The following is a 53,434-nucleotide window of genomic DNA, read 5'->3' on the forward strand; positions in this document are numbered from 1 at the left end:
CCCGGACTCGATGTCGTCGGGGCGCCTTTCGCGGTGCATCACGGCGACCGGACCGAACTGCAGCCCGACGTCCTGGTCGGGCGCACCGAGGACTTCACCGCGAAAGATCTCCCGGCGGCCCCGGTGCTGGCGGTCGAAGTGCTGTCGCCGAGCACAGCGATCCATGACCTCAACACGAAGAAGGCGGTCTACGAGCGGCTCGGGACGGGAAGCTACTGGGTGATCGACCCGGAGGAACCCGCGCTCACGGTGTTCGAGCTGGACGAAGAGGGCTGCTACCAGCAGGTGGCCAAAGCCGCGGATGACGAGGTCTGCGAGGTCGAGCGGCCGTTCCCGGTGCGGATCGTGCCGAAGGAACTGCTGGGCCGGCTCGGCTGAGGTCGGCCTGGTTCAGCCTCGCGTGACGGAGGCGAGTGGCCCGGCCGGCCTCGGCAGCGCTGTTCGGCGTGGGTCGCGGGATCGAGGTCCGGCTGCTCGGCTACCCCTCGGTCAGCGAATCCGAGGCGTCCCGCGGAGCTGGGCGTGCAGCTGCCGGTGCCGCAGTTCCTTCCGGAGCCGCTCGACGACCGCGTCGAACAGGGCCGGGTCCAGGACCGCTGTCTGCTCGAACTGCCGCCGCTGCGGCGGGGCCGGCTGCAGCTTGCCGCGCGGCGCGTAACGCTGGACCGAACTCTCGATGCCACCGCCGGTGACCAGGTCGAGCCAGAGCGCGTCACGCAGGTGGCCGTCGCCGAAGCGGGCCGAGCGGCGGACCGTCACGTCGGCGATCTGGGACCACGGCACCACCCGGGTGCTCAGCGTGCCCGCCGGCAGGCGGAGACCCTCGTCGCCGATGGTCAGGTCCTGGAGGCTCGCGAAGCCGCGCTTCAGCTCGCGGGCCCGGGAGACCCGGAACCCGACGATCGCGAGGACCACGGACGCGGCGTAAGCGCCGCCGATCAGCCACGGCGACAGCCCGCGCAGGACGCCGAAGGCGAGCGCCGCCCCGAAACCGGCGTCGGCGACGAGGAGCACACCGATCAGGATCTTGACCGGTGTGCTCACACGGGGCGGGGACTCGGGCAACGGGTCGACTCCTCGGGCCGGGTGGGTCAGGGATTGCCGATTATCCGGTCGGCCGTCACGAAGACCGCGACCCGCCGCTCCTCGGCCATCACGCGGTCGTACTCGTCCCAGTCGTCGTGCGTGCCGGTGGCGGCGGTGAAGACGTCGCGCAGGAGCTTCGGCAGGCCCGCCGGGTCGAAGGCGGGGTCGGGGTCGTCCGGCCCGATGAGGTGGGTGGCGCCGGTGACGGAGACCCAGTTCCACCCGCGCCGGAAGGTGACGGTGGCATGCCCGGCCCGCCGCAGCAGCGCGAGCTTGTGCGCCCGCCCAACGGCGACGTACGCGACGCCCGGAGCGCCGGTCACCGGGTCGTCGAGCACCCCGGCGTTGACCACCGAGGAGTGCACGGTGCCATCACCCCGCGTCGTGGCGACGGTGGCCAGGCCGTTCTCCCGCAGCGACAGCGCGCGCACCTGCTCCAGATCAACGCTCATGCCGCAATTTAACCCGCCGGACGAACCGGGTGTTCCGGATTCACCGCCCGAAACCCGCCGATCACCGTCCGTACGAGTGCTCGGCTCGATCTCGACGACGCCGGCCAGGTTCGCCCCACGCAGGTCGGCGTGACTCAGGTCGGCGTCGCGGAGGTTCGCGCACAGGACGGCCCGGGCGAGGTTCGCGTACCGGAATCGAGCACCGGCGAAGTGGGCCTTCCGGAGGGCGACGCTGCGCAGATCCACTCGTGACAAGTAGACGACCTGCCCGGGGACCGTCCACGCGCACGTCGCTGTGGTCGCTGCCGAGCTGGTCGACGGCCCGGGTGAAGCGTTCGGTGAGCTGACCGTCGCGGTTGGCCTGGAGCGGCGACGCCCGGGAAGCCGCCGTTGGAAGGCCGGGCCCGCGACCGCAGGCCCGGCCGTCACCTCAGCAGGCGCCGTTGTCGGTCCACACTCCCCACTGGCCCGTCGTTCCCGGTTCCTCGCCCTGCGTCCACCACTTCGCCGTCCACTTGTGGCCGTTGTGGGACACCACGTTGCCGCCCGTGTACACCTGCGAAGCACTCCAAGCCGGGTCCGCGCAGGTGCCCGGGTTCGTCGTCCCGCCCGTGTCCCACGCCACCTGCGAAGACCGGTAGAAGTTGATCCCCTGGGCCACCCACCGCGGGGCCTGCGCGCCCAGGCGGGTGCGGAATGCCGTCCAGTCGTGCGTCGACCACGGGGACCAGCCCAGCTCCGCGTGCGCTGCCAACCGCGGGAACGCCAGGTACTCGATGTCCGCCGGCGTGACCACCGTTTCCGTCCACAGCGGGGACTCCACCCCGCGGACCGCCGACTCGCCGACGCCCGACAAGTACGCTCCCGGGTTCCAGCCGTACGCGTCCTGGACCTCGATGTAGCCCGCCCACGACAGGCCGATCGGTGTCGAGCTGTTGTACTTCTGGTCCACGTACGCCTTGTTCGCCGGCGACAGGATCACCTTGCTGCCGCGGGAAACCGCGTTCGACACGCCCGCATCCGACGTCGTCGTCCCCCAGAACTGCGGGGTCGCCGAAGCCGGCAACGTCGCCTTCGCGATGTCGTGCCAGCCCACCACCGACTTGCCCGTCGCCGCCACCAGGGGCAGCACCTTGTTCACGAACGTCAGGTAGTCGGCCGCCGACGTGGACGATGCCTCGTCGCCGCCGATGTGCAGGTACGGGCCCGGGGTCAACGCCGCCAGCTCGCGCAGCACGTCCGCGATGAACGTGTACGTGATGTCCTTCGAGATGCACAGCGAGCTGTAGCCGACCGCGGTGTCGGTCCGCAGGGCAGGCGCTACGCCGTTGCAGTTCAGCTCCGCGTACGACGCCAGCGCCGCGTTCACGTGGCCCGGCATGTCGATCTCCGGGATCACCGTGATGTGCCGCGAAGCCGCGTAGGTCACGATGTCCGTGTACTGCGCCTTCGTGTAGTAGCCGCCCGCGCCGCCGCCGACCTGGGTGCTGCCGCCGTACGTCGTCAGGCGGGGCCAGCTGTCGATCTGGATGCGCCAGCCCTGGTCGTCGGCCAGGTGCAGGTGCAGGTTGTTGATCTTGTACTGGGCGAGCTCGTCGATGTACCGCTTCACCGTCGACACCGGGTGGAAGTGCCGGGCGACGTCGAGCATCGCGCCGCGGTAGCCGAAGCGCGGGTAGTCCACGATCGTCGCGCCGGGGACGCTCCACGGGCCGGGCTGGGCCGACGAGCTCTCCACGCGGCCCGGCAGCATCTGCCGCAGCGTCTGGACGCCGGCGAACAGCCCGTCGGCCGTCGTGGCCCGCACGGTCACCGAAGACGCCGTCGACACCAGCTGGTAGCCCTGCGCGCCGACGGACGCGGGCGCGCCGCTGAGCAGCAGCGCCACGCTGTCGGCCGGTACGGACGCCGGGGCGTCGGACACCGGCAGCGCGAAGCCGGTCGACGGCCGCAGCACGCCGGCGAGGTAGTCGCCGACCTGCCTGGCCGGCGCCGACCCGGCTTCGGTGACGATCTTCGTCGTCGAGACCAGCGGGAAGGCGACCCCGGCCGCCGGGGTCACCGAGACCGGGACCGGCACGATCGACTGCAGCGCCGGCGTGGCGGCCGCGGCCGGGGTGAGCTGGGCGGCGGTGGCACTGGCGCCGACCAGCGCCAGCACGGCGAGCGCGCGGCCGAGCCGGCGCGCCAAGGGTGTCTTCACCGGGGGACCTCCTGGCGGGAAGGGCGCGACATCGCCGTCGCGCCTGCCCGGATCGTCGCACCTCCAGCGCAGATGGTCTAGACCAAACTGGGTGGTTAAGCTCGCGCGATGCCGCAGGAGTTCGCACCGGGCTCGCCGTTCGCGCTGCTTTCGCCCGCCGAGACGGCCACCTGGTACGCCTACATGAAGGTGCACCTCCGCCTGGAGTACGAGCTGAACCGGCAGCTTCGGGCCGACAGTGGCCTTTCGCTCGCCGATTACCACGTGCTGGTCGCCCTGACGAGCGAGTCCGGCGGCCGGATGCGGGTCACGGATCTGGCGATCCGCATCGGCTGGGAGCGCAGCCGGCTTTCGCACCACCTCAAGCGGATGCGCGAACGCGGCCTGGTCGCGACCGGCGTGAGTCCCGAAGACCGGCGCGCCACGGACGTGGCGCTGTCCGGCGACGGCTGGGAGGCGTTGCGCCGGGCCGCACCGGACCACGTCGGCTTCGTGCGCGAGGCGTTCCTGGACGCGCTCGAACCCGGCGAAAAGGCCCAGCTGACGTCTCTGCTGGAGCGGGTCTACGACGCGCTCGTCGAGCGCGGCACCTTGCCGCGGCCGGACGACCACCCCTGACACTTACGTGACATGTCACGTAATATGGGCCGAAATCAAGGAGGGTGCGACATGGCGACGGTGGCCGAACTGATGCGGGCGAACCTGCTGGACGTCTTCAACGAGCGCGACGACGAGCGACGCGCGAAAGCGATCGCGGCGACCTACGCGGCCGACGTCGAGTTCGCCGATCCCGAGGGGGTCGCGACCGGGCACGACGAGCTGAACGCCAAGGCGAAGAGCCTGCTGGAGCAGTCCCCGGGGTTCGTGTTCGCGCCGGACGGCCCGGTCCTGGTCAACCACGACCTGGGTCACCTCGCCTGGGCGTTCGGCCCGGAAGGCGCGCCGCCGGTCGTCCGGGGGATCGATGTGGCGCTCGTCGAGGACGGCCGCATCGCGAAGCTCTACACGATGTTGCTGCCCGCCTGAGTACTACGCTCGGTGGCATGTTCGACGAGCTGACGTTCCCGGTCATCGCCGCGCCGATGGCGGGCGGTCCCACCACCCCGGAGCTGGTCGCCGCGGTGACCGAGGCCGGCGGCTTCGGCTTCCTCAGCGCCGGCATGCTCACGCCCGCGGCGCTCGCCACTCAGATCGACCGGACGCGCGAACTCAGCCAAGGTGACTTCGGTGTCAACCTGTTCGTCCCGCAACCGGACACCAGCGCCGACGTCTCCGCGCACCGCGAACGGCTCGAAGCCTTCGCCCGCGAGTACGACGTCGAGCTCGGCGAACCGAAGTGGGACGACGACAACTACCCCGCGAAGCTCGACGTCGTGCTCGAGAAGCGCGTCCCCGTGGTGTCGTTCACCTTCGGCCCGCCATCGCCGTCGGACGTGGTGCGCCTGAAGGAGGCCGGCAGCGCGGTCGTCGTCACCGTGACCACGCCGGAAGCCGCGCAGCGGGCCGCGGACCTCGGTGCCGATGCGCTCGTCCTGCAGGGCTTCGAAGCGGGCGGGCACCGGAGCCTGTTCACCGACGATCCCCGCCTGCCCGGCGGCGGCGCCGAATACGGCGTCCTCGCGCTGCTGCGCCTGGTCGCCGCCCGCGTCGACCTGCCGTTGATCGCCGCCGGTGGCCTGGTGCACGGCGCGGACGTCGCCGCCGTGCTCGCCGCCGGGGCCGTCGCGGCCCAGCTGGGCACCGTCTTTCTGCGCGCGGACGAAGCCGGGACCTCGGAGGCCCACCGCAAGGCGTTGGCCCTCGCCGAGCGCGAGACGGCGTTCACCCGCGCCTTCAGCGGACGCCCCGCGCGCGGGCTGGTCAACAAGTTCATGGACGCGCTGTCCGAGGGCGCGCCCGCGGCGTACCCGCAGCTCAACCACCTCGCGGGCCCGGTGCGCAAAGCATCCGCGAAGGCCGGTGACCCGGAAGCGATCTCGCTGTGGGCGGGCCAGACCTACCCGCTCGCCTACGACGCGTCGGCCGCCGTCATCCTCGAGCGGCTGAAGGTCGAGGCACGCGACGCCGCCGCGCGCCTCGACCGGATCCGCTAGCGGTTCAGGAGCGAGTGCCGCTTGCTGTAGAGGAAGTAGACGGCCAGGCCGATGACGAACCAGACGGCGAACCGCAGCCAGGTCGCCGGCTGCAGGAACGTGATCAGCCAGATCGAGAACACCACGCCGATCGCGGGCACCACCGGCATGCCCGGCGTCTTGAACGTCCGGTTCAGGTCCGGCTGCTTGTAGCGCAGCACGATCACCGCGACGCAGACGACGACGAACGCCAGCAGGATGCCTATGTTCGTCAGCTCGGCCGCCTCGCCGATCGGCAGCACGCCGGCGATGATCGCGGACGCGCCGCCGAGGATCCACGTCATCCGGCTGGGCACCTGGCGCTTCTCGTTCGTCTTGCCGAACCACGGCGGCAGCAGGCCGTCGCGGCTCATCGAGTAGCCGACGCGGGTGGCGCCCATCAGGAACGTGAACAGCACGGTGAGGATGCCGATGATCGCGCCGATCGCGATCACCGTGGCCAGCCCGGACAGGCCGACCGACTTGAACGCCGTCGAGAAGCCGCTCTTCGGGTCGATCTCGGTGTACTTCTGCATGCCGGTCAGCACCAGGCAGGCCAGCACGTACAGCACCATCGAAATGGCGAGCGAGTAGATGATCGCCTTCGGCATGTGCCGTTGCGCGTCCTTCGACTCCTCCGCGGCGGTGCTCATGGCGTCATAACCGAACACCGCGAAGAACACCGTGGCCGCGCCGGTCACCGCACCGCCGAAGCCGGCCGGGGCGAACGGCGTGTAGTTGCCGGTCTTGACGTAGAAGAACCCGACCAGGATGACCACCAGCACGATCAGGACCTTGATCCCGACCATCGCCGTCTCGAACCGGGCGGCGCTGCGGATGCCGCGGTTGAGCAGGTACGCGATCAGCAGGCACAGCAGCGCGGCGAACAAGTCGACCTTGTGGCCCGGCCCGGTGCCGGGCGCGCCGAGCATCCACGCGGGCAGGTCGAGGCCGAGCTGGCCGAGCAGGAAGCTGAAGTAGCCGGAGATGCCGATCGCCACCACCGACACGATCGCGGTGTACTCGAGCAGCAGGTCCCAGCCGATGAACCAGCCGACGATCTCGCCGAGCACCGCGTAGCCGTAGGTGTAGGCCGAACCGGCCTTCGGGATCAGGCCCGCGAACTCGGCGTAGGAGAACGCGGCCGCGGCGCTCGCGACGCCGGCGATGAGGAACGAGATCAGCACGGCGGGGCCGACGCCGGGGATGCCCGCCGAGTCGTCGCCGTGCGCGACGCTGCCGGCGAGGGCGAAGATCCCGGCGCCGATGATGCCGCCGATGCCGATGGCGGTCAGCTGCCACAAACCCAAAGTGCGGTTCAGGCCACCGCTTTCGCTGGTGTCCTGGATCTGGTCGATCGGCTTGCGCCGGAAGATGCCGGAGCTGGAGCCCAGGCTTGGAGAGGACATCTTCGTCTCCCGAACGTCGGTGGACGGCCCGGATCACGGACCCAACGCCGGAACCTACCGCCAACTCCGCGTGAAGACAGTGTGAGCCGCTCAGCCCGCCGCGGTGTCCTCGCTCACGGCCGCCGTCGCCGTCGCCGCGGCGCGCTTGGCCTGGGTGGTCCGGACCGCGCTCGCCGCGAAGTAGGTGAGCAGCTCGGCGATCTCGACCGGGTCGTCCAGCTGCGGGCAGTGTCCCCAGTCCTCGCGGACGAGCAGCCTGCTGTGCGGCACCAGCGTGTGCAGCTGCCGCCCGGACGCCGCGGTGACGAGCTTGTCCTTGCCGCACGCGACGACCAGCAGCGGCACCTTCACCGACTCGAGCCGGTAGGCGTCGGCGAGTTCCGCGACCAGCTGCCGGGCCTGCTCGAGACGGCTCTTGGTCGAGCGGTAGTCGGGGAACAGCGCGGTGAAGCGCTGCACCTGCACGGCGTCGGCGACGCTCGAGTCGGCGTACAGCAGCCGCGGGACGACCTGCTCGGCGACCTTGCGCACCAGGAAACCCGGGACCGGGACCGGCAATGCGGAGTACAGCCGCAGCGGCAGCGGGTAGCGCGCGACCGTCCGGATCAGCCACGAGTCGACGAACCCGGGCGCGGCGATCGAGACGACGCCCGAGATCGGCAGCCGGCTGTTCTGCGCCGCGCGCAGGCTCATCGTGCCGCCGAGGGAGTTCCCGGCCAGCACGACCGAGCCGAGCACGGCTTGTTCCCGCACGACGGCGGTGGTGAACGCGTCGAGCTGGGGCAGCATCGGGCCGGGCCGTAGCGGCTGCGCGTCACCGAACCCGGGCAGATCGACCGCGACCGCCGGGATCCCGGCGGCCGCGAGCTGCTCCAGGGCGGGGCGCCACGTGTCGGCGCTGTCGCAGTAGCCGTGCAGCAGCACCAACCGCGGTGCCGACGGCTTGACGTGCGGCGTCGCGGCTCGGCGACGCAGGGAACGACGGGGGAGTTCCGGGTCCGGAGCGGCTTCGCCGACTTCCAGGACGCGGGTGCGGACGCCGGCGTAGCGCCGGAAGGAGACCCGGATCGGGTCCGGGTCGCTGCTGGACCGGCCGCCCGGTCCAGCCGAGGCGGGCCGCTTCGTTGCGGTCATACCTCAAGATTACCTTGCGACCATTGGGTTTTGGTCGAATTCAGGTGCTAACGACCAGATCTCGAACTGAGTACGTCAAAGATTCACCAGATGCCGAGCTGGGCGGAACAAGCCGATCCGCCCAGCTCAGCGGGGGTCTAGCGGGTGAAGACGATCTTGCCGGCGGTGTCGCCGTCGAGCATGGCCCGGAACCCCTTAGGGGCCTCGGCGAAGGGCAGTTCGGCCCCGATCTGCGGCCGGACCCCCGTCAGGTCGAGGTAGGCGAGCAGGTCCGCGAGCTCGTCGCGGGTGCCCATCGTCGAGCCGGCGACGCGCAGCTGGAGGAAGAAGACGCGCTGCAGCTCCGCGCCCGCGTCCGGGCCGCTGGTCGAGCCGGAGACCACGATGATGCCGCCCGGCTTGAGGGATTTGACCGAATGCGACCAGGTTGCCTTGCCGACGGTCTCGAAGACGGCGTCGACGCGCTCGGGCAGCCGCGCGCCCGACTCGAACGTCTGGTGCGCGCCGAGGCTCGACGCGAGCGCGCGCTTCTCCTCGGTGCGGCCGGTCACCCAGACCCGGAACCCGGCCGCGCGGCCGAGCTGCACCAGCGCCGTCGAGACGCCGCCGGAGGCACCCTGCACGAGCATCGTCTGGCCGGGCCGCAACCCGGACTTCACGAAGAGCATCCGGTACGCGGTCAGCCAGGCCGTGCCCATGGTGGCGGCCTCGGCGAAGCTCAACGCGGCGGGCTTCGGGACGACGTTGCGGGCCGGGACGATCACCTGGTCGGCGAAGGTGCCCTGGTGCTTCTCGGTGAGCAGGGTCCGCTTCGGGTCGAGGGTGTCGTCGCCCTGCCAGCCCGGCGCGTTGATCACGGAGTGGATGACGACCTCGGAGCCGTCGTCGAGGGTCCCGGCGCCGTCGCAGCCGAGGATCATCGGGAACTGGTCGGGCTTGATGCCGACCCCCCGCAGCGTCCAGAGGTCGTGCATGTTGAGGCTGGCCGCCTTGACGTGCACGCGGACCCAGCCGTCCGGCACGTCGGGTTCGGGTCGCTCGCCGACGACGAGCGAGTCCAGGGGGCTTTCGGCGTTGGGTTCCTGCGCGTACACGGCGAACATGCTTCGCAACGTACCGCCCCGGAAGCGCGGTGGCAGTGGAGCGCGCGTAGGCTCACACCGTGTTCAACGGGCTTGCCGACTGGTGGGACGGGGTCGAGCTGTGGCTCGCCCAGGCCTGGTTCCCGGTCCAGTTCGTGCTGGTCATGGTGGTTGTCGTGCCGCTGTGCCTGGCCGCCGCGTGGGTGCTCGACAAGCTGGTCGGGCTCTTCGCCCGCCGGCTCGCTCCCGGGCGTGACGACGACCGCTCCGACACCCCGTCCTAGGCTGGCGCACCATGTTCAACCGAAGGCGGATCACCGCCGCGCTGATCGGGCTCCTCGTGCTGGTGCTGGGGGGCTGGCTGGTCAAGGACGTCGTCAGCGACGGCTCCCCGGCGTCCCCGAGCACCTCGCCGAGCCCGTCGGCGAGCACGCCGGCCAAGGGCGGCGCGGCCGTACCGGGCGCGGACTCCGGGCTGCCGGTCAAGGCGCTCTCGACCCTGCCGCCGCAGGCATCCGACACGTGGCGGCTGATCGAAAAGGGCGGGCCGTACCCGTACCCGCGCAACGACGACGTCGTCTTCGAAAACCGCGAGAAGCGGTTGCCCGGCAAGAAGTCCGGCTACTACCACGAGTACACCGTGAAGACGCCGGGCAGCGCCGACCGTGGCGCGCGGCGGCTGATCACCGGGCAGGCGCACGAGCTGTACTACACCGGCGACCACTACGCGTCGTTCGTCGTCGTGGACCCGGCCCGATGAGCGCCTCGGAGCAGGCGAAGGCCGCCGCGGAAGCAGCCTTCGCGAGGGGCGCGTACCCGCACCTGGTGAACTCGCAGCCGACCGTCGACAAGGCGAGCACGCTGACGGCGTTCGCCGAGGCACTGTCCTTTCCGGACTACTTCGGGCACAACCTCGACGCGCTGTACGACTGCCTGACCGACCTGTCCTGGCTGCCGCCGGGGGAGCACGTGCTGATCTGGCCGGGCTCGGAAGCGTTGCGCACGGCCGAACCCAAGACGTACCTGGCGATCCGCAGCGTGCTTTCGGACGCGCAGCGCGCGCTCGGGCCGAGCGGCCGCAGCGCCGGTTCGTGGCGGCTCACGGTCGTGCTGCCGGACGCCTGAGGCGCTTGACGGTCCGGATCACGGGTGCGCTTTCGAGCGTCTGCACCCCGCGGATCCCGGCGACGCGGTCGGTGAGGTAGCGGTAGAAGTCGCGGGCGTCGCGGCAGTTCACCATCGCCGTGAGGTTCGTGCTGCCGGTCGTCGCGACGGCGAACGACGTCTCCGGGTGACTCGCCAGCTCCGCACCCGCCTCGGCCAGGTGCGCGGGTGACACCGTCAGCCACAGCCGCGTCTCGGAGTGGAAGCCGAGCCCGGCCGGCGGGAGGTCGAGGTGGTAGGTCAGCGTGCCGTGCCGGCGCAGCACGTCCATCCGGCGTCGCACGGTGGAGTCGGACCACCCGGTCGCCCTCGCCAGCGCCGTGTAGCTCGCCCGGCCGTCGAGGGCGAGCGCGTCGAGGAGCGGCTGGTCGGCCGGTTCCGGCGGGAGGCCGGGGCCGTCGGGCTTCGGCGGCCGCAGCCGGTCGATCTGTTCGGGCGATAGGCAATGCAGCCCGCTCCACCCGTCCGGGAGCGCGAACGTGTGCAGCAGTTCGTGCGCCGAAACAGCGGTGACGCGGCTCGCGCGCGGCAGCTTGTGCAGCAGGAGGTCGTCCCGCCCGGCCGAGCCGGGTGCGTGCACGGTGCAGGAGATCTCGGTGCCGCCGGAGAGCAGGTGCACCCACGAGACGTCGGCGCGGTCGGCCAGCGCGTCCGCGACGGCGGCCCCCGCGTCCGGGGTCGTGCGCAGGCGCAGGGTCCAGCTCGTGTAACCGGCTTCGCCGCCGTTGACCGCGCCCGTGACGCGCAGGACGCCGGCGGTCCGCAGCCGCTGGTAGCGCCGGGCGACGGTGTTCTCCGAGACGCCGAGCACCTCGCCGAGGGTTCGCATCGGCGCCCGGCCGTCGAGCTGCAGGGCGTGGACCAGGCCCCGGTCGACGTCGTCGAGCGTGACGGTTTCCATGCCTTGACGGTAACTCATGACGGTTTCCAGCGGATTTGTCGACTTGTCTGGTGGTGATCGGCACCGCGACCGCACTCTTCGGGGCACACGAAGGGAGTTTCGATGCGCAAGTGGTGGCCGTTGGCCGCGGTCTGTGCGGGGTCGTTCCTGTTCCTGCTGGACACGACCGTCGTGACGGTGGCGCTGCCCCGGATCGGCGCCGACCTGTCGGCGTCGGTGGGGCAGCTGCAGTGGGTGCCGGACGTCTACACGCTCGTCCTGGCGGTGCTGATGCTCGCCGTGGGTTCACTCGCGGACCGCTGGGGGTTGCGGCGGGTGTTCCTCGCCGGCTTGGCGGTGTTCGGTCTGGCGTCCCTGGCCTGCGGGTTCGCCGGGGACATCGGGACGCTGATCGCGGCGCGCGGGGTGCAGGCGGTCGGCGGCGCGGCGTTGGCGGTGACGGGGTTCGCGTTGCTGGCTGCCTGTTACGAAGGACGTGCGCGGGGCACCGCGATCAGCGTGTTCTTCGCGGTGAACGGGCTCGGCGCGGCGGCGGGCCCGGTGGTGGGCGGCGTGCTGACCGAGTACTTCGGGTGGGCGGCGATCTTCTTCGTCAACGTGCCGTTGGCTTTGCTCACCGGGGTGTTCGCTGCTTTCGCGATCGGAAGTGACACCCCGGTTCGGCGAGGCCGGTTCGACGTCGTGGGGGCGGTGTGGTTCGCGGTGTTCGCCGCGAGCCTGGTGCACGGGCTGACCTTGGGCGGCTCAGTGCCGGTGCTGGTGGTTTCGGTGGTGGCCTTCGCCGCGTTCGTCGTGGTGGAACGGCGGCGGGCGGAACCGTTGCTGGAGCTGGGGTTGTTCCGCGACGGCGGGTTCACGGCGCTGGTCGCGTGCGCGGCGGCGTCGACGTTGACCTTCGCGGCGCTGGTGTACGTGTCGTTGTGGCTGGCTCTTTCGCAGTCGCCGGTCGCGGCCGGGCTCGCGATGGCGCCGCTGGCCGTGGCGTCGTTCCTGACTTCGACGGTGCTGGGGAAGGTGCTGCACCGGTTCCCGCCGCGGGTCCTGCTGGGAACCGGGGTGTTGCTGGGCGCGCTCGGCTGCGTGGTGCTGCTGGTCGCCGGGATTCCGATCGGCCTGGCGGTGACCGGCGTGGGCGTGGGGATCGCGGGCCCGTCGACGGGCGCGGCGATCGCGGCCGCGGCGCCGCCGGGACGGGCCGGGATGGCCGCGGGGATCCTCACGACGACCCGCCAGCTCGGGCAGACGCTGGGGGTCGCGGTGCTCGGAATCGCTTACCAGGCCGGGGGTTTGACGCCGGTGTACGTGATCGCCGCGGCGTCCGGCGGGGTGACGGGCCTGCTCGCGCTGGTTCCGCGCAAGCAGGCCGTCGCCACCGGTTAGTCCTGCGGGACCCAGTTCGGCTTGCGCTTCTGGGCGAAGGCCAGGATGCCCTCCTGGCCCTCCTCGCCGGCGAAGAACTTGGCCGACAGCCCCAACATCTCCTCGAAGCCGTCCGACGGGGTGGCCGGGCGGGGACGGCTCAGCAGCGCCTTCGTCTCGGCCAGCGCCTTCGGGCCGCCCGCCGCCAGCGCCTTCACGAACCGCGTGACTTCGGCGTCCAAATCGGACGTCGCCGAGTTCAGCAGGCCGATCTCGACCGCGCGGCGGGCGTCGAACGTGTCGCCGGTCAGGAACAGCTCGTGCGCCGCACGCGGGTTCAGGCGCGGCAGGACCGTCAAGGAAATCACCGCCGGGACGACACCGATGCGGACCTCGGAGAAGGCGAACGTCGCTTCCGGCACCGCCACCGCGATGTCGCACGCCGCCACCATGCCGATGCCGCCGGCCCGCGCGGGGCCGGCCAGGCGCGCGACGACCGGCTTCGGGCTCGTCCACAGCTGCTCGAGGATCTTCGGGAACTCGTTCACGCCCTGGTCGCCCGCGCCGGCGCCGCGGGCCTCCTTGAGGTCCATCCCCGCGCAGAACACCGGACCCGTGTGGGTGAGCACGATGACCCGCACGGCGTCGTCGGTGGCCGCGGTGGCCAGCGCTTCCGAGAGCTCGCGGCGAAGCTGGGCCGAGAGCGCGTTGCGGTTGTGCGGGGAGTCCAGGGTGATCGTGGCGGTGCCGCCCACCACGTCGTAGTGCACCAGTTCGTCAGCCATGCCGACACCCTTGCACATCCGTGGCGCGCGGCCGGTGTTACGCGGGCCACCCCGCGGGCTCGCACCTGCGGGGTGGCCCGGGCGGTCAGCCGATGGTCGTCGTGGTGAAGACCGGGCTGGGGTCGGGGAAGCAGGCCGTCGGCGCGGTGACGTCGCCGATGATCGTGCTCGCCACCGCCTTGAACGTCAGACCCGGGTCGCTGTAGCTCGTCCCGGACAGCTTCGTCTCGATCGTGCCCGACTGGCCCGCGGTCAGGTGCGCGGTGACGGTCGGCAGCTCGAAGGTGGCGCCGCCGGCGATCGGGCCGGGGAAGCTCAGGGTCGCGACGCCGTTCGCGACCGCGATGGTGGGAGCGGTGCTGCCGAGGCCGGAGCCGCCGGTCAGATCCGCGCCGACGTAGGTGGAGTTGGCCGGGATCGGGAACTTCAGCGCGAAGGTGTTGATGTTCTTGACCTTGTTCCCGCTGACTTCGCTCGGCACGGTGTTCGGCGCGGGATCGATGACGACGTCGAAAGCGCCACCGGGCGCGACCGTGGCGGGCGCCGTGACGTCGGTGTCCTGGTTCAGCGACACCTGCTGAGGGCCGACGATCGGGGCGTCGGCCTGACAGTCGAAGGTGACGGTGGTGGCCGCCTGCGCCGGAGCGGCGAGGGCGAGGGGAAGGGCGGCGGCCGCGGCCAGAACGCCCAGCTTGGAAAGGTGAAGAGCTTTCATCTGTATCCACCTACCTGCGGTTTCAAGAGGGGAGGGAGAAAGCTGCGCAGCGCTTAGATAGTTACCGGCAAGTTAACTAGCGCGTCAAGGATTTACCGTTCCCATGCGCGCAGGGTGATGCTAAATGTGAATAAGACTCGCCTTTTGGCGGTGGTGAGTGGCCCTGTGCTACCGACAGTGGGTCATCCGACGGGGAGCCGGCACCGGCTGCCCATGCCGAAGGTCAGCACGAACCGGTGGCCGCGCAGCAGCTCGGGCGCCGTGGTCGCGGCCGGCGGCCCGCTCGACCGACGACACGCTCAGGGAGCTCGGCCCGCCGCAGTCCGTGGTGCCGGACGCCGGCTCCGGAACGAGGTAGGTGACGGCGGGTACGGTCGCGGCGTCACCGCGGTGGGTCGTTTCGTAGTAGGCGAGGGCCGTCACCAGCCGTTGGTCACGGTCGGACCAGCCCAGCTTCCGCGTCGCGGCGTCGACAGCGCGCAGGACGTCCGGCAGCTCGCCGTCGAATCCGGCTTGCCGGCCGTAGTCCGTCACGCACGTGAGCGTGCCGGGGTCGCGCTCGCCGAAGTTGGTGGCGTAGTCGGCTTCGCACACCTCTCGCACGCGAGGTTCGGTCCACTGCGCCGCGGGGAGCTCCTGCCGCAGCTGTGCGAGCGGGGTCGTGGCCCAGCGGTCGTGGAGCGTGCGGTTCGTCCGCGCGGCTTCGGATCCGGCGGCGGCCCGCACCCATGATGAGCACTGCTCCACCGACGATCAGCCGCCCCCGTGCCATGCCGTCCAGCATGGCACGGACCGCGGGCTACGCGTACTGGCGCAGCAGTCCGCTCACCGCGGTGGCGTACCGGCTGATGACGACGTCGGCGACGCGCGGGTCGTCGGCGAGGGGCTCCGCGATGAACGCCCCCGGATCCGCCTCACGGGCGAGCCGCGCGATCCGGTCCGGCAGCAGCCCCGGCGCCAGGAACCACGACGCCACGACCAGGTGCCGCACCCCTCGGGCGCGTAGACGAGCCGCCGCGGAGGGGAGGTCCGGCTGGGTGGCCGACGCGAACGCCTCGCTCACCGGGACGCCCAGCCGCTCTTCCCAGCGCGCCGCCAGGGAAGCGACTACCTCGTTCGCCGACGCGTTGGACGAGCCGACCGCGCTCAGCAGCACGCCCATCCCACGTCGGCGCGGCGCGGCGGCCAGCCGCTCCAGAGCGACTTCCTCCAGTGCCGGGTCCGCGCCCAGCACGTCCGACACCTGGATCCGGAAACCGGGGCACGAAGAAACGACGTCGTCGACCAACGCCGGCAGGTCGACCCGCGCGTGGAACGCACTGCCCAGCAGCAACGGCACCACGACCGCCGTTCGGTGGCCGTCCGCGTACAGCTCCCGCAGCACGTCCGTGACGAGCGGTGCCGACAAGTCCAAAAAGGACTCGTGGACCGGCAAACCCGGGGCCTGCGCGCGAACGACGTCGACGAGGGCCCGCACGGTCGAAGCCGAGCGGGGATCGCGACTGCCGTGCGCGACGGCGACCAGGGGCGGCGTCACGAGAAGCGCTCACCCACCAGGCCCGCGGCCAGCGTGTCGCCGTCCTTCGGGTCGATCACCAGGAACGCGCCGGTGCGCGGGCTGACGCCGTAGTCGTCCACGCCCAGCTCTTCGGCCAGTCGCAGCGTCACGCGGCCGATGTCGTTGAGCTCCAGCGAAGCCGGGTCGTCCACACTGGACAGGGTCTGCTCGTCGAACCGCGCGTGCAACTCGCCGACCAGGGCCTGGACCGTCCGGGTGCCGTGCTTGACCAGCACGCGCGCCCCTTCCTTCAGCGGCTTCGACGACAGCCAGCACAGCGTGCCGGTGATCTCGTCGGTGACCCGCGGCGGTGCGTCCGCCGCGGCGATCAGGTCGCCGCGGGCGATGTCGATGTCGTCGGCCAGCAGCAGCGTCACCGACGTCCCGGCGCCGGCCTCGTCCAGGGGACCGTCGGCGGTGTCGATGCGCTCGACGCGGCTGCGGATCCCTTGCGGCAGCACGACGATCTCGTCGCCCGGCCGCACGGTGCCCGCGGCGATCTGGCCCGCGTAGCCGCGGTAGTCGGGGTACTCCGCCGTCCGCGGGCGGATGACGTACTGCACCGGGAACCGCAGCGCCGAGTCGTGCGGGTCGGGCGCGACCGGCACGTCCTCCAGGTGCTCCAGCAGGCTCGGGCCGGAGTACCACGGCGTCCGCTCCGAGCGCGTCGCGACGTTGTCGCCTTCCAACGCGGACACCGGGATCGCGAGCACCGAACCGCGCGCGTACCCCAGCGAGAGCGCGTGCGCGGCGAACTCCTCGGCGATCACGGTGAACGTCGCCTCGTCGTAGTCGACCAGGTCGATCTTGTTCACCGCCAGCACCAGCTGTGGCACGCCCAGCAGCGCCAGCACGGCCGCGTGCCGCCGGGTCTGCTCGATGACGCCCTTGCGCGCGTCGACCAGCAGCACGGCCAGCTGCGCGGTGGACGCGCCGGTCACCGTGTTGCGCGTGTACTGCACGTGGCCCGGGGTGTCGGCCAGCACGAACGACCGCTTCGGCGTGGCGAAGTACCGGTACGCGACGTCGATCGTGATGCCCTGCTCGCGTTCCGAGCGCAGGCCGTCCACGAGCAAGGAAAGATCCGGTGTGGACAGTCCCTTGTCGACGGACGCGCGCGTGACGGCGTCGAGCTGGTCGGCGAGCACCGACTTGGTGTCGTAGAGCAGCCGGCCGACCAAAGTGGACTTGCCGTCGTCGACGCTCCCGGCCGTGGCCAGGCGAAGCAGCGAGCTCATCAGAAGTACCCCTCACGCTTGCGGTCTTCCATGGCCGCTTCGGACATCCGGTCGTCGGCGCGGGTCGCGCCGCGCTCGGTCAGCCGTGACGCCGACACCTCGGCGATCACGTCCTCGACCGTGACGGCGGTGGATTCGATCGCGCCGGTGCAGGACCCGTCGCCGACCGTCCGGTAGCGGACCGTCAGCTCGCGGACCTCTTCGCCGGGTCGCGGGCCGCCCCACGGCCCTTCGGCCAGCAGCATCCCGTCGCGCAGGTAGACCTCGCGCCGGTGCGCGTAGTAGATCGACGGCAGCTCGACCTTCTCGCGGGCGATATAGTTCCAGACGTCGGCCTCGGTCCAGTTGGACAGCGGGAAGACGCGGACCTGCTCGCCCGGGCGGTGCCGTCCGTTGTAGAGGTTCCACAGCTCGGGCCGCTGCCGGCGCGGCTCCCACTGGCCGAAAGCGTTGCGGAGGCTGAAGATCCGCTCCTTGGCCCGGGCCCGCTCCTCGTCGCGGCGGCCGCCGCCGAACACGGCGTCGAACTTGTTCTCCGCGATCGTGTCGAGCAACGGCGTGGTCTGCAACGGGTTCCGCATCCCGTCGGCGCGCTCTTCCAGGCGCCCGTCGTCGATCCAGTCCTGGACCTTCGCGACGACCAGGCGCAGGCCGTGTCGCTCGACGACGCGGTCGCGGAACTCGATGACCTCGGCGAAGTTGTGCCCGGTGTCGACGTGCAGCAGCGGGAACGGCACCGGCGCCGGCCAGAACGCCTTGATCGCCAGGTGCAGCAGCAGCGTCGAGTCCTTGCCGCCGGAGAACAGGATCACCGGGCGGTCGAACTCGCCTGCCACCTCCCGGAAGATGTGGATGGCTTCGGACTCCAAAGCCGCGAGGTTGTCCTGTGCCGCGTCAGTTGCGGGCTCCAAGGTCGTCATGCGTCCCTTCCTCAGCCGTGCAGTCCGCACTCGGTCTTGCTCTGGCCCGCCCACCGGCCGCTGCGCGGGTCCTGACCCGGCTCGACGCGCGCCGTGCAGGGCGCGCAGCCGATCGACAGGTAGCCGATCGAAACCAGCGGGTTCTCGAGGATCCCGTGCTCGCGGATGTAGCCGTTGAACTCGTCGTCGGTCCACGCCGCGATCGGGTTGACCTTCACCAGGCCGTTGCGGTCGTCCCAGGTGACGATCGGGGTGTTCGCACGGGTCGGCGCGTCCACGCGGCGCACGCCGGTGATCCACGCCGAGTAGTTCGCCAGGGTCTTGCGCAGCGGTACGACCTTGCGCAGGTTGCAGCACAGCGTCGGGTCGCGGTCGTGCAGCTTCTCGCCGTATTCCGCGTCCTGCTCGGCGACGCTCTGCTCGGCCTGCGCGTTGACGATGCGAACGTCCGGGTAGACCGTCTGCACGGCGTCCCGCGTGCCGATCGTCTCCGGGAAGTGGTAGCCCGTCTCCAGGAAGAGGATGTCCACATCGGACTTCACCTTCGTGGCGAGGTCGATCAGGACGGCGTCCTGCATGTTGGACGCGACGATGAAGTCGTCGCCGAAAGTTTCGACGGTCCAGCGGATCGCCTCGTCGGCGGTCGCGTCGGCGAGTTCTTTCGACGCGCGCTCGGCGAGCGTCCTGTAGTCGGCAGTGGCGGTCATCGGGACACCTCCGGAAGGGAAAGTCCGAGGAACTTGACCGAGAAAACCCGGCGACAGCTGGAACACAGCCAGCCGCCGTTCTCTTCCGGTCGCAGGTCCTCGTCGCCGCAATAAGGGCAGTAGTACGGCACCGCGCGTTCGGTGGAGGTCACTGGAGGGCGCTTTCCTCGGCCCGCGCGGCCCACTGCGGGAACCGCTCGCCGGGTTCGCGCCCGGCGACGTAGTTGCGGACGACGCGCTCGACGTACCCGGTCAGCTCGCCCGAGGTCACCTTGTGGCCGCGCAGCTTCCGGCCGAACCCGGCGTCGAGGCCGAGCCCGCCGCCGAGGTGCACCTGGAAGCCCTCGACCTGGTTGCCGTCGGCGTCGGTGACGATCTGGCCCTTGAGGCCGATGTCGGCGGTCTGGATCCGCGCGCAGGAGTTGGGGCACCCGTTGAGGTGCACGCTGACCGGCGTGTCGAGACCGTCCTGGATGTCGGCGAGGGACTTCTCCAGGTCCGCGACGAGCTGCTGCGCGCGGGCCTTCGTCTCGACGATGGCGAGCTTGCAGAACTCCAGCCCGGTGCAGGCCATCACGCTGCGCCGCCACGGCGACGGCTTCGTGTCCAGGCCCAGCTCGGCGAGCTCCGCCTGGAGCGTCCCGACCTGCTGCTCCGGCACGTCGAGCACCACGAGCTTCTGCTGCGGGGTCAGCCGGACCCGCCCGGACCCGGCGCGCTCGGCGGCCTTCGCGACGGCGACCAGCGTGCCGCCGGAGACGCGGCCGGCGACCGGCGCCGCGCCGAGGTAGAACTTGCCGTCGACCTGCGGGTGCACCCCGACGTGGTCGATCGGGACGGCGGGCTGCTCCGGCGCCGGGCCGTCGATCAGCTCGCGCTTGAGGTACTCGTCCTGCAGCACCTGCCGGAACTTCTCCGCGCCCCAGTCCTTGACCAGGAACTTGATCCGGGCCCGCGACCGCAGCCGCCGGTAGCCGTAGTCGCGGAAGATCGAGATGACGCCTTCCCAGACGTCGGGCACCTCGTCGCGCGGCACCCAGGCCCCGAGGCGCTGGCCGAGCATCGGGTTGGTCGACAGGCCGCCGCCGACCCAGACGTCGAAGCCGGGCCCGTGTTCGGGGTGGTTCACGCCGACGAACGCGACGTCGTGGATCTCGTGGGCGACGTCCGGCTGGCCGGAGATGGCGGTCTTGAACTTGCGCGGCAGGTTGGCGAACTCCGGCTTGCCGATGTAGCGGCGCTTGACCTCGTCGATCGCCGGGGTCCCGTCGATGACCTCGTCCGCCGCGATGCCGGCGACCGGCGAGCCGAGGATCACGCGCGGGCTGTCGCCGCAGGCTTCCATCGTGGTCATGCCGGCGTTCTCGAGCTTCGCCCAGATCGTCGGGACGTCTTCGATCCGGATCCAGTGGTACTGGATGTTCTGCCGGTCGGTGATGTCGGCGGTGTCGCGCGCGTACGCCTGCGAGATCTCGCCGAGCACGGTGAGCTGCTCGGTGGTCAGCGCGCCGCCGTCGAGCCGAACCCGCAGCATGAAGTAGCGGTCGTCGAGCTCTTCGGGCTCCAGCGTCGCGGTGCGGCCGCCGTCGATGCCCGGCTTGCGCTGGGTGTAGAGACCGAACCAGCGGAACCGGCCGCGCAGGTCACCCGGGTCGATCGCGTCGAACCCGCGGTGGGCGTAGATGTTCTCGATCCGCGCCCGCACGTTGAGCGGGTGGTCGTCCTTCTTCGACCGCTCGTTCGGGTTCAGCGGCTCCCGGTAACCGAGCGCCCACTGCCCTTCGCCGCGCTTCTGCTTGACGCGCGCGGGGCGGGCGGGGGTCTGGGGCGTGGCCATGGCGGCGTCCTCCGAGAGGCTTTTCGTGGCGGCGGAGGACCACCGGCTCGCGGGTGTGTCCTCCGGCGCCGGCTGTCCAGATTTCGTGGCAGGTGGTGGCGATCGGGGAGTCAGCGAACGGGTGCGCAGAGGGCGCTGGCGACCCGCAGGAGGTCGACGTGGCGGCGCGCCACGAGGAGTACACCGGCATGAGTCACGGCGTCAGCGTGCCACGCGTCCACAATGTGGTCCAGGCCTGCCCGCATGGTGGGAGAAGGGTCACTCGCCTGGGAGAATGCGGTCGACCAGCAGGCGCACGACCTGCGCGTCCGAGTACCCGGAGAAGGCTTCGGGCAATGTCAACCGCTCGACGGTCAGGCCGGTCAGGGCCAAGTAGAGCAGCAGGACTTCGTCGCGTCCGCCCGGCAGCCCGGCGGCCTCGTGGAAGCCCAGGCTGATCTCGAAGCTTTCCCTCACCGTCGCGGTCAATGCCGCCGCCAGCTCCGGCCGCCGGTTCGCCTCCAGCCGCAGTTCGAGCAGGGCGAGGTAGGAGCTGCGGCGGGTGGTCAGCCGGGTCATCAGGTCGCCGAGCAGCGCGGCGACCCGGGTGGTCGACGGCGCTTCCGCCCGCGGGTCGGCCATGACCTCCTCCGGCGCCGACAGCCGGACGTGCACGCGGTCGCCGGCCTCGGCCAGCAGCTGGTCACGGCTGCGGAAGTAGTTCGACGTCGTCCCCGGCGGCACGCCCGCCTCGGTGTCCACCGCCCGGTAGGTGAGCCCCCGTGCGCCGTCGCGAGCCAGCACCTCGATCGCCGCGTCGGTCAGGGCCGTCCGCCGTTCGGTGTTCTGCCGCACCGGAGTTCTCCTTGCCCGATTCGAACCACTACGTTTAGAGTACTACAAACACAGTGGTTTGGAGAGAGGAACCGGGGATGCAGGTCAAGGGGTTCGGGGCGGGGTACCTGGTCGACGACGTCGCCGCGACCACCCGCTTCTACGCGGACGTGATCGGCCTGGCCGTGACCGTCGAGCTGGACTGGTTCGCCAGCGTGAACGCCGGCGCGCCCGGCTACGAGATCAGCTTCGTCCAGCGCGGCCACGAGTCGGTGCCGGTGGGCTACCGCGCCGCGGAGACGGCCGGGCTGATGTTCGGGCTCGTCGTCGAAGACGCCGCCGCGGAGGCGAAGCGGCTGGAAGAAGCGGGTGTGGAACTGGTCACGCCGGTCGTCGACGAGGTCTACGGGCAGCGGCACTTCTACGTCGCCGATCCGAACGGCGTGCTGCTGGACGTCATCGAGATGATCCCCGTCGACCCGGAGTGGGCGGCGGCGAACACCCCGGCTTCGTAGGGGACAATCGGGGTATGCCCGATTCCCCGACCGACCTCACGCTGCCCGAAAGCGCGCTGAAAGGCGTCGGCAGCCGGCCGTTCGGGGTCTACGTGCACGTCCCGTTCTGCGCGACGCGCTGCGGCTACTGCGACTTCAACACCTACACCGCGGGCGAGCTCGACTCCGGCTCGTCGCCGCAGTCCTGGCTCGACGGGCTGCGGCGCGAGCTGGAGCTGGCCGCGCGCGTGCTGGTCGTGCCACCCGCGGCCGACACCGTGTTCGTCGGCGGCGGCACCCCGTCGCTGCTCGGCGCCGACGGCCTCGCCTCGGTGCTCGACGCCGTCCGCGACGTCTTCGGGCTCGCCCCGGGCGCCGAGGTGACGACGGAGTCGAACCCGGAATCGACGTCGCCGGAGTTCTTCGCCGGCATCCGCGAAGCCGGCTACACGCGCGTCTCGCTCGGCATGCAGTCGGCGGCACCGCACGTGCTGAAGATCCTCGACCGCGTGCACACCCCGGGCCGGCCGGGCCAGGCCGCCGCCGAGGCCCGCGCGGCCGGGTTCGAGCACGTGAACCTCGACGTGATCTACGGCACGCCGGGCGAGCGCCCCGACGACCTGCTCGCGACGCTCGACGCCGTGCTGGCCGCCGGGGTCGACCACGTCTCGGCGTACGCGCTGATCGTCGAGGACGGCACCGCGCTGGCCCGCCGCGTCCGCCGCGGTGAGCTGCCCGCACCGGACGACGACGTGCTGGCCGCGGACTACGAGATGATCGACGCGACGCTCTCGGCAGCGGGGTTGCGCTGGTACGAGGTGTCGAACTGGGCGTCGTCCGACGCCGCCCGCTGCCGCCACAACCTCGGCTACTGGCGCGGCGACGACTGGTGGGGCGCCGGTCCGGGCGCGCACAGCCACGTCGGCGGGGTGCGCTGGTGGAACGTCAAGCACCCGTCCCGCTACGCGGCGCTGCTGGCCGCCGGCGACTCGCCCGCGGGCGGGCGCGAGGTGCTCACCGACGACGACCAGCACCTCGAGCGGATCATGCTCGAACTGCGTGTCGCGGAAGGGCTTCCGCTGGACGTGCTCGACGAGCCCGGGCTCGCCGAAGCCCGGGCGGCCGCCGCCGAGGGCCTGCTCGATCCGTCCGCTTTGGACTCCCGCGGCCGCGCGGTCCTGACCGACCGCGGCCGGCTGCTGGCCGACGGCGTCGTCCGGCGCCTCGCGGGCTAGCGGGAATTAAAACCGGCCGCCCGGTCGTTGCTTGTATCGAGCAACGACTTAGGAGGCCCCATGGCGCGCGCGATCAGGTTCGACGAGTACGGCGACGTGGAGGTCCTCCGGGTCGAGGACGTGCCGCGGCCGGCACCGGGACGGGGGCAGGTGCTCGTCGAGGTCCGCGCCGCCGGGATCAACCCGGGCGAGGCTTCGATCCGGCGGGGGCTCCTGCACGAGCGCTTCCCGGCGACGTTCCCGTCCGGTCAGGGCAGCGACTTCGCGGGCGTCGTCGCGGAACTCGGCGAGGGCGTGGAGGAGATCGCCGTCGGCGACGAGGTGATCGGCTTCGTGCACACGCGGTCGAGCCACGCGGACTACGTGGTGGCGGAGGCTTCGGATCTCACTCCGAAGCCGGACGACGTGCCGTGGGAAGTCGCGGGCGCGTTGTTCGTCGCGGGTACGACGGCCTACGCGGCGACGGCCGCGGTGTGCCCGCGCGAGGGCGACACGGTGGTCATCTCGGGCGCGGCCGGCGGCGTCGGATCGCTGGCGGCCCAGCTTGCGCTGCTCGCCGGCGCCACGGTGATCGGCCTGGCGGGTCCCGCGAACCACGCGTGGCTGCACGAGCTGGGTGTCATTCCGGTGGCCTACGGCGACGGTGTGCTGGAGCGGATCAGGGAAGCCGCGCCCGACGGTGTGCACGCGTTCGTCGACACGTTCGGCTCGGGGTATGTGGAATTGGCGCTGCACCTGGGGATCCACCCGGGGCGGATCGACACGATCATCGACTTCGAGGCGGCCGCGAAGTACAACGTGAAGACCGAGGGGAACATGGCCGGCGCGTCGTCCGAGGTGCTGCGCGAGTTGAGCTTGCTGGTGGGCAAGGGATTGCTGGAGGTCCCGATCGCGCGCGTCTATCCGTTGGACGAGGTTCGTGCGGCCTACCGCGAGCTGGAGCAGCGGCACACGCGCGGCAAGATCGTCCTGCGGCCCTAGTTCTTCGCCGCCACGACCTTCAAGCCGGCGAGGTAGACGTCGAGGGCGAACTCGAGGCGTTCGGTGGCCGTCTCGGCGGAGAAGAACTCGCCGATCCGCAGCATGTTCGGGAACGCGTCGGCGGGCAGTGAGCGCATGTACGCCACCATCTGCTCGCCGCGCTTCGCGGTCTCCGCTTCGTCGATGTCGCCCCACGTCCAGCCACTCGCTTCGTACGCGTACGCCTTGGCGTAGAGCGACAGGGCGTCACCCGCGAAGGTCGCCTGCTTGAGCGTCAAGCCGCCCGCGCGAAGCAGAGCGAGCATCGCCTCGCCCTGCCGCAGGGAACTCGGCGTGACCGGCACGGCGATGTCCCACGCCACCCGGGCGATCCCGGGGTGCGCGACCATCACCCGGATCTGGCCGCGGACGAGGTCCTTGACCTGGTCGTCCCAGCGCGCCGGGTCCGGGGCGGGGATCGGCGCCTCGGCGAGCACGGCGTCGAGCATCAGCTCCGCCAGCTCGTCCTTGTTGGCGACGTGCGCGTAGAGCGACGCCGGTCCCGTCTCCAGCTCCTGGGCGACCCGCCGCATGGTGACCGCGTCGAGGCCCTCCTTCGCCAGGATTTCCAGCGCCGTCTTCACGACGAGCTCCTGGGAGAGCGCGGGTTTCGCGGCGCGCCGGCGCGGGGCGCTGCGCCACGGGGGCGGGGGAACGGTCACGCGAACACTGTACTTGACGCGAACAGCGTTCGTATGTAGAACGGTGTTCGTAGAACGAACAGCGTTCGTAAAGGGGATCTCATGACCACTGCGGAAACCGAAGTCCGGGCCGTGCTCGGGCAGCTCACCGAAGCCTGGAACGCCGGCGACGCGACCGCGTACGGCCGGCTCTTCACCGAAGACGCCGACTACGTGACGTTCTTCGGCCTCAACTTCCCCGGCCGCGAGGCGATCGAAAGCTCGCACCGCGCCCTCTTCGAGGGGCCGCTGAAGGGCTCCAAGCTGACGGGGCAGCTCGGCGCCACCGCGAAGGTGCGGTTCGTCCGGCCCGACGTCGCCGTGGCCGTCGTCGGCGGTGGCTCGTCGCTGACCGGCGCGGACACCACCGACGAGGGGCGCGAGTCGACCGTGAGCTTCGTGCTCGTCGAGGAGGACGGCGAGTGGCTGATCACGGCGTTCCAGAACACGCGCGTCTCGGATCCGCGCGGGTGAAAACGCTTGCGGAGGCGTCGGGGGTCGTCGCGCGGCCGCCGGACGAGGTGTTCGAGGACGTGCTGCGCCGCGTGACCGGGGGCGGCTACCCGATGCGGACGGAGGTCGACCGCGAGCGGGGGTTCCTCGCGGTCCAGGGCGGCTGGTGGTACCGCGGCGAATACCGCGTCACGCCGGATCCGGGCGGTGCGCGCGTCGAGCACCGGGTGGTCAACGCGGCCACCTGGGGACGCTGGGGTGTCCCGCTGGCGAACCGGTTCTTCGTCGGGTTCCGGGCGAAGACGGCCGCCGGTTTTGCCCGGATGCTCGAAGAACTCGCGCGGCCCGATGGCCACGGGCCGGATTCGGCGCGTACGGTTGCTTAGGTAAGCCTTAGTAGCTGAGCGAGGAGATGGCCGATGGCCGAAGCACCCCGGCGGTCCGGACGGCCCGCGGTGAAACTGCGCGTGCTGCGCACCGAGCGGCTGACCCCGCACATGATCCGGATCGTCGCGGGCGGCGAAGGAATCGCCGATTTCCAGCCCAACGCGTTCACCGACGCCTACGTCAAGGTGCTGTTCAAGGTGCCCGGCGTCGAGTACCCCGAGCCGTTCGACGTCCAGGAGTGCCGGGCGACGCTGCCGCGGGAGCACTGGCCGCGGATGCGGTCCTACACGGTCCGGGCGTTCGACCCGCAGGCCGGCGAGCTGACCTTCGACTTCGTCCACCACGGCGACGAGGGCATCGCCGGCCCGTGGGCGGCGGCCGCCCGGGTGGGCGACGAACTACTGCTGTCCGGCCCTGGCGGGGCGTACGCGCCGGGCGACGAGGCCGACTGGCACCTGCTGGTCGGCGACGAAAGCGCGTTGCCGGCCATCGCGGCGTCCCTGGAGGCGCTCCCGGCGGGCGTCCCGGCGCAGGCCGTGATCCTGGTCGAGAACGCCGACGAGGAGCAGTCGCTGGTCACGAAGGCCGACGCGCAGATCACGTGGCTGCACCGGTCGGCCGGCGGCGACGTCGCCGCGGCGGTGCGCGCGCTGCCGTGGCGCGACGGCGTCGTCCAGGCGTTCGTGCACGGCGAGGCGGGATTCGTCCGCGAACTGCGGAAGTACCTGCTCGACGAGCGCGGCGTGCGGCGTGAGCTGCTCTCCATCTCCGGGTACTGGCGCCTCGGCAAGAACGACGAAGCCTGGCGCGAGGAGAAGGCGGCCGAACGGGCCCGCGAGAAGTAATCTCGCCGCATGGCGAACCTCAAGGTGGACGTCGACCCGGCCGAAGCCGGGTTCGACGCGGACCGGCTGTCCCGGATCGACGCGCACTTCGACCGGTACGTCGAGAACGGACGGTTGCCGGGCTGGCTCGCGGTGGTGAGCAGGCACGGCCGGATCGTGCACCTCGGCAGCGGCGGGTACAGCGACGTCGAAGCCGGCACCCCGGTGGAGACCGACACGCTGTGGCGGATCTTCTCGATGACGAAGCCGATCACGTCGGTCGCGGCGATGATGCTCGCCGAAGAGGGCCTGCTGGAGCTGGACGACCCGATCTCGCGCTGGCTGCCGGAGTTCGCGTCGCCGCGGGTGTACGTCAAGGGGTCGGCGCTGTCGCCCCTGACCGAGCCGGCGACCGAGCCGATCCGCGTGTGGCACCTGCTGACGCACACGGCGGGCCTGACGTACGGCTTCCACCACGGCCACCCGGTGGACGCGATCTACCGTTCGGCGGGGTTCGAGTGGGGGACGCCGCCGGGTCTGGACCTGGCGGCGTGTTCCGAGCGGTGGGCCTCGTTGCCGCTGGTGTTCCAGCCGGGAGCGGAGTGGAACTACTCGGTGGCGACGGACGTCCTCGGTCGGCTGGTCGAGGTCGTTTCGGGGCTGCCGTTGGACGAGTTCTTCGCGTCGCGGATCTTCACACCGCTGGGGATGACGGACACGGGGTTCGTGGCTTCTTCGCCGGCTCGGTTGGCTGCGCTTTACGTGCCGTCGGCGGACGGGCTGGTCCGGAACGACGCGTTCGGCCGGCTGGGGACGTCCCGTCCGGACTGCCTGTCCGGCGGTGGCGGGTTGGTGTCGTCGGCCGCGGACTACTGGCGTTTCACGGAGATGCTGCTGCGGGGCGGAGCGTTGGACGACGTCCGCTTGCTGTCCCCGCGAACGGTGTCGCTGATGGCTTCGAATCACCTGCCGGGGCACGTGGACTTGGAGGAGTTCGGGCGGCCGTTGTTCGCGGAGATGCCGTTCGACGGGCACGGGTTCGGGCTGGGATTCTCGGTGCTGGAGGACCCGGTGAAGGCGCGAACGTTGTCGTCGGCGGGCGAGTTCGCTTGGGGCGGGGCGGCTTCCACGGCTTTTTGGGTGGATCCGGATGAGGATTTGACCGTGGGGTTCTACACGCAGCTGTTGCCGTCGAGTACCTATCGGTTGCGTTCTCAGCTGAGGCAGTTGGTCTATCAGGCGCTGGTGGACTGAGCGCGCCTCACTGGCTCGGCTTGAAGAACGAGAATCGCCGCTCCGGTCCCGCTACCGGGATCGGAGCGGTCACCGGCGGAGCCTCCGGATGGTCCCGAAGCTGGACCTCCGCCTCGGCCACCCCCTCAGCGATCACTCGCCGCCCCCGTGCGTAGTCCAAAAGCTCCGCCACCGGACGGTTGTCCGCCGAATACACGGCCGTGAACCTCTCGAAGCCGCGCTCCAGCGCCGCCAGCCCCAGCATGTGGAGCAACGCCGATGCCAACCCCACCCGGCGCCACGCCGGGGCCACCGCGATCGCCACCTCCGCCATCCGCCGGCCCGTTGCCTCGTAGCGGGCGACCGCCACCCCCGGACCCTCCAGCGAACGGGCCACCAGGGCGAACCGGCGCTCGTAGTCCAGCACCGTCAGCCGCTCCAACAGGCGGGGCGTTACGCGCGGGGCCGAACCGCAAAACCGGCGGCGGAGCGTCTCCGGGTCCGCGTTCCGGATCGCTTCGCCCAGCTCTGGGGCGTCCTGCGGGGTCAGCGGGCGGACGCGCACCCGGCGGCCGTCGCGGAGGAGGAGCGTGCGGTCGAATCCCTTCGGCGGTTCCGTCACCGGCCCACCCTAGCGGCCGCCCGATCGGGCAGGGCCGGTTCGCGGAAATCGAGTACGTTGGCAGCAAAGGGTTTCCGAGGGGGCGGCCATGCGGCGGATCGGGATCGTCGGAGCGGGGCAGGCGGGGCTCGTCCTCGGCATCGGCCTGCGGCAACGCGGCTACGACGTCACGGTGTTCGCCGAGCGCACCGCCGCCGACGTGCGCGAAGGGCGGCTCGTCTCCAACCAGTGCCTGTTCGACCCCGCTCTCCAGCGAGAACGCGCGCTCGGCATCGACTTCTGGGAAGCGCCGCCCATCCGCGAAGTCGCCTTCGCCGCCGCCGGCGAGGGCACCGAACCCGCCATTTCCTGGCGCGTCGGGCTCGACCGGCCGGCCCAGTCGGTCGATCAGCGCGTCAAGGTCGCCGACTGGATGACCGAGTTCGAGCGCCTCGGCGGCGAGCTGCGCATCCGCCGCGTGACCCCGGCCGACCTCGACGAATGCGCCCGCGAGTTCGAGTTGCTCGTCGTCGCCGCCGGGCGCGGGCCGCAGTTCGACGCGCTTTTCCCGCGTGACGACGACCGCTCGCCCTACCGCGAACCGCAGCGGGCGATCGGCATCCTCTACGTCGCCGGCGCGCTCGACGCCGTGCCCGGCCTCACCTTCGGCATGGCCCCGGTCGGCGAGTTCTTCCTGCTCCCGGTGCTTTCGGTGCACGGCCCGGTGCACGGCATCGGCTTCTTCGGCCTGCCCGGCGGCCCGATGGACGTTTGGGACGACATCGCCGACGTCGACCAGCACTACGAAACCGCCCGGAAGCTGCTGCGCACGCAGTACCCCTGGCAGGCGACGCTGCTCGACAACGCGCGTCCGGTGGCGCCCACCGAGATGCTGCACGGCCGGATCACGCCGATCGTGCGGCACCCGGTGGGCACGCTGCCGTCCGGGGCGAAGGTCCTCGCGATGGGCGACACCGCGGTGACCAACGACCCGGTCGGCGGCCAGGGCGCGAACATGGCCGCCCGCGCGGCGCGGGCGTACCAGGAGGCCATCGTCGACCGCGGCGACCGGCCGTTCGACGAGGAGTTCATGCACGACGCCTTCGCCCGCTACTGGCACCACGCCCGGCACGCGACGCGCTTCAACAACGACCTCCTGGCCCCGCCGCCGGACCACGTCCTCGCGACGTTGGCCGCCGCCCAGCGCGTGCCCGAGGTGGCGCACCGGTTCGCGCACCTCTTCGAGAACCCGGCCGACTACGAAGGCTGGCTGGGCGATCCCGAAGCGGCGATGGCCTACCTGCGCGAGACGGCTCCGGGCAGACTCGGGGAGCAGCCCCATCCGGAGGAGGAACGAACATGACGGCCGACAACCCGACGACGCAGCGGGCCGAACGGTTCCGCGGCCAGGCCCTGGTCGCGCGGGTCAAGGAACTCATCCACCAAGGCAACGTGCGGCGGATCCGCGTCAAGAACGACGAGGGCCACACGGTGCTGGAGATCCCGGTCACGGCCGGTGTCGTGGCCGTGATCGCCGCCCCGGTCGTCACCGCGGTCGGGGCGATCGCCGCGCTGGCCAAGGAATGGACCATCGAAGTCGACCACCTGCCGGCCCCCGAGAAGCCCGGAGAGGGCACGGGCGACTGACCGGACGGTGGCCGGGTCGTCCCGGCCACCGCGGTCCGCGGTCAGCCGAAGGGGCCGGCGTCCGGAGCGCAGGTCGCGCCGCGGGCGGGTACCGAGCCGGTGACGTAGTAGCGGTCGAGCCACGCGTCCACGCACGCGCTCTTGCCGCGTGAACCGTGGCCGTACGTGTCGAGGCTCAGCAGGTGCGCGTTGGCCAGCAGCTTCTCGGTCCGCTGGGCTCCGGCGTACGGCGTTTCCAGGTCGCCCTGGCGGTTGGCGAGCAGCAGGACCGGTGCTGTCGGGCGGTTCCACGGCCCCGCGTACCGGCCGGTGTCGGAGACGTCCCACGTGGCGCAGGGGAGCGTCTTGTAGACGTCGTAGGGGCCGAAGCCGCGCCCGACCTGGTCGGCGCGCCGCGCGTAGTCCCACCAGACCGCCGGGTCGCGCGGGTTGGCCGCGTCGGAGCACAGGGTCGCGCCGCCGCCCAGCAGGGAATCGACGTCCGGCGGACCGCCCGCCGGCGCCGGTGCGCGGAACGCCGGGTCCGCCAGTGCCTGCAGGAACGCCGCCAGCTGCGGCGCGGCCTGCGCGTCGGTCAGGTAGTTGTGGATTTGGGCGATCGCGTTCTGGTAGGTCACTGCGATCTGCCTGCCCGCAGTGCCCGTCACCGTGATCGGGCCGGCTTCGAGCCGGTCCAGGATCGCGTCGTAGTCGAAGGTGCAGCGCGACGCGCAGGCGTCCAAAAAGGACTGGAGCGCGCGCGGCCCGTCTTCGTAACCGCGCAGGCGGTAGCTCATCGGACCGGAGCCGGTCGACCAGCGCACCGGGTCGTCGACGGCGTCGAGCGCCAGCGAACCCACCCGGCCGGGGAACAGGTTGGCGTACGTCTCGCCGAGGTAGCTGCCGTACGACTTCCCGTAGTAGCGCAGTTTCGGCTCGCCGAACGCCGCGCGCAGCCGGTCGAGGTCACGCGCGATCGTCCCGGTCGAGAGGTGGTTCGCCAGCGGGCCGGCGTTCTGTTCGCAGAGGTCGGTGACGGTCTTGGTGTCCGCGATCTGCCGCTGTTCGGCCTCGCGCGTCAGCAGGAACGTGCCGAGCGCGCGTTGCAGCACCTCGAGCTGCGAAGGATCGGTGAAGCAGTGGATCTTCGAGCTGGCGCCGACGCCGCGCGGGTCGAACCCGACGATGTCGAACCGCTCGTGCAGGAACGGCGTCAACGCGGGCGCGTACCGCCCGGACGAGCCGGGGCCGCCGGGGTTGTAGAAGATGGTGCCCAGCTTGTGGGCCTGGTCGGTGGCGGGCAACCGGCTGACGGCGATCGACACGCTGCCCGTCGAAGGGGCCTGATAGGACAGTGGAACGTCGAGCCGGCCGCACTGGTACCCGGCGGCGCAGGAGTCTTCCCAGACGATTCCGGCGGGGCTCGCCGCGGCCGCGGGCGCACTCAAGGCGACCACGCTCGCGGCGGCCCCCAAAGCCAGCGCAGCACGGAGTTTCCGAGGATTCATGCGCCGATCGTCCCGCCGCCGGGACCGGGAATGCGCTGGTGCGCGCCCCCGGAACCGGGGTGGGGCAGGCCCTACGCGGGTCACGCCGGCTTGCGGACGAGCCCCGTGTAGGCCGCGACGGCCAAGGTGGCCAAAGCCCAGAGCAAGGCTTGCAGTACCCAGATCGCGTAGGTGAACGCCTGTCCCCATCGCGTGCCGGTGTCGAGGTCGCAGCGTGAGCGCAGGCCGGTCGCGCCGATCGGGAGACCGCGGTCGATCCCGAGTCCGATGAGTTCGGCGGTCGAGCACGCCGTGCCGGGAGCGTCAACCGGTGCCGTAGCCGGAAGAACGCGCTCAGCGGCGTGGTGGGTGGGGCGGGTGGTCACCTGGCCGGCGAAATAGCCGAGGGCGCCGGCGAGAACGAGGGCTAGGAGCAACGTCGCGACGAGCCGGTGGGCGCGGTAGCCGAACCGGCCGAGCCAGCCCCAGATCCGGTGCCGCCACAGCGCGGCCAGGCCACCGAGGGCTTCGGGAGCGCGCCGGCGAAGGTCCTCCTGCTGGACGATCAGCACCGTACGGGCGTTGTTGTCGTGACCAGCGGCTCGCTCGGTCGCGGCGAGCTGCTGGTAGGGCTGGGGGAAGTACTTGTTCGTGTGGTGGACGAGCAGGTGGAGCCACTGGCGCCAGGTGATGTTTTCGAGATCGGTGAACAGGAATCCGCGGACCGAGACCTTCCGGTCGCTGCTCGCGCACCGGCGCTTTCCGGTATTGGTCTCGGCCTGACGGCAGATCAGCGAAGATGGCATGGTCAGGGGCTGTTTGAACGTGGCGTTCTCGAGGACGAGGAGGTGCCGCGCCTTTCCGGTCAGTTGTACCTTCGTCAGAACGACCCGTGCGCCACCCTCCATGGTGGCGCCCGCCAAGTGAAGGACTCCTCCTGCTTTCAGGTGGTCCGCGTGCAGGGCTGCGCCGCTGCTATTGCGAACCGTTGCTTGCTCGACGTTGAGCTGGCCGACGACGGTCGCGGAACTCAGGCGCACCGCGCCGTCGGCTGATCCGCGCCGGATGTAACAGCCGCGCTCGTGAGTGGTGATTCGGGTTCTGACCCGAATCACCACTCACGACGGGCTAAGCGGTGAGCTTCGGGATGATCTGCGAACCGTAGGACGCGAGCGTCGCGTCGCGGTCGTCGTGCATCAGGTACAGCGAGAACTGGTCCACGCCCAGCTCTGCCAGCTCCTGTAACCGCTCCACGTGCGCGGATGCCGGGCCGAGCAGGCAGAAGCGGTCGACGATCTCGTCCGGGACGAACTCCGTCGACGGGTTGCCCGCCTTGCCGTGGTGGCTGTAGTCGTACCCCTCCCGTTCGCGGATGTAGTCGGTCAGCTCGCGCGGCACCGCGCCCGACGAGCCGTACCGCGCGACCAGGTCGGCGACGTGGTTGCCGACCATCCCGCCGAACCAGCGCAGCTGTTCGCGCTGGTGCGGCAGGTCTTCGCCGACGTACGCCGGCGCCGCGACGCAGATCGTGATGCCGCCCGGGTCGCGGCCGGCCGCTCGCGCCGCGTCGCGGACCGCGCCGATCGTCCAGCGCGCGATCGCCGGGTCGGCGCACTGGAGGATGAAGCCGTCGGCGTGCTCGCCGACCGTCTGCAGCGCCTTCGGCCCGTACCCGGCCATCCACATCTCGAGCCGCCCGTTGCGGATCCACGGGATCTGCACGGTCTTCTCGTTCATCTCCACCGCGCGGCCTTCGGCGAGGTCCTTGACCACGCGCATGCAGTCACGGACCGTGGCCAAAGTGGACGGTGGCTTGCCGACCACCCGGTGCGCGGAGTCGCCGCGGCCGATGCCGCAGACGGTCCGGTTGCCGTACATGTCGTTGAGCGTGGCGAAAGTCGACGCCATCACCGACCAGTCGCGCGTCCCGGGGCTGGTCACCATCGGCCCGACGACCAGCGACGACGTCGCCGCCAGGATCGCCGAGTAGATGACGAACGGTTCCTGCCACAGCACACAGGAGTCGAACGTCCAGCCGTAGCGGAACCCGGCGTCTTCGGCGTCCTTCATCAGCCGTACGACGTCCCGCGCGGGCGGGTCCGTCTGCAGCACGATCCCGAAGTCCATGGCCACCTCAATTCAGGTACTGGTTGAGGGAGCGGGACAGGAACTTGCCGTGCGACGTCGACCCGGTGAACCCGTCCGGCGACACGACAACACGCCCACGCGACAGCACCGTGTGCACCCGGCCGGTCAGCTCGAACCCCTCGTACGCCGAGTAGTCCACGTTCATGTGGTGCGTCGAGGCCGACAGCGTCTGCGTCGCCGAGGGGTCGTAGATCACGATGTCCGCGTCCGATCCCGCCGCGATGACTCCCTTCTTCGGGTACAGCCCGAACATCCGCGCCGGCGTCGCCGAGCACGTCTCGACCCAGCGGCCGAGCGTCAGCTCGCCGGCGACGACGCCCTGGTGCAGCAGGTCCATCCGGTGCTCGACGCCCGGCATCCCGTTCGGGATGGCCCGGAAGTCGCCGCGCCCCAGCTCCTTCTGGTCCTTGAAGCAGAACGGGCAGTGGTCGGTGGACACCACGGACAGGTCGTTCGTCCGCAGCCCGCGCCACAGGTCGGCCTGGTGCGACTTCTCCCGCAGCGGCGGTGAAGCGACGTACTTCGCGCCTTCGAAGTCCGGCTTCGCCAAGTCCTCAATGGACAGGTAGAGGTACTGCGGACAGGTCTCGGCGAACACGTTCTGGCCGTCGTTGCGTGCCTCCGCCACCGCCGCAAGCGCTTGCGACGCCGACAGGTGCACGATGTACAACGGTGCTCCCGTCACCTTCGCGAGCTGGATCGCCCGCGACGTCGCTTCTCCTTCCAGTTCCGGTGGCCGCGTCAGCCCGTGCTGCACCGGGTCGGTGTTCCCGGCCGCCACGGCCTGTGCCGCCAGCTGGTCGATCGCGATGCCGTTCTCCGCATGCATCATGATCGTAGCGCCGATCTCGCGCGCTTTCTGCATCGCGAGCAGGATTTCCCCGTCCGTGGAGTAGAACACCCCCGGGTACGCCATGAACATCTTGAAGCTGCCGACGCCGCCGTCGACGCAGGCTTCCATCTCCTTCAACGACTGGTCGTTGACGTCGGAGACGATCATGTGGAAGCCGTAGTCGATCGCGCAGTTGCCATCGGCCTTGGCGTGCCACTTGTCCAAAGTGGACAGGAGTGACGTGCCCTTGGCCTGTACGGCGAAGTCGATGATTGTGGTCGTGCCGCCCCACGCCGCCGCCGTGGTCCCGGTCGAGAACGTGTCGACCGAGTGGGTGCCGCCGAACGGCATCTCCATGTGCGTGTGGGCGTCGATGCCGCCGGGCAGCACGTATTTCCCGGTGGCGTCGATCGTCTCGTCGCCGGTCAGCGTCCCCGGCGCCCCGACGGCGGCGATGGTTTCGCCGTCTACGAGGACGTCCGCGAGCAGCGCGCCCGCCGGCGAAACGACCTGGCCGCCCTGGATCAGCGTGCTCATCAGGCCTCCGCGAGCGGGCCGTAGGTGTCCGGGCGACGGTCGCGGTAGAACGCCCACGTGTTCCGGACCTCCTCGAGCAGCGAGAGGTCGAGGTCGCGCACCACGACCTCGTCGTCGGTGTCGGACGCGGCGTCGCCGACGAGCTGCCCGCGCGGGTCGACGAAGTACGTCTGGCCGTAGAAGTCGTTGTCGCCCAGCGGTTCCACGCCCACCCGGTTGATCGCGCCGACGAAGTACTCGTTCGCCACCGCGGCCGCCGGCTGCTCCAGCTTCCACAGGTACTGCGACAGGCTGCGGCTGGTCGCCGACGGGTTGAACACGATCTTCGCCCCGGCCAGGCCGAGCGCGCGCCATCCCTCGGGGAAGTGCCGCTCGTAGCAGATGTAGACGCCGATGCGGCCCACGGCCGTGTCGAACACCGGGTAGCCGAGGTTGCCGGGGCGGAAGTAGAACTTCTCCCAGAACCCCTGGACCTGCGGGATGTGGTTCTTGCGGTACTTGCCGAGGTAGGTGCCGTCGGCGTCGATCACCGCGGCGGTGTTGTAGTAGACGCCGGGCTGCTCGACCTCGTACATCGGCACGATCAGCACGACGCCGTGGCGCTGGGCCACCTCCTGCATGAGCCGGGTCGTCGGACCGTCGGGGATGGCCTCGGTGTAGGAGTAGTAGTCGGCGTCCTGGACCTGGCAGAAGTACGGCCCGTAGAACAGCTCCTGCAGGCAGACGACCTGGGCCCCCTGTGACGCGGCGGTGGCGATGTGGTCGACCGCCGCCTTGATCATGGACTCCTTGTCACCCGTCCACCGCTGCTGGATCAGGCCGGCTCGAACCACGCTCACTGATTTCCTCCTTCGTTGCGGACATGGACAGGACGACGAAGACGACGAACGCGCCGACCAGGCCGACCACCCAGTTGTAGTCGTAAAGCGGCTTCAGGAACGGGATCAGGCCGTCCGCGGGGAACGGCCCGCCGTACGCGCCGCCGACCGCGAGCAGGGCTCCCACCAGCGTCGCGACCAATGCGCGCCAGTTCCAGCCACCGCTGAACCAATACACCCCATCGGGTGTGTAGAGGTCCTTCAGCCGCAGCTTCGTGCGGTTGATGACCCAGTAGCCGGCGACGAGCACCCCGGCGACCGCGCCGAGCAGGCCGCCGTAGAAGCCGAGCCAGGCGAAGATGTAGATGTTCGGGTCGGAGTACAGCCGCCACGGCTGGATCAGGATGCCGATGACGCCGGTGATCCCGCCGCCGACCGCGAACGTGATCCGCTTCGGGAACGCGTTCGAGAAGTCGTAGGACGGGCTGACGACGTTGGCCGCCAGGTTCGCCGAGATCGTCGCCAGCACCAGCGCGACCAGCGCGACGACGACCACGACCGGGCTGGTGAACTTGTCGGCCAGCTGCGCCGGGTCCCAGATGTCCTCGCCGTAGAGGACGTGCCCGCCCGACGTCGTCAGGATGGCCACGATCGCGATGAACGTCATGGTCGTCGGCAGGCCGAGGATCTGGCCGCGGACCTGCTTGCGCTGGCTGCCGCCGAAGCGCGTGAAGTCCGGCATGTTCAGCGACAGCGTCGACCAGAACGCGATCATCGCCATCAGGGCCGGCGCGAACACCTTCCAGAAGTCCGGGCCCCAGCCGAGCTTGCCGCCGTCGGACAGGATCGGGCCGAGCCCGCCCGCCTTGACCAGCACGTACCCGAGCATGATCAGGAAGCCGACGGACACCAGCGGCGCCGTCCAGTTCTCGAACCGGCGGACCGCTTCCATGCCGCGCCAGATGATGAGCATCTGGCCGATCCAGAAGACCACGAAGGACAGCCAGAGCGTCCAGTGCTGGCCCGCGACGACGGTGGAATCGCGCCACCACGAGCCGAGCAGGCGCCCGAGGATGACGTAGATGGCCTCGCCGCCGACCCAGGTCTGGATGCCGAACCAGCCGCACGCGATGAACGCGCGCAGCAGCGCGGCCAGGTTGGCGCCGCGCAGGCCGTAGAACGCGCGGGCGAACACCGGGAACGGGATGCCGTACTTGGTGCCGGCGTGGCTGTTGAGCAGCATCGGCGCCAGCACGATCAGGTTGCCGATGGTGATGGTGAGCAGCGCCTGCACCCAGTTCATGCCGAGCGCGATCAGCGACGCGGCCAGGGCGTAGCTGGGGATGTTGTGCGCCATCCCCATCCAGAGCGCGAAGTAGTTGTAGGTGGTCCAGGTCCGTTTTTCGACCGGGACGGGGGCCAGTTCCTCGTTGAAGAACCGGCTGCCTTCGAGAGACGGGACGTCGGCGGGGTCGAGCTCGACCCGGCCGTCGTCGTGCACGCGCTGGTCTGCGGGTGTCGGCGCCATTGCGGCATCCTGCGCGCCTGGTCAGCGCCGGGGCAACGGCAGTCTGTTCACTCTTCGCTGATCAGGAGTGCAGTCTGTCGATTGCGCGAACGGGCGTCGGAGTGCATGACCTGCGTCACACATCTGGGCGCAACGAACCGGCAAAGCGGGTGAAACGTCTCCACAGGATCTACACAGTTCACGCGAACCGTCTCCACCGGGGGTGCTTAAGGTCGTGGCCATGGAACCGGGAGTGCGGCGGGTGCTGGTCGTCGAGGACGACGTCACGATCGCCGCGTCGATCGCGGCCCGGCTGCGGGCCGAGGGCTTCACCGTCGACGTCGCCCACGACGGGCCGGCGGCGGTCGAGGCGGACGCGGCTTCCGAGCCGGACCTGGTGGTGCTCGACGTGATGCTGCCGGGGTTCGACGGCCTGGAGGTCTGCCGCCGGATCCAGGGCCGCCGCCCGGTGCCGGTCCTCATGCTGACCGCGCGGGCCGACGAGACGGACATGCTGGTCGGGCTCGGGGTCGGCGCGGACGACTACCTCACCAAGCCGTTCTCGATGCGGGTGCTGACCGCGCGGGTGCACGCGCTGCTGCGGCGGGTCGAGCGGTCGTCGTCGGTGGTGGGCACGCGGATCGTGCTGGGCGACCTCGAGATCGACGTCGACCAGCGGCGGGTCGCGCGAGCGGGCGTCGCGGCGCAGCTGACGCCGATCGAGTTCGACCTGCTGGTGCACTTCGCGCGGCGGCCGCGGGTGGTGCAACCACGGGAACGGCTGCTGTCGGAGGTGTGGGACTGGGACGTCCACGGCACGTCCGCCGGCACGCGGGCGGTGGACAGCCACATCAAGGCGCTGCGGCGGAAGCTCGGCGCGGACCTCATCCGGACGGTGCACGGCGTCGGGTACGCGCTGGAGGCGGGATCGTGAACTTCGTTCCGCGGCCGCTCGACCGGATCCGGTCGATCAAGCTGAAGCTGGCGATCCTGATGGTGGCGTCCGGCGGCGTCGCGTTCGCGTTCTTCAACTGGCAGATCGGCTGGCTGCCGCCGAAGACGACGATCACGGCGATGGTCCTGGCGCTGGTGTTGTCCCAGGTGCTGGCCCACGGGATGACGCGGCCCCTGCGCGAGATGACGGCGGCGGCGCGCGCGATGGCGAAGGGCGACTACACGCGCCGGATCCGCGCGACCACGCGGGACGAGGTGGGGTCGCTGGCGTCCGCGTTCAACCAGATGGCGGGCGACCTCGGGGACGCGGACCGGCAGCGGCGCGAGCTGATCGCGAACGTGTCCCACGAGCTGCGGACGCCGATCACGGCGTTGAGCGGAGTGCTGGAGAACCTGGTCGACGGGGTCGAAGATCCCGACCCCGCCACGTTGAAGACGGCGCTGCAGCAGACCGAGCGCCTGGCGACGTTGGTGGACGAGCTGCTCGACCTGTCGCGGCTCGACGCGGGGGCGATCCCGCTGCACAAGACGTCGTTCCCGCTGTCGTCGTTGCTTTCCTCGGCGGTCTCCGAGGCGGCTTTGGTGCGCGGGGTGACTTTCTCGGTGTCGGTTTCGCCGCCGGACGCCGTGGTGGTGGCGGACCGCGGGCGGCTGTTCCAGGTGGTGGCGAACCTGCTGGAGAACGCGGCCCGGCACGGTCCGGCGGGTGGGTCGGTCGAGGTGCTCGCCGAGGTCCGGCCGGGCGAGGTGCGCATCGACGTGTGCGACGAGGGGCCGGGTATTGCGCCGGCCGACCGGGTGCGGGTGTTCGAGCGGTTCACGCGGGGCGAGCGGTCGACCGGCGGGGGGACCGGGCTGGGGTTGGCGATCGCCCGGTGGGCGGTCGAGCTGCACGGGGGGACGATCGAGGCCGTGGGGGCCGGGAGCCGGATCCGGGTGACGTTGCCGACGGGGTAGCTCGGGTGCCGGGGGTGTCTTGAATGAGTCATTCAGGACCTCCGGTGACTTGAATGAGTCATTCAAGACGTTCGGACGCGGGGGTTTCGCCGGCTGGTGTTGCCGCGAATGAGTCATCCGCGGCTTCGAATGCGCCATTCAGGACCTCCCGGAGCCGGATATTTGCGAATGCCAACGAGAGTTGAGGACGATGCCGAAGAGCAAGATCGGTGAGCCGGGCGGGGAGAAGCGCGTGCCGCGGGGCAAGCGGCCGACGGGGGACGAGCGAGGGGCCGGCGGGGCTGTGGGGGCCGCGGCCGGGCGGGAGTCGTGGGGTAGCAGGACTTTGGCGTCGGAGCGGGGCGCCGGAGGAGCTGGGCAGGCAGCGGCGGGCGGGGTGCCCTGGGCGGGTGGCGGCGATGGCTCGCCGGCGGGGAGGGGTGCGGGAAACGCGGCGCGATCTGGGCAGGCGGCGGCCGGGGTGCCTTGGGCGGGTGGCGGCGATGGCTCGCCGGCGGGGAGGGATGCGGGAAACGCGGCGCGATCTGGGCAGGCGGCGGTCGGGGCGCCGTCGGCGGGTGGCGGCGATGGCTCGCCGGCGGGTTCAGGCGTGGCAGCCGGCGAGGCTCGCGCCGGCGGGGTTGCCGTGGCTGCTCCGCCCGTCCTCCTGCGGCAGCTGCCGCCGCCGAAATCCGCCGTTGTCCCACTGCCGCCCGCCGTTCTTCCGGCTGCCGGGCTCGCCGGGATCGGGGCTGCTCTCGTCCTGCCCGTCGATCGGCCCGGGGTCGGCTGGCTGCTCGCCGGGGTGGCCGTGACCGCCGCCGTCTTCGTTGCCGATCGGCGGTCGCGGGGTGGGCCAGGCTCCTTCACCTGGGGCAGCGCCGGGTGGGCCTTCCTCGCCCTCGCGCTGCTCGGGATGGGGGCCGTGCGGGCGGCCGGGTGGCTGTTCGTCCTCTGCGTGCTCGGCGCCGCCGTTGCCGGGTCGCTGGCCGTCGTGGGGAAGCGGACCGTCAACTCCGTCTTCTACGACATGCTCGCCGTCCCGCTCGAAGCCCTGAAAGCCGTTCCGTGGGCCGGGCGCGGGGTGGGACGCTTCGCCGCCCGACGTGACGGCGTCGCCCGGCGGATCGCCCTCGCCGTGCTCGCCGCGGCCGCGCTCGTCGCCGTCTTCGTTCCGCTGCTCGCCAGTGCCGATGCCGCCTTCGCCGCCGTGGTCAGCGCCGTCGTTCCGGATCTCAGCGTCGACGTGCTCGTGCGGTGGTGTTGCGTCTTCGCCGTCGTTGCGTTGCTCGTCGCCGGGGCTTGCTACTTCCTGGCTGCTCCACCGCATCGCGCGACCGAGGAGCGTCCACAACGGACTAGATACGGTCTGGAGTGGACAGTCCCGCTCGTCGTTCTCGTGGTCTTGTTCAGCGTTTTCGTCGGCGTCCGGCTGGTCGTGCTGTTCGGGGGAACCGAGTACGTCCTGCGGACGAGCAACCTGACGTCCGCCGAGTACGCGCGCGGCGGCTTCTGGCAGCTGTGCACCGTCACCGTGCTGACACTGGCGATCGTCGCGACGGCGCTGCGGTGGGCGCCGAACGTCACCAAGGCCGACCGGCTCCGGCAGCGTGTCCTGCTCGGGGCGCTGAGCGCGCTCAGCCTGGTGCTCGTCGGGTCGGCGTTGAGTCGCATGTGGACGTACCAGGAGGCGTACGGCTTCACGGTCCTGCGGCTGCTCGTCGAGGTCTGCGAACTGTGGTTCGGCGCGGTGTTCGTGCTGGTGTGCGCGTCGCTGGTCAAGCTGCGCTCGGCGTGGCTGCCCCGCGCGGCGATCGGTACCGCGGCCGCCGCGCTGCTGGTGCTCGCTGTTCTGAACCCCGAACGGCTGATCGCCGACGCCAACCTCGACCGCGCCGCCGCCGGCAAACCCCTGGACCACCGGTACCTGGCGGGGTTCTCGACCGACGTGGTCCCGGTGGTGTCGGCCCGGCTGCCGGAGCCGCTGCGGACGTGCGTGCTGCGCGAGGTCCTGGCCGGCGATGCCCCGGACGGCTGGCCGGCGTGGAACCTCAGCCGCGCGAGCGCCCGCGAGGTGACGCTCGGCACCTGCTGAACCACCGGCGCGCGCGGTGCGTAGTTAAAAGCAATGCGCGGAAGCCACCGGGCCGTCGTGGGGGCGACCCGGCGGCTTCCGCGCGCCAAGCCGGGTCACGAAGGCATCCCACGATCGGGTGGTGACGGAGAGTGTGCCGCCGGCCGGGTCCTTGCTGTCGCGGATCTGCGACAGGCCGGCGAGCCGCACCTCGACGCAAGCCGTTTCCTCGCCACTGTAGGACGATTTCCGCCAGGTCACGTCAGGCCTCCGTTTCGGCGAGCACCCCCTGGATTAACCGCGCCGAGTCGGCTTCGCCGAGCGCCAGGGCGAGCAGGCTCTCCGTGGCCGCGCGGTAATCGGCCACATGCTGGTCATCGTAGAGGTAGCCGCTGCCCCGGTAGTGCTCCAGATGCACGATGGGCGGAAGGTCGTGGAAGCCGAAGATGACAAAGGGCCCGTAGAGCCCGGGGTGGTACCCGCCGCCGCTCGGGAGTACTCGCAGTGACACGTTGCGAGCCTGGGTCATCACGATCAGGTGGCGGAGCTGACCGGCCATCACCGCACGATCGCCGATTCCTTGGCGCAGCGCGGCTTCGCCGAGCAGCGCCTGGTATCGCAGCGGGTTCTGCGCAGTCAGCACCTCGCGGCGGGAGAGCCGGACCATGATCCGGTTCTCGATGTCGGGCTTGCGTCGGGAGGTGCCGGCGAAGAGCGCGCGAATGTAGGCCGGGGTCTGCAGCAGGCCTGGCACCAGAGCCGGGACCCACTCGAACATGGTCTCGGCGGTCTGCTCGTACTCCACGAAGGTCGCCAGCTTCGGCGGCGCGTACTGCTCGAGCCAGTTGGGTTCGTTGGCGGTGCGGGCCAGATCCACCAGCCGCGCGCGCTCGTCGGGCTCCACGCGGAGCGCGCCGAGGATCGTCGCGACCTCCTCGACCCTCGGCACGCGTTTGCCGCGCTCCCAGTTCGAGATTTCCTGTGGTGAGAGGTGGGTGAGCCGGGCGAGTTCGCGGACCCCGAGGTCCCGGCTCTTCCGAGCCTTCTTCATGCCGAAGCCCAGGGCCCGGGCCCGGGGCGTGGCGAATGGTGGTGACATGGGCACAGCCTGCCCACGGACAGGCCGTGCCCAGTCGGGCGACCAACCGTTTCCTGTAGCGGACGCGCGTCAGAACGCGAAGACGTCGTCCGAATCTCGGTCCGCCTCGCACCGGTTCGCGTACGTCGTCCGGAACGACACCGGCTTGCCGTGCCACGTGCCGACCGCCGTGACGTCCACCGGGGCGTAGATCAGCGTGCACATCTGGTGGCGCGACTGGATCCGGGAAAAGTCGCCGCCGGCGCTCTGCAGCACCGCGCAGGCCTTGTCGTGCTTGGGGTGCGTGCCGCCCGCCGGCTCGCACGTCAGGACCACCGAGCCGATCCGGTCGGCCGTGTCGTGGGTGGTGAGCTGCAGCGTCGACGCCGGCGGCTGCGCGGGCGCGAGGCAGCTCAAGCTCATCAAGCAGGCTGCGAAGGGGAGTAGGGCCATATCGGTTCCATCGGCAGGCCGGGGTCGATCACTGTGCTCCACGTCCGGGTGAGTCTTCTTCGCTCGACCGGGTGAGGTCCCCCGCCAACAGCGCGACGTACAGCGAGAGCATCGACTCCGGATCCTCCAGCCGGACGCCGAGGACCTGCTCGATCCGGGCCAGCTGCTGGTAGTACGCCGTCCGGGAGGTGTGCGCCGCCGCGGCCGCCGCCGACTTGTTGCCGCCTTGCTCGCAGTAGTGCCGCAACGCCTGGACCAGCCGGCTGCCGGTCGCCGCGTCGCGCTGCAGCAGCGGGCCCAGCTCCCGGTGGGCGAACGCCGTCACGCGCTCGTCGCCCGCCAGCAGGTGCAGCAAGCCGCGCAACCGCACGTCGGACAGCCGGTGCAGCACCCGGTCCGTCCCGGCGCCCAACGCGGCCGCCGCGACCTGACCGGCTTCCCGCAACGTCCGGCCCGCCTCGGCCGGCGAATGCACCGTCGTGCCGACCGCGAGCACCCCGGGCGCGCTGCCGCGGGCCTCGTGGACGTCGGTCGCGAGCCGGTGCAGCACGGTGTCCGCGTTGGCTTCCGGCGACAACGCGATCAACGCCCGTACGCCCAGCTCGTCGGTCGCCACCAGCGCCGACACCTTCGCGCGGCGCGCCGCCAGCACCGTCGCTTCGGCCAGTTCGCGCAGCACCGGCGGCGTCGACAACGCGGGCCGGTTGCCGGCCAGCCGGGGCCGGACCGCCAGCCCGACCAGCTGCCGCCCGGCCAGGGGCACGGCCAGCGCGGACGCCCGGGCCAGCAGCTCCGCCGACGGCGCCGGCGACGCGAGCAGCTCGTTGAGCACCGCGCGGTGGGCCTGGCGCTCCAGGCCGTCGGAGTCCTTGGCGACGAGCCGGTGCACGGCCAGCGCGGACGCGGCCCGCTCGGCGACCACCCGGTGGCGGTGCGGCGGCTGGTCGGCGCAGACGACGACGAGCCGTCCCCAGTCGTGCCCGCGCGCGCCCACGACGGTCACCAGCCAGCCCGAACCCGCGTGGTAACCGGTCCGCTCGCCGAGCTGCACCACCCGCGACCGCGACGGCCAGCTGGTGAGCAGCTCGGCCGGGTCGGTGCCCGCCGCGTCGTAGGCGAGGACCTCGTGCGACAGCGTCTCCAGCACCACCGGCTGCTCGGTCAGCCGCGCGACCTCGCCCAGGACGACGCCGGGTTCGGCGCCCGCGACCGTCAGCGCGGTGAACGTCTCGTGCACGCGCTCGGCGGCGCGCAGCTCGGCGACCTGGGCGTCGACGATCTGGCCGTTCACCGCCTCGGTGACGCTCACGTACCGCGTCTCACGCGAGAGCGTCACCAGCGGCAGGCCGTGCTTCTCGGCCGCGTCGACCAATGCGGCGGGCAGCTTGTCGTTCCAGTGCCGGACCAGCTCGATCACCAGGCCGGCGGCGCCGACCCCGGCCAGGTCGGCGACGTAGCGGGCGAGGGCCGGGCCGTCGTCGGGCAGCGCGACGCCGGTCGTCAGGACCAGCTCGCCGCCGCGCAGCAGGTGCGCGATGTCGGCGACCTCGGCGACGTGCGCCCAGCGGACCGGGGCGTCGAGCCCGGCCGTGCCGGCGACGACGTGCGGACGGCCCTGGCGCAGCACCGGCAGCGCGAGCACCTCGGCGACGGTCGGGTACATGGCTCCTCGCGGTCTCATCGGCAGGGACAGACTGTACGGCCGGGACGGTGACTCCGTACACGTTGTCGATGGCGTTGGCGTGGCGCCCGCCCGGAGACTCGCAGGAGACGTCCCCGAGCGAAGGAGCGCGCGCCGTGACCGACCGCATCAGCCACTGGATCGACGGCAAGCCGTTCACCGGGACCGCCGAGCGCTCGGGCGAGGTGTTCGACCCCGCGACCGGGCAGGTCCGGGCGCACGTCGACTTCGCGGGCGACGCCGAGGTCGAAGCCGCCGTCGCCGCGGCCAAGGCGGCGCTGCCGGGCTGGCGCGGGACGTCGCTGGCCGGCCGGACGCGGGTGCTGTTCGCCTTCCGCGAGCTGCTGTCGGCGCGCAAGCACGAGCTGGCGAAGATCGTCACGAGCGAGCACGGCAAGGTCGAGTCCGACGCCGCGGGCGAGGTCGCGCGGGCGATCGAGAACGTCGAGTACGCGTGCGGCGCGGCCCAGCTGCTCAAGGGCGGGTTCAGCGAGAACGCGTCCACCGGCGTCGACGTCTACTCGATCGCGCAGCCGCTCGGCGTGGTCGGCGTGATCTCGCCGTTCAACTTCCCGGCCATGGTGCCACTGTGGTTCGTCCCGAACGCGCTGGCCTGCGGGAACACGGTCGTGCTCAAGCCGAGCGAGAAGGACCCGTCGGCGGCGGTGTTCATCGCCGAGCTGTTCGCCGAGGCCGGGCTGCCCGCGGGCGCGCTCAACGTGCTGCACGGCGACAAGGTGGCGGTCGACGGGCTGCTGTCGCACTCCGACGTCAAGGCGATCTCGTTCGTCGGGTCGACGCCGATCGCGCGCTACGTCTACGAAACCGGGACCCGGCACGGCAAGCGCGTCCAGGCGCTCGGCGGCGCGAAGAACCACATGGTCGTCCTGCCGGACGCGGACCTCGACCTGGCCGCAGACGCCGCGGTGTCGGCCGGGTTCGGCTCGGCGGGGGAGCGCTGCATGGCGGTTTCGGTGGTCGTCGCGGTCGACCCGATCGGCGACGAACTGGTGCGCAAGATCACCGAGCGGATGTCCGTGCTGCGCGTCGGCGACGGCCGCGATCCTTCGTCGGAGATGGGGCCGCTGGTCACGAAGGCACACCACGCGCGGGTGGCGTCCTATGTGGACGCCGGAGTTTCGGAGGGCGCCTCTCTGGTGGTGGACGGGCGAGGCATCGAGGTCGCCGGTTCCTCGGACGGCTTCTGGCTCGGCCCGACGCTGTTCGACCACGTCCGCACGGACATGTCGATCTACACCGACGAGATCTTCGGCCCGGTGCTGTCGGTCGCGCGGACGGCGTCGTACGACGACGCGCTGGAGCTGATCAACGCGAACCCGTACGGCAACGGGGTGGCGATCTTCACCGGCGACGGGTCTTCGGCGCGGCGGTTCCAGAACGAGGTCGAGGTCGGGATGGTCGGGGTGAACGTGCCGATCCCGGTGCCGGTGGGGTACTACTCGTTCGGGGGCTGGAAGGACTCGCTGTTCGGGGACAGCCACGCTTATGGGCCGGAGGGGTTCCACTTCTTCACGCGGACGAAGGTCGTGACGTCGCGGTGGCCGGACCGGTCGCACGCCGGCGTGAACCTGGGCTTCCCACGCAACTCCTGAGGTTCGCGATCCGGCTGAGGGCGTCCGGCGGTCTCCCTCGGCCGGCGAAGAGGCGGCCCGGGAACACGGGAGCGTGCCGCCGTTTGCGGCGATGCCTCACCCCGGCACCTCGTGCCTGTCCACAGGGGACGGGGGATGTGGACAGCTCGGCCCGATCCGGTCTGCCGGCCCGGGATTGTCGGTGGCCGCCGATAGACTGGACCAGGGACGCCCCCCGGAGAGGGTGGGGGCCTGGCCGGACGGCGGCGGCCCCGCCGAACAGGCACTTGGCAGTCACTTCGGCGGCCGCGTATCGCGACCAAGGCCGGCTTTACCCGGCAGGGGCCGAACGAGTGGATCCCGGTCGGCCGGCCCGAGTACCTGCGCCAGCAGGTCGAGCTGAGCCTGCGCCACCTCGGCGTCGACCGGATCGATCTGCTGCAGCTGCACCGCATCGACCCGAAGGTGCCCGTCGCCGAGCAGGTCGGCGAGCTGAAGAAGCTGCAGGACGAAGGCAAGATCCGGCACATCGGCCTGTCCGAGGCCAGCGTCGGCGAGCTGCGGGAAGCGCAGGAGACCGCCGAGATCGTGTCCGTGCAGAACCTGTTCAACCTGGCCAAGCGCGACGCCGAACCGCTGCTGGAGCACGCGACCGAGCACGGCATCGCGTTCATCCCGTGGTTCCCGCTGGCGACCGGGGCCCTCGCCGGCCCGGACAGCCCGCTGACCGCGCTCGCCAAGGAGCACGACGCCTCGCCGTCGCAGCTCGCCCTGGCGTGGCTACTCAAGCGGTCGCCGGTCGTCCTGCCGATCCCGGGGACGTCGTCGGTCGCGCACCTCGAAGACAACGTCGCCGCCGCGGACATCGAGCTGACCGACGCCGAGTTCGACGCACTGAGCGAGGCGGTCTAAGCGGGCAGGACGTTGATCAGCAGCTTCGACCGCGGCGCGATCAGCACCGTGTTGACCCGGTCCGGCCGGATCCGCTCGCGGAGCTTCCGCTCCAGCGGGTAGGTCCGGCCGCCGGCGCGGAGGCTGAACGACTCGAGGCTCTTGAACCCTTCCGGGCTGCGGTGCAGGCCGATCGGATATTCGTCGGTGAGGCGAGCGCTGTCGAAGTCGTGCGTCCAGCCCGTGACCGCGGCGAGCTGCCCGCCGAACGCGTCGGCGAGCCGGCGCCAGCAGACAAACGCGAACCAGCCGGTGATCGCCAGGAGCGGGACGACCGTGCCCAGCACTTCGCCGGCGGTCTCCGCTACCAGAGCGATGCCCACGGTGGCCACGAGCGCGGCGAGGCCGGCCACCGCGGCGAACCAGAAGGTGAGGTCAAGCAGCTTGCCGCGCTGTGACGGGTGGAGCCGGCCGGTGCGGTTCGCCAGCTCCACCTCGGGCCGGTCGCTCACTCGCCCTCGCCTTCGGGGTGTTCCTTCTCGTAGGCCTCCGTCTGCTCGTGGTATCTGTCGTACTGCTCGTTCTCCTGGCGGCGGCCCTCGGTCGCCACGCCGATGGTGTCGGCGGTGTTCCAGCGCACCTTCTCGTTCGGGTCGAGGACCTTGTGCTGGTTGAGGACGCTGCGGCCCTCCTCGGAGTACTTGCCCGGCCCTTCCAGCTTCTCGCGGCCGGGTACGTGCTCCTTGGCGGCGTCGCTCCAGCCCTTCGCCGTCTCCTCCGCCGACTTCGCCTCCCGGCCCGCCTGCTTCAGCTCGTTGGCCTTCCGCTCGATGCCCGCGGCCGTGTCGACGCTCTTGTCCACGATCTTGTCGACGCCCTTGCCCACCTTCTTCAGCGCGTTCGCCGCACTTTCCAGCGCCGCCTTCGACTTGCCCGCGCCCTTCGCCAGGCTCTCCAGCTTCTCGACCACCTTCGCGATGCGCGTGCTGATCTTCTCCGCGAGCACCCCGCCCTCGATGACCGTGTCCGCGATGAACGCCGCCACCGTGCCGCCGAACGTGCACCAGGACGCCGCCAGCGCGGCCACGGCCTTGACGATCAGCTCGCCCACGAACGACGAGATCATGTCGCGGATCAGCCCGCGCTCGGTGCCGACCAGCGCCGCGCCCACGTTCATCGCGGTCGACGCGTCCCCGGCGTGTGACGCCGCGCCGCGCAGGACGCTCACGTAGCTCTCCGCCGTCCGCTGGTACGCCTCGGCCGAGCCGCAGTCGCTGAACGACTGCTGGACCTTCTTCGCCTGCTGTTCGTAGCTCTCGGCCGTCTCGGTGAGCTGCTTCGCGATGTTCGTCCAGGTCACGGCCTTCGCGGTGACCGCCTCGGGCTTGCCGGCGAGCTTGTCGAGGCCGTCCTTGAGGAAGCTGATGTGCTCGATCAGCCAGCCGACCCCGGCACTGGCGAGGGTGCCGAGCGGGTCCATCGCCGCGCCGAGCAGGTCGAGGGCGTCCGTGCCGACGTCCATGGCGAGGTTGCCCCAGTCGCCGTTGCGAGCGTCGGTGAGCGTCGACGCGGCGTCGCTGAAGATGCCCGCGCCGCCCGTCTGGGCGTTGACGTTGTCCAGTTCGCCCTTCGAGCCGTCGCCCATGCCGCTCCAGAAGCCGCCCGGTGACTCGGCCGTCGCGACCAGGGAGTTCTCGGTCATGCGGGGAGCTCCTTGCCGATGCCTTCGATCAGGCACTTCGTCGTCTGTTCGTGCTCTCGGAACGCCGTGTGCGCGGTCTTGACGCGGTCCGCGACGTCGTGACCGGCCTCGACGGCCGCGCTCAGGAAGCTGTCGGCGGTGTCCACCCAGGTCTGGATCGGCACCGCGAACACCTGCCCGACCAGCCCGAAGGCGTCGAAGTCGAGCGCGCCGGCGGTGCCCGCGGCGTCGACGGCCTGCTGCACCTTGCCGGCGATCTCCCGGATCTCGTCCTCGTGGCCGCCGAGGACGTCGAAGTCGACCTTCATCGCCATCACCGCTCCCGGCGCAGGATCGGGCCGCCGAAGTCGTCGTCGGCGGGCGGATTCCGGCGGGGTTCCCGGTGGTGTTCTTCGGCCGGGAGTTCGGGTTCCGGAATCTGTTCCCGGAGGAATTCCATCGCGTCGCTGTCGGCGCCGATGACCGGTGCCATGACGGCGGTCAGCTGCCGGGCGGCGTCGAGCTGGGCGCGTTTGGCGGTCGCCAGGACGGCCTGGGCGAGCCGGGCGCGCGGCAGTTCGTCCGCGCGCGGGCCGAAGGTGAGTTCCTGCAGCGCACCGCTGGTGTTGACGGTGACCGTGACGGCTCCGTCGGCACTCGTGGCGGACGCCGAGACGCGCTCGAGCCGCGCTTTGGCCTCGGCCGCGCGGCGGACGATTTCGGGCATTCCGGCCGAAGCGGGTTCAATTCGGTTCACGGCGACCTCGGAAGTCGGGGAAGGGCATGCGGATCAGAGGCAGCAAACCGCTTTTCGGTTCCCGGCTCAAGCGGGGAATTCATTTCGAGAACAGGGCATGGGAATTCGTTTGTCCGCCCTTTACCCGGCGTGGACGGCCCCGGGTTGAGCACGACCGGCTCAGGCTTCCGTAAACTCGGGGTGAGCAGCGAGCGAGGTAGGTGAGGAACCGGTGGCCAACGCGGATGAGCGCCGCTTCGAAGTGCTGCGCGCCATCGTCGCCGACTACGTGTCCAACCAGGAGCCCGTCGGGTCCAAGGCGATCGTCGAACGGCACAACCTCGGCGTGTCCAGCGCCACCGTGCGCAACGACATGGCCACCCTCGAGGAAGAGGGCTACATCACCCAGCCGCACACCAGCGCCGGCCGCGTGCCGACCGACAAGGGCTACCGCCTGTTCGTCGACCGGCTCTCGGAGATCAAGCCCTTGAGCACCGCCGAACGCAAGGCGATCACCACCTTCCTCGACAGCGGCACCGACCTCGACGACGTCCTCAAGCGCTCGGTCCGGCTGCTCGCGCAGCTGACCCGGCAGGTCGCCGTCGTCCAGTACCCGATGCTGACCAACGCCAAGGTGCGCCACCTCGAAGTGGTGCCGCTCACCCCGGCGCGGCTGATGCTGGTGCTGATCACCGACAACGGCCGCGTCGACCAGCGGACGGTCGACCTCGGCGACGTCGTGACCGAAGAGGACGTCGCCCGGCTGCGGACCGTGCTCAACACGGCCATGTCGGGACGGCGGCTCAACGACGCTGCCGCGCGCGTCGCCGAGCTGCCCGACCAGGCGCCGGGCGAGCTGCGGGACGCGCTCATCCGCGTCACGACCGTGCTGGTCGAGTCGCTGGCCGAGCACCCGGAAGAACGCCTGGTCCTCGGCGGGACCGCGAACCTCACGCGCAACGTCGCCGACTTCCCGGGCTCGCTGCGCCAGGTCCTCGAAGCCCTCGAGGAGCAGGTGGTCGTGCTCAAGCTGCTGGCCGCCGCGCGCAACCCCGGTGCGATCACGGTGCGCATCGGTGAGGAAAATGAAGACGAGCAGATGCGCAGCACCTCCGTCGTCTCGATCGGCTACGGCCGCGACGACGTGGTGCTCGGCGGCATGGGGGTGGTCGGCCCGACCCGGATGGACTACCCCGGCACGATCGCCGCGGTGCGCGCGGTCGCCAACTACGTGGGGCAGATCCTGCACGGCCGCTGAGCCGGGCAGAGCAGAAGGAGAAGCGAAGACGGTGGCGAGGGACTACTACGGCATCCTCGGGGTGGCGAAGAACGCGAGCGATCAGGAGATCAAGCGCGCGTACCGGAAGCTGGCCAGGGAGCTGCACCCCGACGTCAACCCGTCGGAAGACGCCCAGCACAAGTTCGGCGAGGTCACGACGGCCTACGAAGTGCTGTCGGACCCGCAGAAGCGCAAGATCGTCGACCTCGGCGGCGACCCGATGGACAACGGCGCGCGCGGCGGGGGCGGCGACCCGTTCGCCGGCTTCGGCGGCCTCGGCGACATCATGGACGCCTTCTTCGGCGCGGCCGGCGGGGGCGGCGGGCGCGGGCGCGGACCCCGCAGCCGCGTCCAGCCCGGCTCCGACGCGCTGATCCGGCTCGGCCTGTCCCTCGAGGAGTGCGCCACCGGCGTCGACAAGGAGATCGCCGTGGACACGGCGATCGTCTGCGACCTCTGCCGCGGCGCCGGCACCAGCGAGGGCACTTCGGTCAAGACGTGTGACACGTGCGGCGGCGCCGGCGAGGTCCAGTCCGTCCAGCGGTCGTTCCTCGGCCAGGTCGTCACCGCCCGCCCGTGCCCGGTCTGCCGCGGCTTCGGCGAGGTCATCCCCGACCCCTGCCGCCAGTGCGGCGGCGACGGCCGCATCCGCGCCCGCCGCAACGTCACCGCGAAGATCCCGCCGGGCGTCGGCGACGGCATGCGCATCCGGCTTTCGGGCCAGGGCGAGGTCGGCCCCGGCGGCGGCCCGGCCGGCGACCTCTACGTCGAGATCGACGAGACGCCGCACGAGGTCTTCGTCCGGCAGGGCCACGACCTGCACTGCAACTTCCGCATCCCGATGACCACCGCCGCCCTCGGCGCCACGGTGCCCATCGCGACGCTGGTCGACGGCGACTACGAGCTCGACATCGAACCCGGCACCCAGCCCAACGCCGAGCTCGTCCTCACCGGCAAGGGCATGCCGCGGCTGCGGTCCTCCGGGCGCGTCGACGGCCGCGGCGACCTGCACGTCCACATCGACGTCCAGGTGCCGACCAAGCTCGACGACGCCCAGCGCGAGCTGCTCGTCGAGCTGGCCCAGCAGCGCGGCGAGGAAGCCCCGACGCTGTCGTCGAACGGCAAGCACGGCGGCCTCTTCTCCAAGCTGCGCGCCAAGAACCACCGCTGACCGTGCCCGACACCACCCTGCCGGTCTTCCTCGCGGCCTCCGTGCCCGCCTCCGGGCGCACGGTGCTCGACGGCGAGGAAGCCCGGCACGCGGCCACCGTCCGCCGGCTTCGCGCGGGGGAGCGGCTGGTGCTGTCCGACGGCGCGGGCGCGATGGCCCGCTGCGTCGTCGAAGCCGTCCAGCCCGGCCGGGACGCCGCGCTCACGCTGTCGGTCGAGGAAAGCTGGACCGAGGACCCGCCCGCCCTGCGCGTCGTCGGCGCCCAGGCCCTCGCGAAGGGCGACCGCGGCGAGCTGGCGGTCGAGCTGGCCACCGAGGCCGGCGTCGACGCGATCGTCCCCTGGCGCGCGGCCCGCAGCGTCGCCAAGTGGGAGGACGGCGGCCGCGGTGAGAAAGCTCTCGCCCGCTGGCGCGCCACGGCCCGGTCCGCGGCCAAGCAGGCCCGCCGCGCCCACGTCCCCGACGTCACCGAGGCCGTCAGCACCCGTGAGCTCGCCGGGCTCGTGGCCACGATGTCCCTGGCGATCGTGCTCGAATCCGACGTCCCCGACCGCCTGACCGACCTCGACCTCCCCGACACCGGCGACGTCCTCCTCGTCGTCGGCCCCGAAGGCGGCATCACCGATGACGAGCTCCACACCCTGCGCGAAGCCGGCGCCCGGCCGGTCCGGCTGGGCACGACGGTCCTGCGCACGTCCACCGCGGCCGCCGTCGCCCTCGGCGCGCTGGGCGCCCTGACCACCCGGTGGCGGTGAAAAGATCACCGGAAAAAAGAAGCCCGATTTTGCGCCCAGTTATGGCGCGATCACACTCCGACCCGTTACTCTCGTTTACTAACACGCCTCGGACCGTTACGGACCGGCGTGCCACTGGGAACGCACAGACTCCGCCGGGCACCTCCCCCCTCGGTCCGGCGGCCGCCGCGGATGCGGTAGATCGACCCCCAGGGTCTACCGCTCCGCGGCCCCCTTCCTCACTCCCGCTCGGTGCCTGTCCGCGTCGCGGCTTGCGTTCGTCGATAGGGTCCTCCCCATGAGTGAGGACGAGACTCTCTTCGAGCGGATCATTGCCGGTGAGATCCCTGCTGATGTCGTCCACCAGGACGACTCCACCTTTGCCTTCCGGGATATCCGGCCTCAGGCGAAGGTGCACGTCCTCGTCGTGCCCAGGACCCGGTACCGGAACCTCGCCGAGCTTGCTGCCGCCGATCCTCAGCTGCTGAGCCAGGTCGTGGCCACCTGCCGGAAGGTCGCCGAGCTCGAGGGGATCGTCGAGAGCGGGTACCGGGTCGTCTTCAACACCGACTCCGATGCCGGGCAGACCGTCTTCCACGTCCACGCCCACGTTCTCGGCGGTGAGCCCCTCGGCCTCTTCGGGGCTCCTCAGGAGGACTAGGGAAACCGGCCTGCGTCTTGTCGGTGGGTGCCAGTAGCATCGGTGGGGTCCGTTCTCCCTCACCGAGAAAGCAGGCCTGAGGCCACGTGGCCGGAACCGTACCGGGTGGTGCCGCCCGACCCGATGTCCCCGGGGACGTCGCCAAGACCGAGGATGC

61 protein-coding genes and 1 pseudogene (2 of these 62 running past the window's edge) are annotated in these 53,434 nt (G+C 71.1%); 27 read left to right on the forward strand and 35 right to left on the reverse strand.

What is annotated here, in order from left to right; genetic code table 11:
* Window positions 1–378: the 3' portion of a Uma2 family endonuclease gene (locus ACERZO_RS22310; RefSeq protein ID WP_372666661.1), read on the forward strand. 192 nt of this gene lie to the left of the window's left edge; 378 of the gene's 570 nt are visible here — the last part of the coding sequence; its start codon lies off the left edge, out of view; its stop codon occupies window positions 376–378.
* 111 nt (window positions 379–489) lie between these two features.
* Here the strand turns inward: ACERZO_RS22310 and ACERZO_RS22315 are convergent, their stop codons facing one another.
* From ACERZO_RS22315 to ACERZO_RS22330, 4 genes and pseudogenes are all read right to left on the reverse strand, one after another.
* Window positions 490–1,044 (reverse strand): PH domain-containing protein, encoded by a 555-nt coding sequence (locus ACERZO_RS22315; protein ID WP_372666662.1) that lies wholly within the window; start codon window positions 1,042–1,044, stop codon window positions 490–492.
* A gap of 47 nt (window positions 1,045–1,091) precedes the next feature.
* The gene (locus ACERZO_RS22320; RefSeq protein WP_372667209.1) at window positions 1,092–1,538 is read right to left on the reverse strand and encodes a pyridoxamine 5'-phosphate oxidase family protein; all 447 of its coding nucleotides are present in this window, start codon (window positions 1,536–1,538) and stop codon (window positions 1,092–1,094) included.
* A 102-nt stretch (window positions 1,539–1,640) separates the two neighbouring features.
* Window positions 1,641–1,967: pseudogene (locus ACERZO_RS22325) on the reverse strand (pentapeptide repeat-containing protein); the annotation flags it as partial.
* A gap of 1 nt (window position 1,968) precedes the next feature.
* Complete coding sequence (locus ACERZO_RS22330) at window positions 1,969–3,741, reverse strand: family 20 glycosylhydrolase (RefSeq protein ID WP_372666663.1); 1,773 nt, start codon at window positions 3,739–3,741, stop codon at window positions 1,969–1,971.
* A gap of 108 nt (window positions 3,742–3,849) precedes the next feature.
* Here ACERZO_RS22330 and ACERZO_RS22335 point away from each other — a divergent pair, with 108 nt between their 5' ends.
* From ACERZO_RS22335 to ACERZO_RS22345, 3 genes are read left to right on the forward strand one after another with little or no spacing between them, the layout of a single operon-like run.
* Window positions 3,850–4,359: a MarR family winged helix-turn-helix transcriptional regulator gene (locus tag ACERZO_RS22335; protein ID WP_372666664.1), complete on the forward strand. Its 510-nt coding sequence runs from the start codon at window positions 3,850–3,852 to the stop codon at window positions 4,357–4,359.
* Between the two features lie 51 nt (window positions 4,360–4,410).
* Window positions 4,411–4,767 carry a nuclear transport factor 2 family protein gene (locus tag ACERZO_RS22340; RefSeq protein ID WP_372666665.1) on the forward strand — a complete coding sequence of 119 codons (357 nt, stop codon included), beginning with the start codon at window positions 4,411–4,413 and terminating at the stop codon, window positions 4,765–4,767.
* 17 nt (window positions 4,768–4,784) lie between these two features.
* The gene (locus ACERZO_RS22345; protein ID WP_372666666.1) at window positions 4,785–5,834 is read left to right on the forward strand and encodes an NAD(P)H-dependent flavin oxidoreductase; all 1,050 of its coding nucleotides are present in this window, start codon (window positions 4,785–4,787) and stop codon (window positions 5,832–5,834) included.
* Here ACERZO_RS22345 and ACERZO_RS22350 read toward each other — a convergent pair.
* From ACERZO_RS22350 to ACERZO_RS22360, 3 genes are all read right to left on the reverse strand, one after another.
* Window positions 5,831–7,261 (reverse strand): amino acid permease, encoded by a 1,431-nt coding sequence (locus tag ACERZO_RS22350; RefSeq protein ID WP_372666667.1) that lies wholly within the window; start codon window positions 7,259–7,261, stop codon window positions 5,831–5,833. The genes ACERZO_RS22345 and ACERZO_RS22350 overlap by 4 nt on opposite strands.
* A 90-nt stretch (window positions 7,262–7,351) precedes the next feature.
* Complete coding sequence (locus ACERZO_RS22355) at window positions 7,352–8,395, reverse strand: alpha/beta fold hydrolase (RefSeq protein ID WP_372666668.1); 1,044 nt, start codon at window positions 8,393–8,395, stop codon at window positions 7,352–7,354.
* Between the two features lie 137 nt (window positions 8,396–8,532).
* Window positions 8,533–9,498: a quinone oxidoreductase family protein gene (locus ACERZO_RS22360; RefSeq protein WP_372666669.1), complete on the reverse strand. Its 966-nt coding sequence runs from the start codon at window positions 9,496–9,498 to the stop codon at window positions 8,533–8,535.
* A 59-nt stretch (window positions 9,499–9,557) separates the two neighbouring features.
* On the opposite strand from ACERZO_RS22360, the gene ACERZO_RS22365 reads away from it, so the two are divergent.
* From ACERZO_RS22365 to ACERZO_RS22375, 3 genes are read left to right on the forward strand one after another with little or no spacing between them, the layout of a single operon-like run.
* Window positions 9,558–9,761 (forward strand): hypothetical protein, encoded by a 204-nt coding sequence (locus ACERZO_RS22365; protein WP_086676857.1) that lies wholly within the window; start codon window positions 9,558–9,560, stop codon window positions 9,759–9,761.
* 11 nt (window positions 9,762–9,772) lie between these two features.
* A complete protein-coding gene (locus ACERZO_RS22370) occupies window positions 9,773–10,237 on the forward strand; it encodes a ribonuclease domain-containing protein (RefSeq protein ID WP_372666670.1) in 465 nt (154 codons plus the stop codon).
* Window positions 10,234–10,602 (forward strand): barstar family protein, encoded by a 369-nt coding sequence (locus ACERZO_RS22375; RefSeq protein ID WP_372666671.1) that lies wholly within the window; start codon window positions 10,234–10,236, stop codon window positions 10,600–10,602. Before ACERZO_RS22370 ends, ACERZO_RS22375 begins: the two co-directional genes overlap by 4 nt.
* On the opposite strand, the gene ACERZO_RS22380 is transcribed toward ACERZO_RS22375, so the two are convergent.
* The gene (locus ACERZO_RS22380; protein WP_372666672.1) at window positions 10,577–11,542 is read right to left on the reverse strand and encodes an Lrp/AsnC family transcriptional regulator; all 966 of its coding nucleotides are present in this window, start codon (window positions 11,540–11,542) and stop codon (window positions 10,577–10,579) included. The two genes, ACERZO_RS22375 and ACERZO_RS22380, sit on opposite strands and share 26 nt — an antisense overlap.
* Before the next feature lie 102 nt (window positions 11,543–11,644).
* Between ACERZO_RS22380 and ACERZO_RS22385 the strand changes: the two genes are divergently transcribed.
* Entirely contained in the window at window positions 11,645–12,922 is a 1,278-nt protein-coding gene (locus ACERZO_RS22385; protein WP_372666673.1) for an MFS transporter, read from the forward strand.
* On the opposite strand, the gene ACERZO_RS22390 is transcribed toward ACERZO_RS22385, so the two are convergent.
* From ACERZO_RS22390 to ACERZO_RS22440, 11 genes are all read right to left on the reverse strand, one after another.
* Complete coding sequence (locus ACERZO_RS22390) at window positions 12,919–13,686, reverse strand: enoyl-CoA hydratase family protein (protein ID WP_372666674.1); 768 nt, start codon at window positions 13,684–13,686, stop codon at window positions 12,919–12,921. The two genes, ACERZO_RS22385 and ACERZO_RS22390, sit on opposite strands and share 4 nt — an antisense overlap.
* Window positions 13,687–13,771: 85 nt before the next feature.
* The gene (locus ACERZO_RS22395) at window positions 13,772–14,401 is read right to left on the reverse strand and encodes a cyclase (protein ID WP_372666675.1); all 630 of its coding nucleotides are present in this window, start codon (window positions 14,399–14,401) and stop codon (window positions 13,772–13,774) included.
* A 168-nt stretch (window positions 14,402–14,569) separates the two neighbouring features.
* Entirely contained in the window at window positions 14,570–15,127 is a 558-nt protein-coding gene (locus ACERZO_RS22400) for a hypothetical protein (RefSeq protein ID WP_372666676.1), read from the reverse strand.
* A 73-nt stretch (window positions 15,128–15,200) separates the two neighbouring features.
* Window positions 15,201–15,938 carry a sirohydrochlorin chelatase gene (locus ACERZO_RS22405; RefSeq protein ID WP_372666677.1) on the reverse strand — a complete coding sequence of 246 codons (738 nt, stop codon included), beginning with the start codon at window positions 15,936–15,938 and terminating at the stop codon, window positions 15,201–15,203.
* On the reverse strand, window positions 15,935–17,197 hold the full coding sequence (locus ACERZO_RS22410) for a sulfate adenylyltransferase subunit 1 (protein WP_372666678.1): 1,263 nt from the start codon (window positions 17,195–17,197) through the stop codon (window positions 15,935–15,937). Before ACERZO_RS22410 ends, ACERZO_RS22405 begins: the two co-directional genes overlap by 4 nt.
* Entirely contained in the window at window positions 17,197–18,117 is a 921-nt protein-coding gene (gene cysD / locus ACERZO_RS22415) for a sulfate adenylyltransferase subunit CysD (protein WP_372666679.1), read from the reverse strand. Before cysD ends, ACERZO_RS22410 begins: the two co-directional genes overlap by 1 nt.
* A gap of 11 nt (window positions 18,118–18,128) precedes the next feature.
* Window positions 18,129–18,824 carry a phosphoadenylyl-sulfate reductase gene (locus ACERZO_RS22420; protein WP_372666680.1) on the reverse strand — a complete coding sequence of 232 codons (696 nt, stop codon included), beginning with the start codon at window positions 18,822–18,824 and terminating at the stop codon, window positions 18,129–18,131.
* The gene (locus tag ACERZO_RS22425; protein WP_372666681.1) at window positions 18,821–18,976 is read right to left on the reverse strand and encodes an Insertion element protein; all 156 of its coding nucleotides are present in this window, start codon (window positions 18,974–18,976) and stop codon (window positions 18,821–18,823) included. The genes ACERZO_RS22420 and ACERZO_RS22425 overlap by 4 nt, the downstream gene beginning before the upstream one ends.
* Window positions 18,973–20,661, reverse strand: coding sequence for a nitrite/sulfite reductase (locus ACERZO_RS22430; RefSeq protein ID WP_372666682.1), 1,689 nt, complete (start codon window positions 20,659–20,661; stop codon window positions 18,973–18,975). Before ACERZO_RS22430 ends, ACERZO_RS22425 begins: the two co-directional genes overlap by 4 nt.
* A 110-nt stretch (window positions 20,662–20,771) precedes the next feature.
* Window positions 20,772–20,906, reverse strand: a complete 135-nt coding sequence (locus tag ACERZO_RS22435; protein ID WP_372666683.1) for a putative leader peptide — start codon at window positions 20,904–20,906, stop codon at window positions 20,772–20,774.
* Between the two features lie 13 nt (window positions 20,907–20,919).
* The gene (locus tag ACERZO_RS22440; RefSeq protein ID WP_372666684.1) at window positions 20,920–21,495 is read right to left on the reverse strand and encodes a TetR/AcrR family transcriptional regulator; all 576 of its coding nucleotides are present in this window, start codon (window positions 21,493–21,495) and stop codon (window positions 20,920–20,922) included.
* 77 nt (window positions 21,496–21,572) lie between these two features.
* On the opposite strand from ACERZO_RS22440, the gene ACERZO_RS22445 reads away from it, so the two are divergent.
* Genes ACERZO_RS22445 through ACERZO_RS22455 form a run of 3 tightly spaced genes read left to right on the forward strand, consistent with a single transcriptional unit; the run spans window position 21,573 to window position 24,184 of the window.
* Complete coding sequence (locus ACERZO_RS22445) at window positions 21,573–21,989, forward strand: VOC family protein (RefSeq protein WP_372666685.1); 417 nt, start codon at window positions 21,573–21,575, stop codon at window positions 21,987–21,989.
* 14 nt (window positions 21,990–22,003) lie between these two features.
* Window positions 22,004–23,203 carry a radical SAM family heme chaperone HemW gene (gene hemW, locus ACERZO_RS22450; protein ID WP_372666686.1) on the forward strand — a complete coding sequence of 400 codons (1,200 nt, stop codon included), beginning with the start codon at window positions 22,004–22,006 and terminating at the stop codon, window positions 23,201–23,203.
* Between the two features lie 60 nt (window positions 23,204–23,263).
* Window positions 23,264–24,184, forward strand: a complete 921-nt coding sequence (locus tag ACERZO_RS22455; RefSeq protein ID WP_372666687.1) for an NADP-dependent oxidoreductase — start codon at window positions 23,264–23,266, stop codon at window positions 24,182–24,184.
* Here the strand turns inward: ACERZO_RS22455 and ACERZO_RS22460 are convergent.
* A complete protein-coding gene (locus ACERZO_RS22460; protein WP_372666688.1) occupies window positions 24,181–24,885 on the reverse strand; it encodes a TetR/AcrR family transcriptional regulator in 705 nt (234 codons plus the stop codon). The genes ACERZO_RS22455 and ACERZO_RS22460 overlap by 4 nt on opposite strands.
* 81 nt (window positions 24,886–24,966) lie before the next feature.
* On the opposite strand from ACERZO_RS22460, the gene ACERZO_RS22465 reads away from it, so the two are divergent.
* From ACERZO_RS22465 to ACERZO_RS22480, 4 genes are read left to right on the forward strand one after another with little or no spacing between them, the layout of a single operon-like run.
* Window positions 24,967–25,377, forward strand: a complete 411-nt coding sequence (locus tag ACERZO_RS22465) for an SgcJ/EcaC family oxidoreductase (RefSeq protein WP_372666689.1) — start codon at window positions 24,967–24,969, stop codon at window positions 25,375–25,377.
* A complete protein-coding gene (locus ACERZO_RS22470) occupies window positions 25,374–25,742 on the forward strand; it encodes a hypothetical protein (RefSeq protein ID WP_372666690.1) in 369 nt (122 codons plus the stop codon). Before ACERZO_RS22465 ends, ACERZO_RS22470 begins: the two co-directional genes overlap by 4 nt.
* 33 nt (window positions 25,743–25,775) lie before the next feature.
* The gene (locus tag ACERZO_RS22475; protein ID WP_372666691.1) at window positions 25,776–26,588 is read left to right on the forward strand and encodes a siderophore-interacting protein; all 813 of its coding nucleotides are present in this window, start codon (window positions 25,776–25,778) and stop codon (window positions 26,586–26,588) included.
* 9 nt (window positions 26,589–26,597) lie between these two features.
* Window positions 26,598–27,821 carry a serine hydrolase domain-containing protein gene (locus ACERZO_RS22480; RefSeq protein ID WP_372666692.1) on the forward strand — a complete coding sequence of 408 codons (1,224 nt, stop codon included), beginning with the start codon at window positions 26,598–26,600 and terminating at the stop codon, window positions 27,819–27,821.
* A gap of 7 nt (window positions 27,822–27,828) precedes the next feature.
* Here ACERZO_RS22480 and ACERZO_RS22485 read toward each other — a convergent pair whose 3' ends face one another.
* The gene (locus ACERZO_RS22485; RefSeq protein WP_372666693.1) at window positions 27,829–28,422 is read right to left on the reverse strand and encodes a GNAT family N-acetyltransferase; all 594 of its coding nucleotides are present in this window, start codon (window positions 28,420–28,422) and stop codon (window positions 27,829–27,831) included.
* Window positions 28,423–28,510: 88 nt separating this feature from the next.
* Between ACERZO_RS22485 and ACERZO_RS22490 the strand changes: the two genes are divergently transcribed.
* Both ACERZO_RS22490 and ACERZO_RS22495 read left to right on the forward strand, forming a co-directional pair.
* Window positions 28,511–29,764, forward strand: coding sequence for a styrene monooxygenase/indole monooxygenase family protein (locus ACERZO_RS22490; protein WP_372666694.1), 1,254 nt, complete (start codon window positions 28,511–28,513; stop codon window positions 29,762–29,764).
* A complete protein-coding gene (locus ACERZO_RS22495; RefSeq protein ID WP_372666695.1) occupies window positions 29,761–30,048 on the forward strand; it encodes a DUF4342 domain-containing protein in 288 nt (95 codons plus the stop codon). The genes ACERZO_RS22490 and ACERZO_RS22495 overlap by 4 nt, the downstream gene beginning before the upstream one ends.
* Window positions 30,049–30,089: 41 nt before the next feature.
* Here ACERZO_RS22495 and ACERZO_RS22500 read toward each other — a convergent pair whose 3' ends face one another.
* From ACERZO_RS22500 to ACERZO_RS22525, 6 genes are all read right to left on the reverse strand, one after another.
* Window positions 30,090–31,535, reverse strand: a complete 1,446-nt coding sequence (locus ACERZO_RS22500; protein WP_372666696.1) for an alpha/beta hydrolase — start codon at window positions 31,533–31,535, stop codon at window positions 30,090–30,092.
* 80 nt (window positions 31,536–31,615) lie between these two features.
* Complete coding sequence (locus ACERZO_RS22505; RefSeq protein WP_372666697.1) at window positions 31,616–32,632, reverse strand: hypothetical protein; 1,017 nt, start codon at window positions 32,630–32,632, stop codon at window positions 31,616–31,618.
* A gap of 10 nt (window positions 32,633–32,642) precedes the next feature.
* Window positions 32,643–33,641: a TIGR03842 family LLM class F420-dependent oxidoreductase gene (locus ACERZO_RS22510; protein WP_372666698.1), complete on the reverse strand. Its 999-nt coding sequence runs from the start codon at window positions 33,639–33,641 to the stop codon at window positions 32,643–32,645.
* 7 nt (window positions 33,642–33,648) lie between these two features.
* Entirely contained in the window at window positions 33,649–35,031 is a 1,383-nt protein-coding gene (gene hydA / locus ACERZO_RS22515) for a dihydropyrimidinase (RefSeq protein ID WP_372666699.1), read from the reverse strand.
* Window positions 35,031–35,813, reverse strand: coding sequence for a nitrilase-related carbon-nitrogen hydrolase (locus ACERZO_RS22520; RefSeq protein WP_372667210.1), 783 nt, complete (start codon window positions 35,811–35,813; stop codon window positions 35,031–35,033). Before ACERZO_RS22520 ends, hydA begins: the two co-directional genes overlap by 1 nt.
* A gap of 10 nt (window positions 35,814–35,823) precedes the next feature.
* The gene (locus ACERZO_RS22525; RefSeq protein WP_372666700.1) at window positions 35,824–37,377 is read right to left on the reverse strand and encodes an NCS1 family nucleobase:cation symporter-1; all 1,554 of its coding nucleotides are present in this window, start codon (window positions 37,375–37,377) and stop codon (window positions 35,824–35,826) included.
* Window positions 37,378–37,597: 220 nt separating this feature from the next.
* Between ACERZO_RS22525 and ACERZO_RS22530 the strand changes: the two genes are divergently transcribed.
* The 3 genes from ACERZO_RS22530 to ACERZO_RS22540 all read left to right on the forward strand — a co-directional run bounded on the left by ACERZO_RS22530 (window position 37,598) and on the right by ACERZO_RS22540 (window position 41,341).
* A complete protein-coding gene (locus ACERZO_RS22530; protein ID WP_372666701.1) occupies window positions 37,598–38,290 on the forward strand; it encodes a response regulator transcription factor in 693 nt (230 codons plus the stop codon).
* The gene (locus ACERZO_RS22535; protein ID WP_372666702.1) at window positions 38,287–39,267 is read left to right on the forward strand and encodes a HAMP domain-containing sensor histidine kinase; all 981 of its coding nucleotides are present in this window, start codon (window positions 38,287–38,289) and stop codon (window positions 39,265–39,267) included. Before ACERZO_RS22530 ends, ACERZO_RS22535 begins: the two co-directional genes overlap by 4 nt.
* A gap of 625 nt (window positions 39,268–39,892) precedes the next feature.
* Window positions 39,893–41,341: a DUF4153 domain-containing protein gene (locus ACERZO_RS22540; protein WP_372666703.1), complete on the forward strand. Its 1,449-nt coding sequence runs from the start codon at window positions 39,893–39,895 to the stop codon at window positions 41,339–41,341.
* Between the two features lie 24 nt (window positions 41,342–41,365).
* On the opposite strand, the gene ACERZO_RS22545 is transcribed toward ACERZO_RS22540, so the two are convergent.
* From ACERZO_RS22545 to ACERZO_RS22560, 4 genes are all read right to left on the reverse strand, one after another.
* The gene (locus ACERZO_RS22545) at window positions 41,366–41,581 is read right to left on the reverse strand and encodes a DUF397 domain-containing protein (RefSeq protein ID WP_372666704.1); all 216 of its coding nucleotides are present in this window, start codon (window positions 41,579–41,581) and stop codon (window positions 41,366–41,368) included.
* 1 nt (window position 41,582) lies between these two features.
* Entirely contained in the window at window positions 41,583–42,419 is an 837-nt protein-coding gene (locus ACERZO_RS22550) for a helix-turn-helix domain-containing protein (protein WP_372666705.1), read from the reverse strand.
* Between the two features lie 69 nt (window positions 42,420–42,488).
* Entirely contained in the window at window positions 42,489–42,821 is a 333-nt protein-coding gene (locus ACERZO_RS22555; protein ID WP_372666706.1) for an SSI family serine proteinase inhibitor, read from the reverse strand.
* Window positions 42,822–42,879: 58 nt separating this feature from the next.
* Complete coding sequence (locus tag ACERZO_RS22560) at window positions 42,880–44,514, reverse strand: PucR family transcriptional regulator (protein WP_372666707.1); 1,635 nt, start codon at window positions 44,512–44,514, stop codon at window positions 42,880–42,882.
* Between the two features lie 134 nt (window positions 44,515–44,648).
* Between ACERZO_RS22560 and ACERZO_RS22565 the strand changes: the two genes are divergently transcribed.
* Window positions 44,649–46,145 (forward strand): CoA-acylating methylmalonate-semialdehyde dehydrogenase, encoded by a 1,497-nt coding sequence (locus ACERZO_RS22565; protein WP_372666708.1) that lies wholly within the window; start codon window positions 44,649–44,651, stop codon window positions 46,143–46,145.
* Between the two features lie 336 nt (window positions 46,146–46,481).
* A complete protein-coding gene (locus ACERZO_RS22570; protein WP_372667211.1) occupies window positions 46,482–47,036 on the forward strand; it encodes an aldo/keto reductase in 555 nt (184 codons plus the stop codon).
* Here ACERZO_RS22570 and ACERZO_RS22575 read toward each other — a convergent pair.
* The 4 genes from ACERZO_RS22575 to ACERZO_RS22590 are packed head-to-tail and all read right to left on the reverse strand — an operon-like array spanning window position 47,033 to window position 49,423.
* Window positions 47,033–47,527, reverse strand: a complete 495-nt coding sequence (locus ACERZO_RS22575; RefSeq protein ID WP_372666709.1) for a hypothetical protein — start codon at window positions 47,525–47,527, stop codon at window positions 47,033–47,035. The two genes, ACERZO_RS22570 and ACERZO_RS22575, sit on opposite strands and share 4 nt — an antisense overlap.
* Window positions 47,524–48,717 (reverse strand): hypothetical protein, encoded by a 1,194-nt coding sequence (locus ACERZO_RS22580; protein ID WP_372666710.1) that lies wholly within the window; start codon window positions 48,715–48,717, stop codon window positions 47,524–47,526. The genes ACERZO_RS22575 and ACERZO_RS22580 overlap by 4 nt, the downstream gene beginning before the upstream one ends.
* Window positions 48,714–49,031, reverse strand: coding sequence for a type VII secretion target (locus ACERZO_RS22585; protein WP_372666711.1), 318 nt, complete (start codon window positions 49,029–49,031; stop codon window positions 48,714–48,716). The genes ACERZO_RS22580 and ACERZO_RS22585 overlap by 4 nt, the downstream gene beginning before the upstream one ends.
* Window positions 49,031–49,423 (reverse strand): YbaB/EbfC family nucleoid-associated protein, encoded by a 393-nt coding sequence (locus ACERZO_RS22590; RefSeq protein ID WP_372666712.1) that lies wholly within the window; start codon window positions 49,421–49,423, stop codon window positions 49,031–49,033. Before ACERZO_RS22590 ends, ACERZO_RS22585 begins: the two co-directional genes overlap by 1 nt.
* 241 nt (window positions 49,424–49,664) lie before the next feature.
* Between ACERZO_RS22590 and hrcA the strand changes: the two genes are divergently transcribed.
* The 5 genes from hrcA to ACERZO_RS22615 all read left to right on the forward strand — a co-directional run.
* Window positions 49,665–50,690 (forward strand): heat-inducible transcriptional repressor HrcA, encoded by a 1,026-nt coding sequence (gene hrcA, locus ACERZO_RS22595; RefSeq protein WP_372666713.1) that lies wholly within the window; start codon window positions 49,665–49,667, stop codon window positions 50,688–50,690.
* Between the two features lie 31 nt (window positions 50,691–50,721).
* Window positions 50,722–51,882, forward strand: coding sequence for a molecular chaperone DnaJ (dnaJ, locus tag ACERZO_RS22600; RefSeq protein ID WP_372666714.1), 1,161 nt, complete (start codon window positions 50,722–50,724; stop codon window positions 51,880–51,882).
* 2 nt (window positions 51,883–51,884) lie between these two features.
* Window positions 51,885–52,637, forward strand: coding sequence for a 16S rRNA (uracil(1498)-N(3))-methyltransferase (locus tag ACERZO_RS22605; protein WP_372666715.1), 753 nt, complete (start codon window positions 51,885–51,887; stop codon window positions 52,635–52,637).
* A gap of 277 nt (window positions 52,638–52,914) precedes the next feature.
* Window positions 52,915–53,277 (forward strand): histidine triad nucleotide-binding protein, encoded by a 363-nt coding sequence (locus ACERZO_RS22610; RefSeq protein WP_372666716.1) that lies wholly within the window; start codon window positions 52,915–52,917, stop codon window positions 53,275–53,277.
* Between the two features lie 86 nt (window positions 53,278–53,363).
* Window positions 53,364–53,434: the start of a PhoH family protein gene (locus tag ACERZO_RS22615; RefSeq protein ID WP_372666717.1), read on the forward strand. It continues 1,003 nt past the right edge of the window; the window shows 71 of its 1,074 coding nt (coding positions 1–71); it begins with the start codon at window positions 53,364–53,366; its stop codon lies beyond the right edge, outside the window.

The organism is Amycolatopsis kentuckyensis (assembly GCF_041679295.1).
GTDB lineage: Bacteria > Actinomycetota > Actinomycetes > Mycobacteriales > Pseudonocardiaceae > Amycolatopsis > Amycolatopsis kentuckyensis_A.

Excerpts from the sequence above, each read along its gene's own strand:
- ACERZO_RS22350 (WP_372666667.1), bottom strand. The coding sequence starts at position 7,261 with ATGTCCTCTCCAAGCCTGGGCTCCAGCTCCGGCATCTTCCGGCGCAAG.
- ACERZO_RS22475 (WP_372666691.1), top strand. The coding sequence starts at position 25,776 with ATGGCCGAAGCACCCCGGCGGTCCGGACGGCCCGCGGTGAAACTGCGC.
- ACERZO_RS22560 (WP_372666707.1), bottom strand. The coding sequence starts at position 44,514 with ATGTACCCGACCGTCGCCGAGGTGCTCGCGCTGCCGGTGCTGCGCCAG.
- ACERZO_RS22480 (WP_372666692.1), top strand. The coding sequence starts at position 26,598 with ATGGCGAACCTCAAGGTGGACGTCGACCCGGCCGAAGCCGGGTTCGAC.
- ACERZO_RS22430 (WP_372666682.1), bottom strand. The coding sequence starts at position 20,661 with ATGGCCACGCCCCAGACCCCCGCCCGCCCCGCGCGCGTCAAGCAGAAG.
- ACERZO_RS22320 (WP_372667209.1), bottom strand. The coding sequence starts at position 1,538 with ATGAGCGTTGATCTGGAGCAGGTGCGCGCGCTGTCGCTGCGGGAGAAC.
- ACERZO_RS22435 (WP_372666683.1), bottom strand. The coding sequence starts at position 20,906 with ATGCGGGCAGGCCTGGACCACATTGTGGACGCGTGGCACGCTGACGCC.
- ACERZO_RS22510 (WP_372666698.1), bottom strand. The coding sequence starts at position 33,641 with ATGGACTTCGGGATCGTGCTGCAGACGGACCCGCCCGCGCGGGACGTC.
- ACERZO_RS22495 (WP_372666695.1), top strand. The coding sequence starts at position 29,761 with ATGACGGCCGACAACCCGACGACGCAGCGGGCCGAACGGTTCCGCGGC.
- hydA (WP_372666699.1), bottom strand. The coding sequence starts at position 35,031 with ATGAGCACGCTGATCCAGGGCGGCCAGGTCGTTTCGCCGGCGGGCGCG.
- ACERZO_RS22490 (WP_372666694.1), top strand. The coding sequence starts at position 28,511 with ATGCGGCGGATCGGGATCGTCGGAGCGGGGCAGGCGGGGCTCGTCCTC.
- ACERZO_RS22525 (WP_372666700.1), bottom strand. The coding sequence starts at position 37,377 with ATGGCGCCGACACCCGCAGACCAGCGCGTGCACGACGACGGCCGGGTC.
- ACERZO_RS22610 (WP_372666716.1), top strand. The coding sequence starts at position 52,915 with ATGAGTGAGGACGAGACTCTCTTCGAGCGGATCATTGCCGGTGAGATC.
- ACERZO_RS22455 (WP_372666687.1), top strand. The coding sequence starts at position 23,264 with ATGGCGCGCGCGATCAGGTTCGACGAGTACGGCGACGTGGAGGTCCTC.
- ACERZO_RS22370 (WP_372666670.1), top strand. The coding sequence starts at position 9,773 with ATGTTCAACCGAAGGCGGATCACCGCCGCGCTGATCGGGCTCCTCGTG.
- ACERZO_RS22500 (WP_372666696.1), bottom strand. The coding sequence starts at position 31,535 with ATGAATCCTCGGAAACTCCGTGCTGCGCTGGCTTTGGGGGCCGCCGCG.
- ACERZO_RS22385 (WP_372666673.1), top strand. The coding sequence starts at position 11,645 with ATGCGCAAGTGGTGGCCGTTGGCCGCGGTCTGTGCGGGGTCGTTCCTG.
- ACERZO_RS22590 (WP_372666712.1), bottom strand. The coding sequence starts at position 49,423 with ATGCCCGAAATCGTCCGCCGCGCGGCCGAGGCCAAAGCGCGGCTCGAG.
- ACERZO_RS22520 (WP_372667210.1), bottom strand. The coding sequence starts at position 35,813 with ATGATCAAGGCGGCGGTCGACCACATCGCCACCGCCGCGTCACAGGGG.
- ACERZO_RS22360 (WP_372666669.1), bottom strand. The coding sequence starts at position 9,498 with ATGTTCGCCGTGTACGCGCAGGAACCCAACGCCGAAAGCCCCCTGGAC.
- ACERZO_RS22555 (WP_372666706.1), bottom strand. The coding sequence starts at position 42,821 with ATGAGCTTGAGCTGCCTCGCGCCCGCGCAGCCGCCGGCGTCGACGCTG.
- ACERZO_RS22375 (WP_372666671.1), top strand. The coding sequence starts at position 10,234 with ATGAGCGCCTCGGAGCAGGCGAAGGCCGCCGCGGAAGCAGCCTTCGCG.
- ACERZO_RS22420 (WP_372666680.1), bottom strand. The coding sequence starts at position 18,824 with ATGACCGCCACTGCCGACTACAGGACGCTCGCCGAGCGCGCGTCGAAA.
- ACERZO_RS22390 (WP_372666674.1), bottom strand. The coding sequence starts at position 13,686 with ATGGCTGACGAACTGGTGCACTACGACGTGGTGGGCGGCACCGCCACG.
- ACERZO_RS22410 (WP_372666678.1), bottom strand. The coding sequence starts at position 17,197 with ATGAGCTCGCTGCTTCGCCTGGCCACGGCCGGGAGCGTCGACGACGGC.
- ACERZO_RS22335 (WP_372666664.1), top strand. The coding sequence starts at position 3,850 with ATGCCGCAGGAGTTCGCACCGGGCTCGCCGTTCGCGCTGCTTTCGCCC.
- ACERZO_RS22445 (WP_372666685.1), top strand. The coding sequence starts at position 21,573 with ATGCAGGTCAAGGGGTTCGGGGCGGGGTACCTGGTCGACGACGTCGCC.
- ACERZO_RS22345 (WP_372666666.1), top strand. The coding sequence starts at position 4,785 with ATGTTCGACGAGCTGACGTTCCCGGTCATCGCCGCGCCGATGGCGGGC.
- ACERZO_RS22380 (WP_372666672.1), bottom strand. The coding sequence starts at position 11,542 with ATGGAAACCGTCACGCTCGACGACGTCGACCGGGGCCTGGTCCACGCC.
- ACERZO_RS22585 (WP_372666711.1), bottom strand. The coding sequence starts at position 49,031 with ATGGCGATGAAGGTCGACTTCGACGTCCTCGGCGGCCACGAGGACGAG.
- ACERZO_RS22395 (WP_372666675.1), bottom strand. The coding sequence starts at position 14,401 with ATGAAAGCTCTTCACCTTTCCAAGCTGGGCGTTCTGGCCGCGGCCGCC.
- ACERZO_RS22580 (WP_372666710.1), bottom strand. The coding sequence starts at position 48,717 with ATGACCGAGAACTCCCTGGTCGCGACGGCCGAGTCACCGGGCGGCTTC.
- ACERZO_RS22550 (WP_372666705.1), bottom strand. The coding sequence starts at position 42,419 with ATGTCACCACCATTCGCCACGCCCCGGGCCCGGGCCCTGGGCTTCGGC.
- hemW (WP_372666686.1), top strand. The coding sequence starts at position 22,004 with ATGCCCGATTCCCCGACCGACCTCACGCTGCCCGAAAGCGCGCTGAAA.
- ACERZO_RS22465 (WP_372666689.1), top strand. The coding sequence starts at position 24,967 with ATGACCACTGCGGAAACCGAAGTCCGGGCCGTGCTCGGGCAGCTCACC.
- cysD (WP_372666679.1), bottom strand. The coding sequence starts at position 18,117 with ATGACGACCTTGGAGCCCGCAACTGACGCGGCACAGGACAACCTCGCG.
- ACERZO_RS22340 (WP_372666665.1), top strand. The coding sequence starts at position 4,411 with ATGGCGACGGTGGCCGAACTGATGCGGGCGAACCTGCTGGACGTCTTC.
- ACERZO_RS22355 (WP_372666668.1), bottom strand. The coding sequence starts at position 8,395 with ATGACCGCAACGAAGCGGCCCGCCTCGGCTGGACCGGGCGGCCGGTCC.
- ACERZO_RS22530 (WP_372666701.1), top strand. The coding sequence starts at position 37,598 with ATGGAACCGGGAGTGCGGCGGGTGCTGGTCGTCGAGGACGACGTCACG.